The 57,671-nt window shown below is 33.4% G+C and carries 49 protein-coding genes, 1 riboswitch and 1 other annotated feature; of the genes, 9 read left to right on the top strand and 40 right to left on the bottom strand.

The window, feature by feature from the left end; translation table 11 throughout:
- Nucleotides 1-65 precede the first annotated feature (65 nt).
- The 9 genes from ispE to KQI85_RS11995 form a co-directional block, all read right to left on the bottom strand.
- Entirely contained in the window at nucleotides 66-926 is an 861-nt protein-coding gene (gene ispE, locus KQI85_RS12035; protein WP_216576325.1) for a 4-(cytidine 5'-diphospho)-2-C-methyl-D-erythritol kinase, read from the bottom strand.
- Nucleotides 927-1,183: 257 nt separating this feature from the next.
- Nucleotides 1,184-2,737, bottom strand: a complete 1,554-nt coding sequence (locus KQI85_RS12030; protein ID WP_216576324.1) for an SPOCS domain-containing protein — start codon at nucleotides 2,735-2,737, stop codon at nucleotides 1,184-1,186.
- Between the two features lie 115 nt (nucleotides 2,738-2,852).
- Nucleotides 2,853-3,395 carry a protease complex subunit PrcB family protein gene (locus KQI85_RS12025; protein WP_216576323.1) on the bottom strand — a complete coding sequence of 181 codons (543 nt, stop codon included), beginning with the start codon at nucleotides 3,393-3,395 and terminating at the stop codon, nucleotides 2,853-2,855.
- Nucleotides 3,396-3,559: 164 nt separating this feature from the next.
- Nucleotides 3,560-4,879 (bottom strand): PEGA domain-containing protein, encoded by a 1,320-nt coding sequence (locus KQI85_RS12020; protein WP_216576322.1) that lies wholly within the window; start codon nucleotides 4,877-4,879, stop codon nucleotides 3,560-3,562.
- Between the two features lie 22 nt (nucleotides 4,880-4,901).
- A complete protein-coding gene (locus KQI85_RS12015) occupies nucleotides 4,902-5,882 on the bottom strand; it encodes a hypothetical protein (protein ID WP_216576321.1) in 981 nt (326 codons plus the stop codon).
- A gap of 64 nt (nucleotides 5,883-5,946) precedes the next feature.
- Nucleotides 5,947-7,224: a CCA tRNA nucleotidyltransferase gene (locus KQI85_RS12010; RefSeq protein ID WP_253293877.1), complete on the bottom strand. Its 1,278-nt coding sequence runs from the start codon at nucleotides 7,222-7,224 to the stop codon at nucleotides 5,947-5,949.
- Nucleotides 7,163-8,602 (bottom strand): proline--tRNA ligase, encoded by a 1,440-nt coding sequence (gene proS / locus KQI85_RS12005; RefSeq protein ID WP_216576320.1) that lies wholly within the window; start codon nucleotides 8,600-8,602, stop codon nucleotides 7,163-7,165. The genes KQI85_RS12010 and proS overlap by 62 nt, the downstream gene beginning before the upstream one ends.
- Before the next feature lie 131 nt (nucleotides 8,603-8,733).
- Nucleotides 8,734-8,934 (bottom strand) — a binding site (T-box leader).
- Between the two features lie 70 nt (nucleotides 8,935-9,004).
- Nucleotides 9,005-10,153, bottom strand: coding sequence for a cell wall metabolism sensor histidine kinase WalK (locus KQI85_RS12000; protein WP_216576319.1), 1,149 nt, complete (start codon nucleotides 10,151-10,153; stop codon nucleotides 9,005-9,007).
- Nucleotides 10,150-10,830 (bottom strand): response regulator transcription factor, encoded by a 681-nt coding sequence (locus KQI85_RS11995; protein ID WP_216576318.1) that lies wholly within the window; start codon nucleotides 10,828-10,830, stop codon nucleotides 10,150-10,152. The genes KQI85_RS12000 and KQI85_RS11995 overlap by 4 nt, the downstream gene beginning before the upstream one ends.
- 95 nt (nucleotides 10,831-10,925) lie before the next feature.
- On the opposite strand from KQI85_RS11995, the gene KQI85_RS11990 reads away from it, so the two are divergent.
- Genes KQI85_RS11990 through KQI85_RS11980 form a run of 3 tightly spaced genes read left to right on the top strand, consistent with a single transcriptional unit; the run spans nucleotide 10,926 to nucleotide 12,893 of the window.
- Nucleotides 10,926-11,069 (top strand): CD1871A family CXXC motif-containing protein, encoded by a 144-nt coding sequence (locus KQI85_RS11990; protein ID WP_216576317.1) that lies wholly within the window; start codon nucleotides 10,926-10,928, stop codon nucleotides 11,067-11,069.
- The gene (locus tag KQI85_RS11985) at nucleotides 11,062-11,949 is read left to right on the top strand and encodes a 4Fe-4S binding protein (RefSeq protein WP_216576316.1); all 888 of its coding nucleotides are present in this window, start codon (nucleotides 11,062-11,064) and stop codon (nucleotides 11,947-11,949) included. The genes KQI85_RS11990 and KQI85_RS11985 overlap by 8 nt, the downstream gene beginning before the upstream one ends.
- Nucleotides 11,950-11,990: 41 nt before the next feature.
- A complete protein-coding gene (locus tag KQI85_RS11980; RefSeq protein ID WP_216576315.1) occupies nucleotides 11,991-12,893 on the top strand; it encodes a TlpA disulfide reductase family protein in 903 nt (300 codons plus the stop codon).
- 153 nt (nucleotides 12,894-13,046) lie between these two features.
- Here the strand turns inward: KQI85_RS11980 and KQI85_RS11975 are convergent, their stop codons facing one another.
- From KQI85_RS11975 to KQI85_RS11955, 5 genes are all read right to left on the bottom strand, one after another.
- On the bottom strand, nucleotides 13,047-14,666 hold the full coding sequence (locus tag KQI85_RS11975; protein WP_216576314.1) for an ATP-binding cassette domain-containing protein: 1,620 nt from the start codon (nucleotides 14,664-14,666) through the stop codon (nucleotides 13,047-13,049).
- The gene (locus KQI85_RS11970) at nucleotides 14,650-15,984 is read right to left on the bottom strand and encodes an ATP-binding cassette domain-containing protein (RefSeq protein WP_216576313.1); all 1,335 of its coding nucleotides are present in this window, start codon (nucleotides 15,982-15,984) and stop codon (nucleotides 14,650-14,652) included. The genes KQI85_RS11975 and KQI85_RS11970 overlap by 17 nt, the downstream gene beginning before the upstream one ends.
- 340 nt (nucleotides 15,985-16,324) lie before the next feature.
- Nucleotides 16,325-17,200 (bottom strand): hypothetical protein, encoded by an 876-nt coding sequence (locus KQI85_RS11965; RefSeq protein WP_216576312.1) that lies wholly within the window; start codon nucleotides 17,198-17,200, stop codon nucleotides 16,325-16,327.
- Between the two features lie 159 nt (nucleotides 17,201-17,359).
- Nucleotides 17,360-18,712, bottom strand: a complete 1,353-nt coding sequence (locus tag KQI85_RS11960; RefSeq protein ID WP_216576311.1) for a radical SAM/SPASM domain-containing protein — start codon at nucleotides 18,710-18,712, stop codon at nucleotides 17,360-17,362.
- A gap of 70 nt (nucleotides 18,713-18,782) precedes the next feature.
- Nucleotides 18,783-18,929 carry a hypothetical protein gene (locus tag KQI85_RS11955; protein WP_216576310.1) on the bottom strand — a complete coding sequence of 49 codons (147 nt, stop codon included), beginning with the start codon at nucleotides 18,927-18,929 and terminating at the stop codon, nucleotides 18,783-18,785.
- 243 nt (nucleotides 18,930-19,172) lie between these two features.
- On the opposite strand from KQI85_RS11955, the gene KQI85_RS11950 reads away from it, so the two are divergent.
- Nucleotides 19,173-20,024: a transposase gene (locus tag KQI85_RS11950; RefSeq protein ID WP_253293875.1), complete on the top strand. Its 852-nt coding sequence runs from the start codon at nucleotides 19,173-19,175 to the stop codon at nucleotides 20,022-20,024.
- Nucleotides 20,025-20,225: 201 nt separating this feature from the next.
- Here KQI85_RS11950 and KQI85_RS11945 read toward each other — a convergent pair whose 3' ends face one another.
- The 4 genes from KQI85_RS11945 to KQI85_RS11930 form a co-directional block, all read right to left on the bottom strand.
- Nucleotides 20,226-21,845 (bottom strand): ATP-binding cassette domain-containing protein, encoded by a 1,620-nt coding sequence (locus KQI85_RS11945; protein ID WP_216576309.1) that lies wholly within the window; start codon nucleotides 21,843-21,845, stop codon nucleotides 20,226-20,228.
- A gap of 35 nt (nucleotides 21,846-21,880) precedes the next feature.
- On the bottom strand, nucleotides 21,881-23,356 hold the full coding sequence (locus KQI85_RS11940; protein WP_216576308.1) for an ATP-binding cassette domain-containing protein: 1,476 nt from the start codon (nucleotides 23,354-23,356) through the stop codon (nucleotides 21,881-21,883).
- 327 nt (nucleotides 23,357-23,683) lie between these two features.
- Nucleotides 23,684-25,198: a helix-turn-helix domain-containing protein gene (locus KQI85_RS11935; protein ID WP_216576307.1), complete on the bottom strand. Its 1,515-nt coding sequence runs from the start codon at nucleotides 25,196-25,198 to the stop codon at nucleotides 23,684-23,686.
- A 109-nt stretch (nucleotides 25,199-25,307) separates the two neighbouring features.
- On the bottom strand, nucleotides 25,308-26,954 hold the full coding sequence (locus KQI85_RS11930; protein WP_216576306.1) for an ABC transporter ATP-binding protein: 1,647 nt from the start codon (nucleotides 26,952-26,954) through the stop codon (nucleotides 25,308-25,310).
- A gap of 338 nt (nucleotides 26,955-27,292) precedes the next feature.
- On the opposite strand from KQI85_RS11930, the gene KQI85_RS11925 reads away from it, so the two are divergent.
- A complete protein-coding gene (locus KQI85_RS11925) occupies nucleotides 27,293-28,279 on the top strand; it encodes an Rpn family recombination-promoting nuclease/putative transposase (RefSeq protein ID WP_216576305.1) in 987 nt (328 codons plus the stop codon).
- 55 nt (nucleotides 28,280-28,334) lie between these two features.
- Nucleotides 28,335-28,997: an RluA family pseudouridine synthase gene (locus tag KQI85_RS11920; protein ID WP_371820619.1), complete on the top strand. Its 663-nt coding sequence runs from the start codon at nucleotides 28,335-28,337 to the stop codon at nucleotides 28,995-28,997.
- A gap of 142 nt (nucleotides 28,998-29,139) precedes the next feature.
- On the opposite strand, the gene KQI85_RS11915 is transcribed toward KQI85_RS11920, so the two are convergent.
- The 3 genes from KQI85_RS11915 to metK form a co-directional block, all read right to left on the bottom strand.
- Complete coding sequence (locus tag KQI85_RS11915; RefSeq protein WP_216576304.1) at nucleotides 29,140-29,829, bottom strand: response regulator transcription factor; 690 nt, start codon at nucleotides 29,827-29,829, stop codon at nucleotides 29,140-29,142.
- The gene (locus KQI85_RS11910; protein WP_216576303.1) at nucleotides 29,822-31,321 is read right to left on the bottom strand and encodes a HAMP domain-containing sensor histidine kinase; all 1,500 of its coding nucleotides are present in this window, start codon (nucleotides 31,319-31,321) and stop codon (nucleotides 29,822-29,824) included. Before KQI85_RS11910 ends, KQI85_RS11915 begins: the two co-directional genes overlap by 8 nt.
- A 356-nt stretch (nucleotides 31,322-31,677) precedes the next feature.
- Complete coding sequence (gene metK / locus KQI85_RS11905; RefSeq protein ID WP_216576302.1) at nucleotides 31,678-32,862, bottom strand: methionine adenosyltransferase; 1,185 nt, start codon at nucleotides 32,860-32,862, stop codon at nucleotides 31,678-31,680.
- A 130-nt stretch (nucleotides 32,863-32,992) separates the two neighbouring features.
- Nucleotides 32,993-33,091: riboswitch (SAM riboswitch) on the bottom strand.
- A gap of 391 nt (nucleotides 33,092-33,482) precedes the next feature.
- Here metK and KQI85_RS11900 point away from each other — a divergent pair.
- Nucleotides 33,483-34,553: an HD-GYP domain-containing protein gene (locus KQI85_RS11900; protein WP_216576301.1), complete on the top strand. Its 1,071-nt coding sequence runs from the start codon at nucleotides 33,483-33,485 to the stop codon at nucleotides 34,551-34,553.
- Between the two features lie 145 nt (nucleotides 34,554-34,698).
- Here the strand turns inward: KQI85_RS11900 and KQI85_RS11895 are convergent, their stop codons facing one another.
- The 7 genes from KQI85_RS11895 to KQI85_RS11865 all read right to left on the bottom strand — a co-directional run bounded on the left by KQI85_RS11895 (nucleotide 34,699) and on the right by KQI85_RS11865 (nucleotide 44,130).
- Entirely contained in the window at nucleotides 34,699-35,991 is a 1,293-nt protein-coding gene (locus tag KQI85_RS11895; RefSeq protein WP_216576300.1) for a UDP-N-acetylglucosamine 1-carboxyvinyltransferase, read from the bottom strand.
- Nucleotides 35,992-36,170: 179 nt separating this feature from the next.
- A complete protein-coding gene (locus tag KQI85_RS11890) occupies nucleotides 36,171-37,781 on the bottom strand; it encodes a M23 family metallopeptidase (RefSeq protein ID WP_216576299.1) in 1,611 nt (536 codons plus the stop codon).
- A gap of 92 nt (nucleotides 37,782-37,873) precedes the next feature.
- Nucleotides 37,874-38,380 (bottom strand): shikimate kinase, encoded by a 507-nt coding sequence (locus KQI85_RS11885; RefSeq protein ID WP_216576298.1) that lies wholly within the window; start codon nucleotides 38,378-38,380, stop codon nucleotides 37,874-37,876.
- Nucleotides 38,381-38,589: 209 nt separating this feature from the next.
- Nucleotides 38,590-40,467: an ATP-dependent endonuclease gene (locus KQI85_RS11880; protein ID WP_216576297.1), complete on the bottom strand. Its 1,878-nt coding sequence runs from the start codon at nucleotides 40,465-40,467 to the stop codon at nucleotides 38,590-38,592.
- 132 nt (nucleotides 40,468-40,599) lie between these two features.
- Nucleotides 40,600-41,325, bottom strand: coding sequence for a flavin reductase family protein (locus KQI85_RS11875; RefSeq protein WP_216576296.1), 726 nt, complete (start codon nucleotides 41,323-41,325; stop codon nucleotides 40,600-40,602).
- A gap of 315 nt (nucleotides 41,326-41,640) precedes the next feature.
- Entirely contained in the window at nucleotides 41,641-43,290 is a 1,650-nt protein-coding gene (locus tag KQI85_RS11870) for a putative manganese-dependent inorganic diphosphatase (protein WP_216576295.1), read from the bottom strand.
- A 138-nt stretch (nucleotides 43,291-43,428) separates the two neighbouring features.
- Entirely contained in the window at nucleotides 43,429-44,130 is a 702-nt protein-coding gene (locus KQI85_RS11865; RefSeq protein ID WP_216576294.1) for an NUDIX hydrolase, read from the bottom strand.
- Nucleotides 44,131-44,333: 203 nt separating this feature from the next.
- Between KQI85_RS11865 and KQI85_RS11860 the strand changes: the two genes are divergently transcribed.
- Entirely contained in the window at nucleotides 44,334-45,260 is a 927-nt protein-coding gene (locus KQI85_RS11860; protein ID WP_216576293.1) for a S1 RNA-binding domain-containing protein, read from the top strand.
- A 380-nt stretch (nucleotides 45,261-45,640) separates the two neighbouring features.
- On the opposite strand, the gene KQI85_RS11855 is transcribed toward KQI85_RS11860, so the two are convergent.
- The 6 genes from KQI85_RS11855 to KQI85_RS16640 form a co-directional block, all read right to left on the bottom strand.
- Nucleotides 45,641-46,282 carry a GTP pyrophosphokinase family protein gene (locus tag KQI85_RS11855; protein WP_216576292.1) on the bottom strand — a complete coding sequence of 214 codons (642 nt, stop codon included), beginning with the start codon at nucleotides 46,280-46,282 and terminating at the stop codon, nucleotides 45,641-45,643.
- A 146-nt stretch (nucleotides 46,283-46,428) separates the two neighbouring features.
- Complete coding sequence (locus KQI85_RS11850) at nucleotides 46,429-46,986, bottom strand: hypothetical protein (protein ID WP_216576291.1); 558 nt, start codon at nucleotides 46,984-46,986, stop codon at nucleotides 46,429-46,431.
- Nucleotides 46,987-47,136: 150 nt separating this feature from the next.
- Nucleotides 47,137-48,924: an ABC transporter ATP-binding protein gene (locus tag KQI85_RS11845; protein WP_216576290.1), complete on the bottom strand. Its 1,788-nt coding sequence runs from the start codon at nucleotides 48,922-48,924 to the stop codon at nucleotides 47,137-47,139.
- 12 nt (nucleotides 48,925-48,936) lie between these two features.
- A complete protein-coding gene (locus KQI85_RS11840) occupies nucleotides 48,937-50,652 on the bottom strand; it encodes an ABC transporter ATP-binding protein (protein WP_216576289.1) in 1,716 nt (571 codons plus the stop codon).
- 592 nt (nucleotides 50,653-51,244) lie between these two features.
- Nucleotides 51,245-51,727 carry a hypothetical protein gene (locus KQI85_RS11835; RefSeq protein ID WP_216576288.1) on the bottom strand — a complete coding sequence of 161 codons (483 nt, stop codon included), beginning with the start codon at nucleotides 51,725-51,727 and terminating at the stop codon, nucleotides 51,245-51,247.
- Nucleotides 51,652-52,059, bottom strand: a complete 408-nt coding sequence (locus tag KQI85_RS16640; RefSeq protein ID WP_371820624.1) for a transposase — start codon at nucleotides 52,057-52,059, stop codon at nucleotides 51,652-51,654. The genes KQI85_RS11835 and KQI85_RS16640 overlap by 76 nt, the downstream gene beginning before the upstream one ends.
- Nucleotides 52,060-52,486: 427 nt before the next feature.
- Here KQI85_RS16640 and KQI85_RS11825 point away from each other — a divergent pair, with 427 nt between their 5' ends.
- Nucleotides 52,487-53,665: an IS110 family transposase gene (locus KQI85_RS11825; protein ID WP_216576287.1), complete on the top strand. Its 1,179-nt coding sequence runs from the start codon at nucleotides 52,487-52,489 to the stop codon at nucleotides 53,663-53,665.
- 58 nt (nucleotides 53,666-53,723) lie between these two features.
- On the opposite strand, the gene KQI85_RS11820 is transcribed toward KQI85_RS11825, so the two are convergent.
- The 6 genes from KQI85_RS11820 to KQI85_RS11795 form a co-directional block, all read right to left on the bottom strand.
- A complete protein-coding gene (locus KQI85_RS11820; RefSeq protein ID WP_055169671.1) occupies nucleotides 53,724-54,089 on the bottom strand; it encodes a hypothetical protein in 366 nt (121 codons plus the stop codon).
- An 18-nt stretch (nucleotides 54,090-54,107) separates the two neighbouring features.
- Nucleotides 54,108-55,166, bottom strand: coding sequence for a hypothetical protein (locus KQI85_RS11815; protein ID WP_216576286.1), 1,059 nt, complete (start codon nucleotides 55,164-55,166; stop codon nucleotides 54,108-54,110).
- Nucleotides 55,167-55,738: 572 nt separating this feature from the next.
- The gene (locus KQI85_RS11810) at nucleotides 55,739-56,242 is read right to left on the bottom strand and encodes a DUF2247 family protein (RefSeq protein WP_216576285.1); all 504 of its coding nucleotides are present in this window, start codon (nucleotides 56,240-56,242) and stop codon (nucleotides 55,739-55,741) included.
- The gene (locus KQI85_RS11805) at nucleotides 56,239-56,715 is read right to left on the bottom strand and encodes a hypothetical protein (RefSeq protein WP_216576284.1); all 477 of its coding nucleotides are present in this window, start codon (nucleotides 56,713-56,715) and stop codon (nucleotides 56,239-56,241) included. The genes KQI85_RS11810 and KQI85_RS11805 overlap by 4 nt, the downstream gene beginning before the upstream one ends.
- A gap of 27 nt (nucleotides 56,716-56,742) precedes the next feature.
- Nucleotides 56,743-57,030 carry a hypothetical protein gene (locus KQI85_RS11800; protein WP_216576283.1) on the bottom strand — a complete coding sequence of 96 codons (288 nt, stop codon included), beginning with the start codon at nucleotides 57,028-57,030 and terminating at the stop codon, nucleotides 56,743-56,745.
- Nucleotides 57,030-57,671: hypothetical protein (locus tag KQI85_RS11795; RefSeq protein ID WP_216576282.1), on the bottom strand; the 642-nt coding region annotated here is incomplete at its 5' end. The genes KQI85_RS11800 and KQI85_RS11795, both read right to left, overlap by 1 nt.

The raw sequence follows: 57,671 nt of genomic DNA, 5'->3' as shown, positions 1-57,671 counted from the left end.
CCCGCTTGTATGTTTCTAAACTTTTCACATATATCGCATTAGATATGCATAGGTATCACTATATATTAATTAAATGTCTCCGTCACAAATACCTGTTTTACAAGTTTCCCTTTTAAAAGCTGTTTGCATCGATTAGCATCTTCTTTGTTATCAAATATACCAAATACTGTTGGTCCGCTTCCACTCATAAGAGCATTAAGTGCACCATTTTGCTTCATTATATTCTTAATCTCTTCAATCTGAGGATATTCCTTAGCTGTTACTGTCTCAAGCACATTACCAATTCTGTCTGACAAACTATATATATCACCTTCATTAATACTGTCGATAATTCCATCGATATCAGGATGAGGTGTATTCTCATCAAGTACCAGATTCTCATATACAAACTTTGTTGATACTCCAAATGACGGCTTTGCTATAAGAATTGTAGTCTTAGGTACAGCTTTAAGAGGTGTAAGCTTCTCGCCGATTCCTTCTGCAAGTGCTGTTCCTCTCATAATACAATATGGAACATCTGCTCCTATCTTAACTCCAAGCTCCATAAGTTCATTCTTAGTCGCTCTTAGCTTGAATATCTTGTTAATTCCATACAGAACTGCCGCTGCATCTGAACTGCCGCCTGCCATTCCTGCCGCAACAGGTATGAACTTCTCAAGTGTAATCTCAACTCCCTGCCCAACTTCATACTTCTCAAGTATCAGCTTCGCAGCCTTGTATACAAGATTATTCTCATCTGTTGGAAGATAATAGAGATTAGTCTTAACTTTTATCTCATTATCATCTCTCTTCCTAATTGTTATCTTGTCGTACATCTTAATAGTCTGCATTATCATTCTTACTTCATGATATCCGTCTTCTCTTCTCTTAACCACATCAAGGCCAAGATTAATCTTTGCCATTGCTCTTAACTTAATTTTATTCATATTAATCACCTTTGCATAATGTATACAGTATATTATAAACAAAATACGCTAAAAAAACAATACAAATTTAACCAAATAGCGCAGTCAGTTACCCGCTGCGCTATTTCATATATAAAATCCTTATATTCGTCATAGGCTCTTCCTACTACCTTTAGATGGTGGGAAGATCCTTGTAAATTTGTATTGCAGATTTAATTATACTAATCTTAGATCTGCTGCATACGAATTGTTCTATATTATGCAATTAATTATCATCTCTATGATATTCTCACAACAATAATTCTGTCCCCGGTATTTATATGATCACCAGATATGCCATTAACCTCTTTTATACTATCCACACTTGAATGATGTTCTTTAGCAATTTTCCACAAAGTATCATCTTTTTTCACAACATATCCTGTAATTCCCGGAATCGTAATAAGTCTGGAATTATCATAAGGTTCTTCATTAAGTGTTGTAATCATATTAATCTGTCTCTTTTTTCTTGCAAAAATACCTGCACTCACATTACCTCTCACATTAATATGTTCGTCATCCGCAACTGACGCATATATCTGTTCTACACATGAATTAACATCAATCACAACCTCATCACTTGTATCTGTTAGTTCAGTAGTCAATGTAAATGGCACTTCTCCTCTTATCGTTCCAAATGGATGCATATCATCATGCGACACATACATTATCTGCGTTATAATAGCCCCTTCAATCGTAAGAATACCATCTTCACTTGATATATCATCAATCTTTGCGTCACCTTTTGCAAAAATAAACTGTAATATTCCAGCTTCTTCATTCTTATATCGTAACATCCCATCAAACTTACTTCGTATACTATTATTAATCAGAAGTTCTTCATATTCTGCATTCTCATACTCCGGCTTTATATCAACTGTCGTAGAATATACATCATCAATAACCTGCGTATTCTCTTCATTATAGATTTTTATCTCAAGTTCAGATAATAAATCAACCATTATTACTCTATTCTCACCATTCTCATCCGGTTTGGCATCAACAATACTATTAGTCGTCTTAAATGATACATTAGGGATAACATTCTCATCAATTCCCGGCATCTCGACTTCTGCTAAAAAAGGTATAACTGTCTCCTGCCATTCCATAACAAGTTCATCTTCTTCTCCTTTATATAATATAAATAAGAGAAGTTCCCCTTTTATCTTAAGAACATCAGGCATCGGCCGCACTTCAATATTTCTTATATTAATATTCTTCCATAATATCTCAAGTATGTCAGGTTTATTCTTTTCAAGTGGAATCTCTTCTTTTATTCTCATTGAATCTTTTTTATCTGCCAAAAGATTAATATATGTAATATCTCTTTGCAACGTATATATCCTGTCATCACCACTTATCTGTGTAAGAACATCAAGATCTCTGCATGACGTTGTCTTTATGAGAAAACTCATAATTGCTCTTACACTTATCTTTCTTGAATTAACTATTCTTATGGCAAGATCATCTATATCCCATCTTATTCTAAGATCCTCATTCTCGTTATCACTATCTATATTGATATATTCCTTAAAAGGAATACTTCCACTCATACTATGTACACTATGACTCTCATCATTAAAATACAATATATCAAATGACAGATTACCAGAGATTGCAACCCTGTCCTTTGATGGACGTATTTCATCAATATATATCGTTCCGGCTTCGTTAATTATCCTATCTATATCTGGCTTTGACTCACCAAGTATAAAATCATCATCGACAGACACCTGGGATGTAGCTTCTTTTGCAATACAGCTCATCTTAATACCTTTTTTAATAAGTTCCATTCCATCACCTCAACTATATTTTTTATTAAAGTCAATTTTCTATTAAAACCAATTTTTTCTACTAAAGTCAAATTATTTTTTTATCAGGTTTTTTTCTATTAAAATACCATATATTCTATTTAAAAATTACAGGTTTGTTAGGATTCTCACACTTTATTACTATATATGGTGTAGTCACTTCTATAGATGCCTGACTCTCATCAGTACTGACACTCTCATTATCCTTACTGCCTCTTATCATAAACTGAACACATACAGTATTCTTAGTAAGATACATATCTTCAACAGTTATACAATACGATCCTCCCTCCATCTGACCATATCCTTTAGCTATATACAGATACTCTTCATCCTGATAAGTAAGCATAAAACCTTTATCTAACTTGGCATCAATTGTACTCTTTAACTCCTTAGGTATATCTTCCTCTCTCATAACAGTGAATTCGATATCTTTAATCTTCTCTCTTGCCACTTTCTTAACACTGCATCCACACATAAGACCAGACCACATACAAGCCACTATAACCCAGGCTATTATAAATATGCCTTTAGTAAATACGCTTTTAGTAAATATGCCTTTAGTAAATACACTTTTAGTAAATACTCTTTTAATAAATACGCTTTCAGCTCTTATATCACCACTTCCACAACTTTTCATTTTTACTTTCACCCAAAAAATTCCCTCATATAATCTAATCTCTAAATTATATGAGGGAATACTCTACAATTATGACTGCATTTATTTTATAAATTCTTCAAATTATAGTAAATCAAATTCAATATATCCTTAATTAGGAGCATACCAAGATGCCCTTCTTCATCCTAATTCTCAAGCATAGCCGGGAAACTAAATGTTGCATCTGCATTATCATCATCAATATCAACCGTATAAGTCTTATTCTCACATCCACTCTTAGTAAATGTAATAACATGTGTTCCTGCCACTTTTGGTGTAGATACCGGTGCTGTTCCTATAAGACTTCCATCCATATACACCTGTGCTCCCTCAGGTGCTTTGATATATGTCTTATAAGTAGAACTTGCTGCACCTGTAGTCTCTGTCGCAGTAATCTTCTCTTCCCCTGTCTCAGTTGTACTCTTAGTCTCACTTTGGTTAGTTATATCTATCGTCTTTGACATATAAGCACTATTAATCGTTATATCTTCATTATATGTATCATAACCCGGTGCACTTACAGTTATTGTATGCTTACCATATTCGAGTGTTATCGACTCTTTATTCTCTACTGCACTATCATCAACAAGTACCGTAGCATTCTCAGGAACTACTGTAAGCTTAAGTCTTCCCTGCTGTTTGGCAATCTCTACAACATCGCTAAAATCAAGTGTCACTTCCTTATCACGTCCTATTGTGACAGTTCTCTGTGCAGAATAATCACCATTTTGCATATTAACTTTATAACTTCCTTCAGGAACTACAAGAAGCATATTATCGCCTGTTATCTTCGTTATAAGTGTCTTGCCTACATCTATAAAACCACCAATAAATGGATTATAATTAGTAAGTTTTAGATAACCATGCCCTTTTGTGACAACTATGGAGGTAACTTTTTTATCAATTCCCCTTACAGTAATCTCATCATTATTATTAAGTTCCATCATCTCAATACTCTTACCTTCTGACAATATAAGAAGCGTATCATCAAAAGAATATGCATGACTGCCAATACTTATAATCTTATTAGTTCTGTCTATTGAATAATTGGTTATATTAGTTGACTCAAAGGCTTCTTTTGATTCATCCATACTTAGAATCTCAAGAGTCTTCTTATTATATTCGATATTATAGATCTGACCTTCACTAACCTGACTTGCTGCCATTACAGAATCATATCTTCCTGTTATATTCGTAGCACCTGTATAGTAAAGAGTTATATCATCACTCTGACCATAAGGAAGCACTGTAAAAGACTTATCTTTGGTACTTATCCCTGCAATCGCTGCCACAACACTCTCAGTCTTTTTAATACTCTCAGTCTCTTCCTCCGTCTTATTATATGCATACGCTTCCTTACCATTAGTAATTGGCATAGGTGAATTATCATTGCATGCTGTAATTCCTAATGCACATAATAATACGATTGTTCCCATTGCTGCTATTCTTGGTTGTCTCTTCATCATCTTTTCCCCCCGGTTATTATATCTACAACATTCTCTTTATAAAATTAGTCTTTAAAATTGTCTGATGAACAACTTTATTTAACTTTTCGGTATTTTTATCCGGAATCCACACCTTTTTACTATTGTAATAATAATTAAGTATCTTCCAGAACTTCTCCGGATATAAAAGCATCAGCTTAAGATATATGTAGTCCTTATCAGTTATATGTCTTACATTATCATATTCCTGTATCATCTTAAACCCAAGTTCAATATTCCATCCATTTTTCTCCATTACTTTTCTTAGAAAATTATAAAAATCCCATATATCAATATAATACTCTATTTTCTCAAATCCTGTAACTGCTGTAAAGTTAACACCATTAATAAGACTGTGATAATCAAAGTCTCCATGACATATCTGCTTATCATACACTGGATCTATTATTCCATTCTCTATCTTCTCACACATAAGATCAACAACCATCTGTGCTGCAATTATATTCTTATCAATATTATAAAAAGCAAGCTGTTCAAAATCCGTCTTATTAATTCTGCATGTAAGATACGATTTTATTCTCTTAAGTTCTCTAAGATGTCTCTCATAATCAGAATAAATATTGTATCTCTGATAATTAACATAATTACTAATATTAATTCTGTCAAATGCATTATGTAAAGCAGCTATCGTCTGGCATCCTCTTAATACATCATGTTCCTTCATAACATCACATTCTCTGCCTTCATACCACGTTGTAATTATGTAATTATTCCTGTCGCTGCCGGTTGTTATATATGTATCATTATTATTTTTAATATATACGGGAACATATAAGAATCCCGCCTGTCTTATCTCATTAAGTATTATAGCCATAACCTCTGCATGATAGCAATTACCATTATACTGTGTAACTCTATAAAGTTCTCCCTGAACAGACACTGCCATAAGCGCACCTCTGCTCTTATATGTATTATACACATCAATATCGTACTGTTCTAATACTTTTCCATATTTTTCCGCCAAAAAAATCCCTCCTGCTAATATATTCTAAGTTTTCTATATTAGTATGAGGGATTTTATTAATATATTACAGCATTTCCTTTAATTTATCATAATCATTAAGTTCAGGTTCATCAAGCACTGCATTAAAAAGTCTCTTTAATGTATTACCCATCTCTTTACCTGGTGCAATACCAAGTGATTTAAGATCATCTCCAGTAATATTAAGTTCTTTTAATGTAAGCGCATCGCCTCTCTTAACTATATTCTGATACACTTCATAGATATGTCTGTAATAACCTTTTGTATTATTATTAGCATCTTCTATATTCTCTTTTGCAATCTTAAATCTTAGAATATGTGAAGCATATATAACTCCACATTCGCTTGCAAAGTGCCTTATAGCTCTCTCACTGTCAGCAACTTCATAATTCTCATACTTAATAATGGCACTTACATAATTAAGTGTATTATTATCAAGTTTAAGACCTTTTATAACAGAATAGACTGTCTTATAGTCAAGTCCGCTAAAAAGTGCTGCCATTCTAAGATAACTGTCATCAAGAATATCTTCATGAAGAAGTGTCTTAACATAATTCGCATCACACTTACAAGTCTCAGGAATTATAACAGGCATTATTCCAAGATCAAACATATCTTTAACTCTCCACGGATTATCAGACATAAGTGTCTTTAAAAGCTCTGTATGAATTCTCTCACGACTTATATTCTTAAGTGTTCCTGCAAGTGTAACTATAGCTTTTCTTGTCTCATCTTCTATATCAAAAGACAACTGGGCTGAGAACCTTACTGCACGCATTATTCTAAGTGCATCTTCTGAGAATCTCTCCATCGGATCTCCGACACATCTTATCACATGTCTCTTAATATCGCCTATTCCATCAAATTCATCGACAACACCACTGTAATCATTATAAGCCATCGCATTAATTGTAAAATCACGTCTCTCAAGATCTTTTCTAAGATTCTGTGTAAAAATAACTTCCTTAGGATGTCTTGAATCTTCATATTCACCATCTATCCTATAAGTTGTCACTTCATATCCTGTATGGTCTATCATTACAGTAACTGTTCCATGCTGTATTCCTGTATCTATTGTCTTTCTAAATATAGCTTTTACCTGCATTGGTGTTGCATCAGTAGTAATATCCCAATCTTTAGGTACTCTTCCAAGTATACTATCTCTTACACATCCACCAACAGCATACGCATCATAATTATTATCTTTTAGTCGCTTGATAATAAATCTGACACTTTCAGGTGCTTCAATTCTATATTCCATATTAATATGCCTTGCCCCAGTATACAAGCTTCTTAGCAGGTCTGCCACAGCATACGCATACATCTGAGATTGTCTCCTGTTCAAATGGCATACATCTTGAAGTACATGTTGTATCTTCTTTTATCTTATCTTCACAAGCCTGATCACCACACCACATAGCCTTGATAAATCCAGGTTTTGTTGCTGCAGTTTCCTTGAATTCATCATAATTCTTAGCTGTATATGTGTGAGCATCTCTATGAGTTCTTGCTCTTTCAAGCATCTCTTTTTGCATTGTATCTAATACTTCAGTAATCTTTACTGCAAGTTCATCAATTGATACAGTAACTTTCTCTCTTGTATCACGACGTACAATAACAGCCTGATTAGCTTCGATATCTCTAGGTCCCATCTCAACTCTTACAGGAATACCTCTCATCTCCTGTTCTGAGAACTTCCAGCCAGGATTCTTATCTGAATCATCAACTTTAACTCTAAGTCCTGCTGCCTTGAGTGCATCTCTTACTTCATATGCTTTGTCGAGTACACCTTCTTTTTTCTGCATAATAGGAATAACATCAACCTGTACAGGTGCAACTCTTGGTGGAAGAACAAGTCCTGAATCATCACCATGAACCATAATTACAGCACCGATTAATCTTGTTGTCATACCCCATGATGTCTGATGAACATATTTTAACTTATTATCTTTGTCTGTATACTGTATTCCGAATGCTTTTGCAAATCCATCACCAAAATTATGGCTTGTACCTGACTGAAGTGCTTTACCATCATGCATAAGTGCTTCTATTGTATAAGTAGCTTCTGCACCTGCGAACTTCTCTTTATCTGTCTTACGTCCCTTTATTACAGGGATTGCAAGTACTTCTTCACAGAATGTTGCATATAAGTTTAACATCTGCTGTGTTCTTGCTTCTGACTCCTCAGCTGTTGCATGAGCAGTATGTCCTTCCTGCCATAAGAATTCTCTTGAACGAAGGAAAGGTCTTGTCTCTTTCTCCCATCTTACAACTGAACACCACTGATTATATACTTTTGGAAGATCTCTGTATGACTGAATCTCATCTTTGTAAAAATCACAGAAAAGAGTCTCAGATGTTGGTCTTACACAAAGTTTCTCCTGAAGTGGATTAAGACCACCCATTGTTACCCATGCAACTTCCGGTGCGAATCCTTCTACATGATCTTTTTCTCGCTCTAAAAGACTCTCAGGTATGAACATAGGCATATATACGTTCTCAACGCCTGTCTCTTTGAATCTTCTGTCAAGTTCATGCTGAATATTCTCCCAGATTGCATATCCTGCAGGTTTGAATATCATACAACCTTTAACACTTGAATATCCCATTAACTCTGCTTTTTTAACTACATCTGTGTACCACTGTGCAAAATCTACATCCATTGATGTAATTGCTTCTACTAACTTCTTATCGTTTGCCATATTAACTCTCCTTTTTAATAAAAAATGTCAGGTTCAAAAAATATTTGACCATTTTAATAACAGATTGCGAAACTCTCACACTTTGGCTCATTATATGCACAAAAAAAGCCTTTCGCCCTCTGTATCATACACAAAGGGACCGAAAGGCTTCGGCGGTACCACCCTAATTAACCGCAATCACGATTCTCTCTTAATCCGTTAACGCCGGATACGCCAGACTTTCATCCGGAAACTCCAAGGTAGGTTCGACATACTTCACATAAGAATCTCACACCGGTAATTCTCTCTCTGGGATGCTAATTATATCTAATAATCCTCTTCTTTGTTCATATCTATCCATTATCTTAATTCAGAAGATATAATTTGTCAAGACGACTATTTTTAGATTAAAAAAATACTTCACTACTTAGTGAAAACCACCTCAAAAATTGTTCCTCCTGCAGGATTTGACTTAATAGCAATGTTTCCATCATGGACTCTCACAATTTCATGGACAAGTGCAAGTCCAAGTCCTACACCACCAAGCTCACGACTTCTTGATTTGTCCACACGAAAGAATGGATCAAATACTCTCTCTCTAAGTTCCTCTGGTATTCCACTTCCTGTATCTTCTACTGACAGATAAATATGTTTTTCCTTCTGATATGAGATTACTGTAACCTGTCCACCTGAATGATTATATTTTATGGCATTCTCAACCAGATTATATACAAGCCTATAGATAAGAATATCACTTCCTGTCATAATAATCTCCTCACATTTTTCAATAAGCTTTATATTTTTTTCCTGTGCAAGAGGCTCAAGGTCTGCTAAAACCTCCTCAACAATAGCATCAACCATAATCTTATCATCTCTTCCCACAGTCTGAAGTTCACTCATGTCAAGCAGAGTCTTTACCATCCTGCTTAGTTTGTCATTTTGTTCCGTAACCATCTTTATAGTCTGTAATGTATCTGCATCAATTTCCGGATGCTTTGTTGAATTATATAAATCAAGCTGCACCTGCATTAATGCTAATGGAGTACGAAGCTCATGTGCTGCATTTGCAGTAAAATGTCTCTGTATCTCAAATGCATCTGACAGACGTTCAAGCATCTTATTATATGAAATACTAAGCTGGTTCAGTTCTTTAACATTATTTTCCTCTATTTGTGAATCAGACAGATTTTGAGCCTGTACTTCTTCAATTTTATCAGAAAACTCTCTGATTGGTCTTAGTGCATGTCCACTTATAAAATAGACAGCAACTCCTCCTAAAAGAGCTAATAAAGTTGAAATTATTAAACTGTTTCTCTTGTAGTCAGCCTTATTATTATACACCTGAACTGAAAATTCACTTGCAAATTCATCCCACTTATCATCCGGAATACTTATATATATTTCATCAGTTTCATTCTCTTTATCATCCCCCTTAGACTCTACAGCCTCCTGCAGGGAATCAATATAATTCACACCATTTTTATAGACAAACATAGTCAGACATCCACATATAATGGCAATACATAATGTAGTTATGCATGTAAGCCTCCATTGCAGCGACATATTTTTCATCTGGCAATCTCCTCTCTGATTTTATAACCCTCACCTGCCTTATTCAAAATAGGATCGTAGCCTAATTTTGCCTTAAGTTTTTTTCTAAGCGAAGACATATGTACTCTGATTGCTCCGCTAAAACTGTCAGCTGAAGCATCCCATACATGCTCTATAAGCTCCTCCTGGCTTACCGGTCTTCCAAGATTAATGAGTAAATATTCCAGAATACCATTTTCTTTTCTTGTCAGTGCAACTAACTCTCCCTTTGCATACGCCTCACGTTTAATCGTATCAAACTTTATTTCTCCACATTTAAGGCATACATCCTTTTGTACGAATTTCCTTCTCGTCAGGCTCCGGATACGTGCTTCTAGTTCCTGCAGATGAAATGGTTTTTCCATATAATCATTCGCTCCTGCATCTAATCCTTCAACTTTATCTGCAATCTGACCTCTTGCAGATAATATAAGAACTTTCGTTTCATCATTATACTTTCTAAGCTCCTTAAGAATCTCCATTCCATCTATCCCCGGCAGATTCAAATCCAAAACTATCAGATCATAATTCTCCGAGAAAATACATTCAAGGGCTTCTTGCCCATCATAACAGGTATCCACCTCATATCCTGCTGCATATAGGCTTTTTGCAATCATATCACATATTTGTTTTTCATCCTCAACAATTAATAATCTCAAAATTCTCACCCTGCCTCTTAACAATAATTTTACACCATATATTGTATAATACTAAAGTCAGCTGGTCAATAATACACCAAAAAGGAGAGAATGATATGTTAAAATGCAAGAAAACATGGCAAATTGTTCTGCTTATCCTTGGTATAAGCATGATAAGTTATGGTGCAGTCAGAGGCGAGGCTGCTACTGTGCTTGGTAAAGCAATAAAATTATGTCTGGAGTGTGTTGGAATTGGATAATAAAAAGAATTTACTTTCAAAAAAAGTAGCTAAAATACGTGGATGGATACAGTTCGTAGCAACACTACTAACCAATATTCATATCCCCAATTTATTTAAGGGCAAAATATATCAGGGCAATGCTAAAACAGTATGCGTACCCGGACTAAACTGCTATTCCTGTCCTGCTGCTACAGGAGCGTGTCCAATAGGAGCTTTTCAGGCTGTTGTCGGATCATCCAGATTTAAATTTTCTTACTACATAACCGGATTTTTCATTTTACTTGGTGTGACTCTTGGACGATTTATATGTGGTTTTTTATGCCCATTTGGATGGTTTCAGGATTTACTTCATAAAATACCTGGTAAAAAACTATCCACAGCAAGATTTAAACCACTAAGATACCTGAAATATATAATTCTTATTGTTTTCGTTATACTTCTTCCGATGCTTGTAACGAACTCCATAGGAATGGGAGACCCGTTCTTCTGTAAATATATTTGTCCACAGGGCGTTTTAGAGGGTGCTATACCACTCTCTATCGGTAATGCTGCTATCCGTTCTGCTTTAGGAAAGCTTTTTTCTTTCAAATGTATTATTTTAATTTCAGTGGTTGTACTAAGTATTTTATTTTACAGACCATTCTGTAAATGGATCTGTCCCCTTGGAGCAATCTACTCATTATTTAACAAGGTCAGCCTGCTAGGTATTACAGTTGATAGCGGAAAATGTGTCGGATGTGGTCAATGTTCAAAAGCATGCAAGATGGATGTCGATGTATGTAAGACTCCAAATCATCCCGAATGTATACGCTGTGGAGCTTGTATAAAGGCTTGTCCAAAGGATGCAGTCCACTATCAGTTTATGGGGAAATCATGTCAAAAAAAGAACAATCGCTAACTATTTAACCTATTATTTTTATTTTAAAGGAGAAATGACTCATGAAAAAATTATCATTTATTTCTATTGTTACACTTTGTATAGCATTATCACTCACAGCATGTGATAAAAAACAAACTTCCACTACAGATTCTAAAAACACACAGACACAAAGCAGCACAGAAGCATCAGGAAAATCAGACTCTGTACTTGATGATTTATATCAGCAGGAAAATCAGCTTTTTGCAGATCATGCTGATGAATGGAACAAGGTATTTGGCATGATGAATAAAAGTGCTGCAGATCCTAATGGAAATTATGCCGATTATCTTGCTGATACCGTAGAATCAAACAAATCTTCATTTACAGATGCTGAACTTAAGACACTCACTGATGATATTGAAAGCATACGAAAAATTGAGGAACAGATAGCAGAAATTGAAAAGAAAAACAATTCATCAGACAGCAGTAATCAGAATGATAATTCAGACACATCCGCTGTATTCAGCAATTTTTCTGGTGAAGATTTTGATGGTAATAAAGTGGATGACAGCCTGTTTTCATCTAATGCAGTAACAGTTGTCAATTTCTGGTTCACTGGATGCAAACCCTGTGTTGCTGAATTATCTAAACTTAACGAATTAAACGATACAATCAAATCAATGGGTGGAGAAGTGATAGGAATCAACACAGAAACCTTTGATGGAAATGAAACTGCTATCAAAGAAGCTGCCACTATTCTTGAAAGCCAGGGTGCCAAATATCGCAATCTTTCTATTGATTCCTCTTGTGCAGCAGGTAAATATGCCTCAGAAATCATGGCATTTCCTACAACTATACTCGTTGACAGAAATGGTAATATTGTAGGCGAACCAATGCTCGGCGGAATTGATAACAAGGACAATTATGATGAACTGATGAAGCAGATTCAGTCTGTGATTGACGCAGACAGCACAAATAAATAATAAGCTTCATATATATGAAGATGCACCTGCAAAATCAGACCTTTACGAGACGACTTTAGTCGTCTCGTTTATTTATTCAAAAATATTTTTTTCTTCTTAATTCACATAATCTTTCAATTTATCTTCAGAATTAACTTTAAACAATTCCAATTTTTATCCTAGATTAATACTTCTATTACACTTTTTCAGCAATGCAGAATTTTGTCTATGCGTAATAACAATTACTGTCATATCATCAGGAAACATATCCATTATATCACATATCATATGCTCCCCCACCATGTCGATTTCACTATCAGGTTCATCCATAATCAATAATTTAGCTTTATTTCCAACTACTCGCATCATACATCTTGCAATAGCTATTCTTTGCCACTCTCCACCAGATAATTCCCTATCCCCAAGTTCCTTACCAAGCATCTCATTTTTATCTATATAATCCATTCCTACCATATCAAGTAATTTGCCAACATCGATACAATTGATAGTATTGTAATCATTTGCTATAGTAATGTTCTTTTCCACCGTTAAAGGATATCTTCCATAATTTTGAAATATTGCAGATATTTCACTATTATTTTTAATAAAAGTTGTAACAGTTCCACTATATGGTTTATATATACCCGTTATAATTTTCAAGAGTGTTGATTTACCTGAACCATTTCTTCCAAGCAATGCTACTTTTTCACCTCTGTTAATCTCAAGATTAATTCCGTCAAGAACCATTTTATTATCATATTTATAGCTGACATTTTCAAGTATTATTTTGTCTCCATACTTGTTCACTTCAATATCATCATGCAAATCCATAAACTTAAAAAAAGGTTCCGTCATTATAATAAACTGTGATAAATACCCATATTCATCAATGAAATTTTGTATAATATCATTAAGCATCGAAAACGCAATAAATGATGCCGAAAAGTTTGCTATGTTCTTGTCCTGAAGATATATTGCAACTGCTACAAGGAATCCTCCTGCATACCCTACCTGTGACAATAATCCAAAAGCACAGTCAATAACACAATTTTTAAGCTCTTGTTCTCTACAAATACTATTATACTCTTCTTGCTTACTTTTCCATTTTGTAATGATATAATTAAAATTGTTAATCACCTTGTTTTCATAGAAATACTTTGGAGAGTAAACTGTTTTTTCTAACATTTGTATATTTTGTTTTTTCTTTAACAACAACTCCTGTACAGTTCTTTGCTGTGTAAGTTTTTTAACCTGTCTTATAACAGATGGAACTATCGCACAGACTATCATTACTGAATACCATGTGTTCAGTGTGATAAAATATCCCACAATCAATAATACTTCAACAACTATTGCTACAAAATCTACCAATATCTCCATTGTTCGAAAGATATTAATACTAGCTGTTCTTGCTTCAAACGTCTTAGTGTTTATTGATGTATCATTGAAGTCTTCTGCTTTTAACTTTAAACATTTTTCATGAAGTATCTTTTTTGTTTCTCGCTCAAATTCAATCATATATATATATTGAATGATATATCTCTCGTATACAATTATCTGCATCTTATTAATCATAAGAAGAATAACATACATAATCAATATGCCAATAAGCATTGCTGTAAATTCTCTTATGTTAAGCAATTCAAACATTATTCCTGTAACTTTTATTGTAATCACTGGAATAATTGCAAATACTATTCTTATAGCAAACATAAATAAAAATTTTTCACCCATTAATTTCATCGAAAACTTAAAAGCCCTACATATCTGATTTACATTAAATACGTTCTTCATAGCATACAGTCTCCTTTATTTCTGTGTCTCCAAGTTCAATCACTTCATCTGCAAATTTTTCGTCTTCACTATTATGCGATACCATTATTATCATCTTCTTATCCTTAAGAGCTTTTATTTTTTCTATAATTATTTTACGCATTGCAATATCCAATTTAGATGTTGGTTCATCTGCAATAAGAATCTCATAATCTTTGAGGGCAGCCCTTAAATACAATATCTGTTGCCACTCTCCACCAGAAAAATCAGTACTATCTTCTTCTGCATTAAGAAGTGCTACACCACTCTTTTCAATTAGCTTATTGTAAACGCTTAATTTCTTTTTGTCCTTTAGATATATCGAAATATCTTCATAACCGGAATCAGAATCAAAAAAAATGTTATCCCGCACCTTAAATGGATACTTATTACCATCCTGTAGTATAACAGAAAATATCCTGCTTCTAAGTTCATTGTCTAATCTATTTGCATCTATACCATTTATTTTAACAGTTCCACTATCAGGATTATAAAGCCCCAATGCCAATTTAATCAATGTGCTTTTTCCTGCTCCATTATGGCCTTTAATTAAATAAAATTTACCCTTTTTAAATGTATATGTAAAATCTTTAATCACCTGTTCGCCAAATGGATATGAATATGATACCTTATCAAATACTATAGTTATATCATCTTTAATATTACTATTTTTTATCATTTCAAGGCTATAACCACATTTAATATCATTTTTCATTATGCTAACATACTTTTTATAGTTTTCAATCATAGCATAGTATTTCTTTTTGTCTGCATATTTTGATGATTCCTTTTCTACAATTGTCTGCAGAATCCCTATGCATTCAAGACATATGACAAATTTGCCTATCATCATCTGCCCAGAACATACATAATATGCAAAAATTAAAGCCATTACAATCATGTATATACGACTTTTTGCTTCCATACTACAATCAAGTCGAAGTCTTCTTTTCCCATTTTTGCAATTTAGTTGTTTTGCTTTATCAAATTCATGCAAAAATTCCTTATTCAGTTTATCTGTCGTTCTATATACTTTCCGTTCCTCAATATAGTTCTTCTGTATCATTATATCTGATAGATAATTATATCTATTAGTATTTTGTCTATACTTAAACCAAAAATCGCTCATGAAAGCGTTCCCTTTTTTTTGACTTAACATCATGTCAAAAATCATAATTGTAATAGGAATTATGATAATCACTCCAGAGAACATTAGGTATATTATTATTCCAGCTCCCATTGTACAATTATATACTGTCTCGCCCACCCCTGCTATGTATGACGATATTTCTTCTAACATATACAGCGAATCCTTTATTATGTTCTGTGTATCTTTTTTTTCAATATCATTCAGTTCTTTGTAACATGTCACATCAAATATTTTCCTTTTGCCATTATACTCACACTCTCTGCATAGAGCCTTCGTAAGGTAATCAACAACTGTGCGAAGAAAAATTATAAATACAGAAGTTGCAAGAAACACTATCAAATATGTAATGAGACCATTTTTAGTATAATCCAACGAATAATTAATTATATCTGCCTTGCTAATCATGTTAACAAGAACACATATTCCAAGCATAATGTATAGCGCACACCATACATATATTTTTTTTGTAGTTAAAAATTCCCTTATCATACTAGTTTCTCCTGTTTTTTATTTTATATTCAAAATCCGTTATTAATTTGTTCATGAAATCTTTTCCGAACAGTCTATTAGCATTTTCTAACGTTTGGATTGTACTAAACTCAAAAAAGTTTTCTTTTCCCACAGATTCTATCATATATCCAACAAAAAGTCCTGCTACTTTATATGAATATACTCCTATATTATTATCATCAAAATTTTCCCACATCTTTTTGATCTGCACATTAATGGATATATCAATATTATTTTCTATCATATCATCCATGTTTTTATCATCTTCTCTATCAAACCAAACCGCTATTCCTTCATCTATAAACTTTGTTTTTTCAATCACATCATACATATTATTAAAAAGTACATGTATAAGTTCATGTCTTCCAGTATAATTTACATTAACATAAATCGATGTCATTGGTGGATTTGCATAACTAAGGCAATTACCATTCATATCATTTTGTCCTGCAAACACATATATATCTATTTTTTTTCGTAATTTTGTCTTGAAAAATTCTAAAGTCTCATAAAATGCCTTGTTAGTTTTTCTGATAAATATTTCTATCTTTGACATTTCTATTTCATTTTCGAAATGATAGTTTATACTATCTGTTATAATTAATCTCATAGCTTGATTTAAATCCAAAAGTTTAAACCATTGAGCTACATTCGCATCAAAGCATTCTTTCAAACTCATTTTCAGGAATTGTGTACACATATTATAATCTCCTATCATATAATGCGCTAATCCTAGTAAAAAAAGGTCATTCGATGTTTGCTTATCCGACTTTATAATCTCATATAAATCAATAGCTTCTTTAGGATGATTCGACTTTATTAATCTACAAACCAATTTCATATCTATCTTAATCATTTCTGCACTTCTATCCTATCTCAAAAGAATCTGTTTATCCTATTATCAACTCAACTATACAATTCGGATAGACTGTTATTACACCATTTAAATTAAAATTTCAAATCACACACTTTCAATTTTCCCCGAATCATATGGTCTTCGCTTTAAAGTTGCAATTCAATTATATAAAAATGGCAATGATGACATTTCAAATGTCTTGCATAACCTTCTTCCAGTCATTGCTTTTTGCAATATACATCCGCCAAAGCAATCTGGCAGTTTTGAACACTTTCTACAGTTTTCATCTTTAAAACAGTTTGCATAGCTTCGCCATTCCATCAACTTATTTCCATTAACATTTACCTGACCATCTTCACTAATGTAGCCAAACTTTGCGACTTCTGTTTCCATGTTATTTATACACTTCCATAATGTCAAATCTGGCATTAAATAAAAAAAGTTATCATCTCCGCAAGCCTCACATGTTTTGTATAAATAGTTGCTCTTAACTATTGAATACCCCATCGATTCTCCTAAATCATAGAATTGAGTCAGTGCATCCAATTTATTACTATTATTTTCTTTATAGCTGTTAGTTTCATAAATAGGTCTGAATAATAGTTCTATATGCTCTCTCTCCTTTTCAGTAAATTCGCTTAATGTTTTTCGAACATCCGTTATACCGATATCCTTTAAATTTAGTCTTAAAATAAATTTCATATTTGACTCTTTTTCTATTAAAACCTTTATAAGTTGTTTTATATTTGCTATAATAACATCGTAAGAAGGTCTTCCATTGCTATAAGTTCTCTGTTTATCATGAATATCTTTATACCCATCAATTGTTATTTGAATTGCCCTGCAATTGTTTTTTATCAATAAACGCACTATTTGTTCTGTTAATAAAGAACCATTAGTTGTTATTGATATGGTGTAATCAAACTTTTCTTTCTCTTTCAGCATTGAAACCGTTTCCAAAAAATCAAATATCTCTTTGGCTTGCACTAAAGGCTCCCCTCCGAACAAACTTATTTCAACCGAATTATAATATTTGAAATACTTTGCTGCGTACTTTTTTAACACTTCATAGTAATCTACTCTCTCTTGCATTTTAGCATTGGTTTTTTCAAAGCAATACGGGCAATTAAAATTACATTTTAATGTAGGTGTGAGAATAATATTAAGTGACGTTGATGAATAGTAGTATTTATTATATACATATTCCAGTTCTTCTAACTCATCTCTTGAATCATCAATCAAAAAGCCATTCTCTTCTAATAACATTTTTTCTTTATCACTCAGTCTCTCCAAATTCAGTTCATTAGCATCTATTTTTGCAAATGCTTTCGATATAGAGTTGTATATGTATTCTTTATTGTTATGTTCAAAATACACATTATATTTACTTTCTTTCATAGTTATTAATCGCAACATTCTAACACTTACTTTTGTTGCCCTCTCTTTCCTTAATTGTAGTGATTTTTTTATTGAATGTGCCCAAAGCACTGTTGTAAAATTTGATTTAGGCACATTCTTTTGTATCATACAACTATTTTAATACTTGTTTATTAACAACACGGACCATTATGTTCCAACATCATTAATTTATCTTTACTGTGTGACAATTTCCTGTGCATGTACATGCATCAAGTGGTGAAACATGTTCGGATTTATTTATATCCTTAGCCATCACTTCAACCTTTTCCTTTAAACTAACCTTAGCTGGAATTTCTATTACAATAGCCATGCCAATACCCCCCCTTTCATTAATTTTCTAAATTAGTACCGCATTACTTGTTGTATATATTATCGCGTTACCATTTTAGTTGACGTCAGTATAACATGCTACAGGTAAGAAAACAATGACGTTTCTGGAAATTTTTATTTCCAGAAACGTCATTGTTTTCTTACCTGTACTATGTTATATTGTAGTTTTATGCTTTTTGTTCCGCCTAGAATACGTCTATCTCTGCTCTCGGGAATTTGACAGTTGAATAAAAGGAAATTTTTTGCAGGCCTTGAAAAGCCTTTATTTTTTTGTCAAATTTTATTTAGATTCTTACAGGATTTCTGCCTTGAAGATGATGGATGGTATCTTCCTGACAGTAATAAAAAACATAAACTAAGCGAGTTGGATGAAGATGCTGATTATGAGAAGGTTTTTTATAAAGACAGATGGACTAATGAAAACAATCTCGAACAGCATCTTATTGTAACCTATTCCATCAAATATCGTAATTATCAGAGAACTATTAGAGAACGCCAGATTGAAAGAGCTGAGAAGTTTGTAGAATCACCTTCAAAACTTGCAAAGAACAGAGCTAATGATCCAAAAAGATTTATTGAGCAGGGACACTGCACTTCCGATGGTGAAATCGCAAGTAAAACAATTACTTCATTGAATCAGGAACAGATAGATAACGAAGCAAAGTATGATGGGCTCTATGCTGTATGCACAAACCTTGAATACGATGTTTCAGACATCATTAAAATCAATCAGAAAAGATGGGAAATTGAAGAATGTTTCAGAATTATGAAAACTGAATTTAAAGCAAGACTGGTATATCTTTCAAGAAAAGACCGAATCACCGCCCACTTTACCACATGCTTTACTGCACTTGTTATTTATAGAATTCTAGAACATAAACTAAGCGAGAAATATACCTGCGAAGAATTGATAGATACAATACGATCCATGAATATGCTGATTGCACCTGGTGAAGGTTATATACCAACCTATACTCGCACCGATATCACGGATGCACTTCACGATACTTTTGGTTTTAGAACAGACTATCAGATAACTTCTGAGAAAAATTTTAAATCAAACAAAGACAAGTAAAAAATAGCCACATACTTTCTGATGAAAAGAGCCTCGCAAGCGCCGGATTTAAGTGGTCTGCGAGGCTTTTATCTTTCTTTAACTGTCAAAGACGGGATTTTTGCAAACTATTTTTTTGTTTTGATATTAAACTTACAAAAATAGAGAGTCTGCGATTCAAAATCCGACTCTCTATTTTTTATAATAACCATCACATCCATATTACATAGCACAAACAACATCGCCACATGCTTCTATAATATCACTATTATGACTTATTATAAGCATTCCATAGTTACTATTCTTTACATATTCTGCAAAATGCACAACAGATTTCTTATCAAGATTATTAGTTGGTTCATCAAATATCGTATATATACCATTCTCAAGTGCTATTATCGCTCTTATAAGCCCAACCTTCTGAATCTCTCCTCCTGACATATCATAGTCAGTAAGTCCTGATACCTGTTTATCAAGTAATTGTGTTATATCATATTCTTTTGCAAGCTGCATAATCCTCTTTCTATTATTACTCTCTATATCAGCTATCTTATTCTCATCCGTTACATTCTCCATAATTATATTATTGATAAGTTCTATATTCTCTCTTACACTTACATTAAACAGATAAGGTGTCTGTTCTGAATAGTATATCCTCTTTCCACCAGACATATTAAATCTGCCATAATAATCCACATACAAGCCACCTATTACCTTGGCAATTGTGGATTTACCACATCCATTTTCACCAGCAAGTATTGTCTTTACTGTAGTATCTATTACAGCATTAAAAGGTACTTTTGGAATTCTTGTATTATCTGCTTCTATATATACATCTGTAAGTTCAAGCATATTGTTATTCATATCTGCACTTCTAACATCAGCTTGTGGATTCTGATAGAATATCTCTATTCTCTCGACAAGCTCCTTAAGCTCCGGTGCATACTGTGTAACATTAATTATTCTTCTTATTATAAAATCCATCGCATATACATATCCTGTCATTGCAAGTATCTCACCTACTGTTATAAGTCTAAGCGATGCCAGAATACATCCTGTAAGAATCACTAATACTGTTACAATATTTTTAACAAGTTCATTAATAGTATCATTATTAACTGTTGTCTTTATGAGATTATCTTTGACATCAGCATAATATTTATCAAATTGTTCTCTAAGTCTTTCAATAAGAGTTGCTTCTGCTCCTATATTCTTAATAAAATCACAAGAATTAATCGCAAGAAGCTCATCCTGCCTATATGCTTCAGTGAATTCAAGCTCAGTTCTCTTAAGCTTTGCCATTCTCTTACGGAATCTATATGTAACTGTGGCTCTTGATATTGTAAGTATCAGCGTAATTATAATATATATGTAATTAATATCAGCCATACATACTAATAGAATTACTGCACATATTGGAGCTGAATACTTATATATCTCATTGTATATCCATGTATTACGAAATTCTATTATATCATCTTCCATTCTGCTTTGAACTGTATTAACATCCATCTTCTTAATATCATCATATTTTTTATCAAGAAATCTTGAATATATTACTCTGTCATGTTTTAGTGAATACTTTAACATAAGCACATTAGATACATACTCAATTACAGGAATTATAATAATATTAACTGCCTGACATATTATTAATGTTATAACTGATTCTCTAGATAATCTGATATTCTTATCAAACAATGAATTACATAAATCAGCTACTTTATCCGCTGAGAATATCATTATCAAAAATGTAATTATCTCACTTATTACCGAGAATATCCACGTTGGAAAAAGTGCTTTTCTACAATCATGGTTAATCTGTTTTTTAATATTATTCATATGCAAAATCCTTTCGATTATAATGGACTATCATCTTACGCACATCCATTTTTTATCTCATCTATGTTATATTTTACTATATTAGCACTCTCTGTTATCTGTCTGTCATGTGATACCAGAATAATATTCCTGCTACTTTCTTCCATCAGTTCCATAAGTATATCAATGCCTTTTGCATCAAGATTATTACCCGGTTCATCAAGTATAATTACTTCTTTATTACTTGCAAAAGCAAGAGCAATATTAATCTTCTTAAGTTCACCACCGGATAAACTGCTCATATCTGTATCTCTGACTGTATCTGTAATATCAAATCTTGCAAGAATATTATCAAATGTTACTCTATCAATGTCGCTTGTCATATCTATTATCTTATCTATGCTTATATCAGCAATAATGTCTTTCTGCGGCATATAATAATAATTGTTAGTTCCCTCTCTTGCAGTAATTCCATCAATATTACTAATTCCGTCATATATAAGTCTTTTTAGAAAAGTTGTCTTACCACTTCCATTATCACCTGTTATAAGTACTATATTTCCATCTTCATTATCTATATCTATCTTATATTCATGCTGTACATCTGCATTATATATTGTTGACAATCTTTTTACTGCTTCACGACTAACCTTTATATCTGGAATATTACTAAAAATATCACTGAGCGCACTGTAAAATACATCTGACACTGCTACTGCTGCAACTGCCTGTGATATACTACATCTTCCAATCATATATATGATTCCGCATATTGCATACGTTCCATATTTTAGAAGAGACTCTGCAAGATTCTGTGCTGACATCTCTGCCGCTCCCATAAGTTCCTGTTTCTTACCAACTCTTGTATATCTGGTATGTATATCTCTAAGCCTGCTGTCATACCAACTCTTAAGTTTCATTATCTTGATGTTGGCAAATCCATAGTATCCACTCATTATACATTCTGTTATCTTAGCTTCTTCATCTTCTGCTTCAACATAATTGTCAGCTGCATATCTGCTTATTAACATTGGCACTATCATTTGTATAAATCCTGCACATATCATAATAATTCCTATAAGGACATTATTGGTTACAAGATATATTCCATAGGAAATCGCAGATACCAGACCTATTATAATCGCCGGAATACATCTTGACACATAGTCTGTAATTCTGTCTATATCATGCGTAACATTCTCAAGTATATCTCCTATCTGTGACTGTTCAAAAACACGTCTGCTTGCACGCATACATCTCTTATAAAAGTTAACTCTGAACTGATAACGTCCTCTTGTATTATCCCTTTGAAAAGTAACATCAACAATTCTCTTTACTGCATATATAATTATATACAATAGCAGGATAACTATGCTATATCGTATAACCTGTTCTATACGATACTGCGTTACCATATCTATTATCCTTGAATATATCTTTGACAATATTATTCCAATCGGAATCAATATTATCGAATATATGCAATTAATTATTATTCCTTTTTTAGTGCTTGAAAAAATCTCTCTTAGCATATTATTTCCTCACTTAATTCTGTAAATTCGCAATCCATTGTATTTTTCTTCAAATAATCTCCTTTTTCTAAATATGACATTCCACTACATCTCGTCACATTTTAAAACATCAATATGCTGCAACTAATCTTTACTACCGTATTGACGTTTCAACTTTGTAAGTATAGCACAGTATAAAAGTGAAAATCAATGTTAAAGAACTGTATAAGGACAGTCAAACTCAAAATTGATAAAATAAAAGACATTCCCTTAATTTTTATACTATTTAAGGAAATGTCTTTAAAAAGAATTTATTCTTATTTACTGTCAATTGGTAAGATGTATCTCTTAAAACACATCTATCTCTGCTCTTATGAATTTCATTCCTGTATCTATATATTCTTCTATATTCTCATCTTCTGTTTTTTTATCACCTTGTATAATCTTCTCTATCATCTGTCTTCTGATACTCTCATCATATATTGAACTTTTCTTTTGACGATTCTGTACTACAATTTTTATAATCTTAATCACTTCATCGTTATTGTTTAATTCATTATAACTCTCTGCCATCTGATAGAGTAACTCAAGCTCTGTTCTTGTTAAAAAACGTTTTACTCTAGATATATCATTCGTTGTAATATATAAGATATTCTTACATTCTTCTATCATCTGCTCTTCGTCAATATATTCTTGTCTCTTCCTTATTATCGCACTAACAAGGTCTACATATTGTCGGTTTACAGGCTTGTCTGTATCTATACTCTCAATAATCATTCTTATTAGTTGTTCTGCCCTCATATACTCATGCTCTGTCATCTCATATTCAAGATGTTTCATTAACATATGAACTCTGCTGTCATAGTTAATTATATAGTGCCTGTAATTACCATATTCTATACCAAGACGTTCCTTTAGTCTTCCATAATTACCAGAACTTATTCTTCTTCCGCCACTTTCTATTCTCGAATATGTCTCCGATTCACATATTCCACGAACAAACTGATTCTGGCTTAATCCCTTGTCCGCTCTCTCTGCTCTTAGATATTCATTAATAAGACATATATGATATCTATCTTCTCTCCAGCTTCTTATCCATGCTTCTATCTGCATGTCTGGCAATATGCCATATTCATTATATCTAGTCAAAAGTTTTCTATAATTATATCCTTCTCTCCCGCCGGTTCTACATCCGGGATTTCCCACAAGTATGTCTTCTGCCATAATCAGTTCAGAATATATCTTCTGAAGTTCATTCACATCTCTTATATTGTCATGTACATAATTATATATACCTGCAAGTATACTCTCAATCTCTTTCTTATCTATAAGTTCTCTTTCTTTTTTACTATATAGATACAACATATACAGATGTAGTTCAAATCTTCCCATTCCTATATATGCTTTCAGACTATCGATATCTCTTACTGTATATGTACATCTAAGTGATCTTACTATACATTCACAAAATCGGCTGATTCTACCATTAATCAGACTTATTATTGCCTCTATATAAAGTTCATACTGCGAATGTAATATACTACTTATACCCTTTGGAACTATCCGATTATAATGTCTGTGACTGTCTAATTCTGACCATTCTCCATTTATAATATATGTAAGTGTCTCACATCTCCACCTGTAATAATCATATTCTTCAAGATCAACCATGAACTCAAATCCATCTGCTGAAAGTCCAAGTCTATTCATCAAAGCAATGAATGTAAGTCCGTCCATCTCTCTAATTCCTGCTTCATATTTTGCCAACACTGATGCTGCACATATTCCCCTGCTTAATCGCTTCTGCGCAACGTTCTTATCAATCCTCACGTTCTTTATCAACTGTCCAATCCCGGTATTCATTATGCCCTCCTATTGTGTAACAACTTAGCTGTCTTAATGTCTGCTTTATATAATATGCTATATGTTATTATATAATACATCACTTTAGCGCATAATACTATACTTTTTTTTAATATATCCCCTGAACTTCGCATAACTTGCCATCTTTTAATTCAAGAATGACATCATACATTTTTTCTATCTCATCACTCACTTTATGTTCTATTGACACTATTGTAAGTTCCTTATCATGTAGCAATTCCCTCATTATCTTATTACTACTTTTTAGATCTATCGCCGATGTCGCTTCATCCAGGAATAATATTTTTTTATTTTCCATCAACAATCTCGCTAAATTTATCTTCTGCTTTTCACCACCAGAGATATTATTCTCTGCATCTACATACATCTTACCATTAATTATATCATCTTCTATTCTATTAAGATCAAGTCTGTCTACTACCTCTTTTAATGCAATGGCATCATAATCTTCATTAAAAAGCGTAATATTATTCTTAAGTGTGTCATTGAATATAAATGGTGTCTGCATTGCAAACCCGACATTTTTATAAAATTCACTCTCAGACATCTCATCTATTCTTCTTCCATTAATATTGATATCACCTTTATAATCTTTAATAATTCCAGATATTATTTTAAACAATGTAGATTTTCCACTTCCACTATATCCATGTATCAGATATTTTTTACCTTTTTCAAATGTAATATTAACAGAGTCAATCACCATCCTGTCACCATAACTACATGATATGTCTCTCAATTCTATATTGTTAATTACACTCTCTTGATTATTGGAATAATCTACCTGTTGATTATCATCAGTATCGTTACTATATCTATATTCTTCAAAAAGCTTTTTTCTTACAGCATTAATTGCACAGAATCCATTCCATTCATATGCTATACTTGTTACAGGTCCAACTAAAAGGTCTGATACTGATACTGCGGCAAGAAGTCCACCCGGTGTAAGCATACCCTTACATATAAGAACAACGCCTGTTATTATAATTGCAAGATAATTAACATACGAAAAAAGACCTGTTATTATCTCACACAATGACACTTCGTTTTCATATTTATTCTGTAATTTTGTAGCTTTCTTACAGCTCTCGCCTGTCATATTCTCTACTTTGTTTTGTATATTATGCATCTTAAGAATATTACATCCATTAATTGTATCTGCAAGCCTTACATTATATTTATGTAGAGCCTCAAAACTTCTTTCTTTTTTTACTTCTATCTTCTTACCAAAAAGAACTGGAATTACCATCGGTATAAGATTGGTTATAAATATGACCACTGCTAATAGTGGATTAAGTGATATTAATGACAACGAATATATTATTATCGAAAATACAAAGAATACTATATCTGTAAGCTGTACATAATAATTCTCTATTATCTCATCTGCTTCGTTGTTAAATATAGCTATGTATTCCTGATTATTTTTGGAATTATCAACTGGATGTATTCTGTTAATAACCCCATGTAACAATTTTGCCTTTAATGTATCAGATACTCTTTTTTTATAATCTGATGTAATAATCTTTCTCATATATTCACTCATAAGTAGGAGTATTGTTATTCCAACAAGTTTTATAATACCATTTATTATATTCTTAAACTCTCCTGCTATTGCATAATCTAACAGTGTACTTGATAATAGTGGCTGTCCAACATTACATACCGCAACTACGCATGATAATAAAAATATTAATGTAAATTCCGTCTTTGTTTTCTTTGTTAATATGTTCATCTTACTTCTTCCTTTATTTTTTATTTGAAAAAATGATATTATTCTCTTTGACTTTTTATTTATAGCCATTTCACTCTTCTATGATGAAGCACTATCACTTTACCGAATTTTATTGTATCATATTGTCTTTATAAGGCAATGACGTTTGTGGAAATTAAAATTTCCACAAACGTCATTGATTTTCGCTTTTATACTGTGTTATACTATAATTTTAGATTTTTCATATTATTCAGAACACATCTGTCTTCTCTTACACACTTTTTTACAATTATTCTCTTTAACCTTGCTATTAACTCACATTCCATATTATAATTTGTTCTGACAGAAAGGAGTTACATATGAAAAATCAGACTCAGAATCTAAAACCTGATATTGTTGTTAAAAACTACTGGCGCAACAATGATCATTTTGCAGATTTTTTTAATGCAGTACTTTTTAATGGACAAGAGATAATCAGACCAAACGAATTACAGGATATTGATACTGAAGAATCTAGTATTCTCGAACACAAAGATTATGCTGAAAGCATTGGTGCAGCAAGAGATAATGTAAAAATACGAAAAAAGTCTACCAATTATAATACTGAATTTGTTATACTTGGAATAGAAGGACAGGAACGCATACATTATGCAATGCCAATGCGTATAATGGGATATGATTATGGTACTTATAAGAAACAGTACGATGATAATTCCAGAAAATACAAAAACGCAAAAGGCATGTCTGAAGATGAGTACATGTCAAGAATGAAGAAAAGTGACAGATTCACTCCTGTAATAACAATCGTAATATATTATGGCGAAAAAGAATGGGATGGTGCAACCTCGCTTCATGACATGTTATCTATTCCCAAGGAGATATTACCATTTGTTAATAATTACAAAATAAATCTTGTTGAAGCACGAAAGAATAATCTTTTACTTCACAATATTAATAACAAAGATTTATTCAGTTTACTTGAGATTTTGTTAAATAAGAGCGATAAATTGAATGAAACAAAGGAAAAAGCTATAAACTATGCAAGAGAACATAACGTAGACAAATCTGTTATCATGACTGTTGCAGGTGCAGCCAACTGTAAATTAGATTATAATGCTATCAATGCGAAAGGGGATGTTAATATGTGTACTGTATTTGAAGAAACCAGAAAAGAAGCTCTTGTCGAGGGTAAAATCGAGGGTAAAATCGAAGGCGAAGCCAAAGGTATCATTGAAACAGGTCTTGCTTTCGGAATTGCAAAGGATGATATTCTAAAAAGACTTCAGGAGAAGATGAATATTTCTTTAGATGAAGCACAGAACTATTTCACAATGTTTGCCAAATAAAGAATAGCCAAACGTTAGTTAATATAGTAATAACAATTTGAATCGGAGGAATATAGTGAACATTTTATATGAAGATAATGATATATGCGTATGTGTAAAACCTCAGGGAATTCTTGCACAGAGTAATCGTTCTTTTGACACAGATATGGTTAGTCTCTTAAAGGCAAGATATAAAACTTCCGGAAGCGAACCATACATTGCTGTAATTAACAGACTTGACCGTCCTGTAAGTGGAATAATGTTATTTGCCCGCAATAAGTCTGCAGCATCCGCACTTACAAAGCAGCTCACCGGTCATACAATCAATAAACAGTATTATGCTCTATGCGTTGGAATTCCTACTCCACCAAAAGGTGATTTTAATGATTATCTATTAAAAGATTCTAAGACTAATACTTCAAAGATTGTAAAAGAAGGAACTAAAGATGCCAAGTTATCAAAGTTATCTTATGAACTTATTGATACTTATACAGTGGATAATCTCAATGTATCTCTTGTTAAGATAGATCTGCATACAGGCAGACATCACCAGATAAGAGTTCAGTTTAGTGGACATAATCTTCCACTTCTGTATGACACCAAATATAACCCCCTATATAACACAACCCGCTCTAAGGGTCTAGTTGCACTGTGTGCCTGTCATCTGGAGTTCAGACATCCTGTAAATGGTAAAGCTATGTCTTTCTCTATTGAACCGGAATGGGATATTAATTTTTAGAATTGTATCTCTGTGAATACTAAAACACCTCATAAAACCCATATTTAGATACTATGAGGTGTTTTTATCCATTAATTTTATATGCAGCTAATTATTTTTATATATAGCCAATTATCTATATCATGTGGCATATTGTTCTGCATCACACTTTAAATCTATAGCCTACGCCCCAGATTGTCTCTATATACTGTGGCTTTGCTGTATCATATTCTATCTTCTCTCTTATCTTCTTAATATGAACTGTTACAGTTGCTATATCTCCGATTGATTCCATATCCCATATCTTGCTAAAGAGTTCTTCCTTAGTGAATACATGATTTGGATTCTGTGCAAGGAATGTAAGAAGGTCGAATTCTTTGGTTGTAAAATTCTTCTCTTCTCCATTAACATATACACGTCTTGCTGTCTTATCAATCTTAATTCCTCTAATCTCGATAATCTCATTTTGAGGACTTCCGCTTCCTATAAGTCTCTCATATCTTGCCAGATGTGCTTTTACTCTGGCTACAAGTTCACTTGGGCTGAATGGCTTAGTCATATAATCATCTGCGCCAAGTCCAAGTCCTCTTATCTTATCAATATCATCTTTTTTAGCTGATACCATGATAATTGGTGTATTTTTCTCTTCTCTTACTCTTTTGCATATCTCGAAACCGTCTACCCCCGGCAGCATAAGATCAAGGATAAGAAGATCAAATTCTTCTGTAAGTGCTCTGTTAAGACCTGTGTCTCCCTGATTTTCCATCTCTACTTCAAAACCGCTAAGTTCAAGATAATCTTTCTCTAATTCTGCGATACTTTCTTCGTCTTCAATTATAAGAATTCTACTCATAGTGTATCTCCTCCTGATATTTTCTAAGTACAAAGTACATTACTGTACCTGTGTCTTCTTTACTTGTTGCCCATATCTTACCGCCATGATCTTCGATAATCTTCTTCACAATTGAAAGTCCTATTCCACTTCCACCCTGTGCTGAATTTCTCGATGAATCTGTCCTATAGAATCTGTCGAATATATAAGGTAAATCTCTTGCTGCAATTCCTTTACCATTATCTTCTATCTCAACCTGTATAAAGTCTCCTACATCTTTAATTCTGACATTTACAATGCCCTCTTTTTTATTGATGTATTTGACAGAGTTACCAATTATATTATTAATTACTCGCTTTAGCTGTTCAGCATCTGCTATAATCTGGAAACTTTCTTCTGTATAGTTAAAATATCCAAGTTTGATATTCTTAGCTTCAAGGTCAAGTGCAATCTCTTCAACGCAGTCTTTAAAGTACGTATCTACGTTAATCTTGGTAAATGTATATGGTATCTTATTGGTATCAATCTTTGAGTAAAATGTAAGCTCATTAATAAGCCTGTCCATATCATTTGCTTTATTATATATCGTCCTTATATATTTATCCATCTTCTCAGGTGTATCAGCAACACCATCCATAATTCCTTCTACATAACCTTTTACCGCTGTAATAGGTGTCTTAAGGTCATGTGAAATATTACTTATAAGCTCTTTACTCTCTTTGTCATATTGAACTTTCTCCTCTGCTGATTCCTTAAGTCTCTTCCTCATCTCTTCAAAATCAAGACAGAGTTCGCTAATCTCATCTGTTCCACTTGTATCAAGTGTAAAGTCAAGATTGCCATCTTTGATATTCTGTGTTGCTTCCTTAAGTTTTGCAAGTGGTTTGACCATTCCTTTATATATCCAGAATGTAAGTCCTCCACTTGTTCCTGCAAGTATTATTATTACTACTATTAACACTTTTACTATAACGCTTTTTATCTGTGGAGTAACTTTCTTAATTGGTGTAATTACAAATACACTTCCTTTTGAACCATTTGGATATATAAAATCCATCTGTCTTGTTATCCTCTCGTAATCTCCTCCTGAATATGTAAAAGCATGTGGTTCTACTGCTTCCCCAACATATTCCGGTAACATTGATATTATATCATCATACGAATTGGGAAGTGTTGAAAATTCAATATTATCAGCTTTTCGCACCACTATATATGATGCCTTTTTAACCAATCTGTTACCTATATCGGTAAGATAGTCAATATTCTCAATATTTGATGGATGTTCTTTAAGTGTTGTGTCAATTTCAGTACTTATCTCTTCTGCAAGCCTTCCAAAAAAACGTACAGGATTATACAGACTCTCATAATCTGTATCTTCATTATCTATATGATAAGTATTATTGACAGTTGTCACCTGATAATTCATTACAAGAAGCAATATTAATATAAATAATATCATAGGGACAACTATAAGTGTACAAAATGAAATTTTAAGTCTTGTTTTTAACTTCATGCTCGTATATCTCCTGTCTTATTGACTTTTTTATAACTTCAAAAATCACTGCTATTTATTATACCATAGTCATCGCACTTTTTTGTAGCAAAGTATATAAGATTATAAAATTTTAATAAAAAAGCAGGCTTTTTTAATATTTATCATACAAAAAAGCCTTAAACCATCCCATAGAGAATCAAAAATCGCCACAGTATAACGCAACTTCAGAATCAAACGAAAATAACGATATCCCACAGAGAACCAAAAATCGCTACAGTATAACTATCATATATATATCAAATTGATGGATATATAATTATGAAAGTATACTATAGCGATTATATATTATACCAATATTTTATTATCTGTTAAAATTAGTTTAATTCAGCTTTTAATACGTCTGCTTTATCTGTCTGCTCCCAAGGTAAGTTAAGATCATTACGTCCAAAGTGTCCATATGCTGCTGTTGGTCTGTAGATTGGTCTTCTAAGATCTAACATCTTGATAATTCCTGCTGGTCTTAGATCAAAGTGTTTACGAACTATCTCTACAAGTTTCTCATCTGATACTTTACCTGTTCCGAATGTATCAACCATAACTGATGTTGGCTGTGCAACACCGATAGCGTATGATAACTGAATCTCGCATCTGTCTGCAAGTCCTGCTGCTACGATATTCTTAGCTACATAACGTGCTGCGTATGCTGCTGAACGGTCAACTTTTGTACAGTCTTTACCAGAGAAAGCTCCGCCGCCGTGACGTGCATATCCGCCATAAGTATCTACGATAATCTTACGTCCTGTAAGTCCTGCATCTCCATGAGGACCACCAATTACAAAACGTCCTGTTGGATTAATGAAGAACTTAGTATTATCATCGATTAATTCTTTAGGAAGGACTTCATCAAATACATATTTTTTAATATCTTCATGAATCTGTTCCTGTGTTACATCTTCATCATGCTGAGTTGATAATACAACTGCTTCAAGACGGAATGGCTTACCTTCTTCATCATATTCAACTGATACCTGTGTCTTGCCATCTGGTCTTAAGTATGATAATGTACCATCTTTACGAACTTTTGTAAGCTGTAATGCAAGCTTGTGAGCTAATGAGATTGGATATGGCATTAATTCTTCTGTCTCGTTAGTTGCATAACCAAACATCATACCCTGATCTCCTGCACCTGTATCAAGATCATCTGCTAACTCGCCTTCTTTTGCTTCAAGAGCTTTATCAACACCCATAGCAATATCAGGTGACTGTTTGTCAAGTGCTACCATAACTGCACATGAGTTACCATCGATTCCTTTCTTACCATCGTCATAACCGATATCAAGAACTGTCTTACGAACGATTGCCGGTATATCAAGCTGTGCTTTTGTTGTGATCTCACCTGTTACAAGAATGAATCCTGTACATGCTGCTGTCTCACATGCAACACGGCTCATAGGATCCTGTTCCATACATGCATCAAGAATTGCGTCTGAAACTGCATCACATACTTTGTCAGGATGTCCTTCAGTAACTGATTCAGATGTAAATAATCTTTTTTCCATTTTTTTCCTCCTGTGAATTGGTATGAGCAATATCTACTGCCCATATATGTTTATCTGCGCTCATGGCATATAGCGTATATACCATAAAAAAAAGCCCCACAACAGGGACTTGAAATCAAGAAATCAAATCCTCTTATTGTTCGAATTACTCGCTCAGGTTGGCACCTTCCATCTCTGGGGTTGCCGTGACTTCATCGATCCTCTGTATCTCCATCACTCTGAATAAGGGATAAAACAATATTTAATTTAATCACTTGCGCTAATAATACTACTACAACTGTTCTTATAAGTCAACACCTATTTTTTTTCATTAAGATATGCCAATTTTTCTCATTAAGATATGCCAATTTTTCTCATTAAGATATGCTCTATTTCCCCTATTAAGAAATTTTATAACGCATTTTTTCATTAAGAAAAGGGGGTATGATGTCGAATTACACATTAGATAGTTTTACATTAGATAATTTCACATTACCAATGTTTTTTAATTTGACTATTAACATCGAATTTGTGTCTTTAATACTTATATCCTTAATTCTGTGTTATTGATACTTGTATTGTTAATAGTTTACTTTTTCAATGTTAATGATTTACATTTTTTTACTGACGGAGGTTATATTATGCCAAAAAAATATATTATGATTGATGGACTCGTTCCAGGAATGATTGTTGCTGACGATGTTATCAATATTAATGGTCAGCTAATTATAAAAAAAGGTTCCATTCTAACCGATGATGTTATCTCAAAACTTGAATCTGCACGTATATTTGATATTCCTATTGATGATATTAATGATGAATACGAGCAAGATAGTACAAGCTACTATGAGAATCTTAAAGATAGTGGTGAATTTCTGTCATTTAAGACTGATTATCTCTCTGTAATGAATAATACTAAAGAGACTTTTAACCATGTAAAGGCACTTAATGGTCCTCTTGATGTTGATGAAACTATCAGTGGTATTATTGATCTGCTTAAAAAAGGTGAAAGCAATTTGCATATATTTGATATGCTTCATGTTATGAGAGATCTTAATGATATCATATATGTTCACTCTGTTAATGTAGCTCTTATAAGTAATATCCTTGGACAATGGCTTGAACTTCCGGCTGATGATATCAAAGTTCTTACTGCAGCTGCGCTCTTACATGATATAGGCAAGACTCAGATTCCCAAAGAGATTCTTACTAAACCTGAGAAACTATCTGCCGATGAGATTCAATTATTACATACGCATACAACACTAGGTTATGATATTCTAAAAGATAAGCAGCTTGATCAACGTATAAAAGATGTTGCTCTTATGCATCATGAGAGATGTGATGGCACCGGTTATCCTTCACATCTGTCATATCAGGATATAAGTCCATTCGCTAAGATTGTAGCTATTGCTGATGTATATGATGCAATGACTGCAAGCAGATCTTACAGAGAACCTATGTGTGCTTTCAAAGTTATTGAGACTTTTGAAAATCAGGGACTTAGTCAATATGATCCCGGATATATTCTTACTTTTATGGAGAATATTGTATCAAGCTATGTTAATACTGATGTTCTTCTTAGTGATGGACGTGAAGCTGAAATTGTATTCATTAACAGACAAAGACTTTCAAGACCAATGGTCAGATGTGGCAAAGACTTCATAGATCTTACTAAGACACCTAATCTTAAGATTGATTCACTTATATAATACTTAGAGTACTTTGACTTCTTATGCTATAAGTGAATAATTAAAATGGAATTTTAAAAGGTATATATAGAATTATAATCATCGCAAATTCTACATATACCTTTTATAGTAATCTACTCTATATCAGCTGACTTTTGTCTAATTATCAGCCTACTTTTAATCTGAACTTAAGTGCTTCTTCTTCTGAATTAACAAGTTCTATACATCCGCCAAGGCTTCTTAACTTACCATCAAAGTCTTCATATCCTCTTAAGATATATACAATATCATCTACTGTTGTGAATCCATCTGCTGCAAGACCTGCTATTACAAGTGCTGCACCTGCACGAAGATCTGGTGCATTAACCTGTGCACCTGAATAATGTTCAACACCATCAATTATGGCTGTATTACCTTCGACTTTGATAGTTGCACCCATTCTTGCAAGTTCATCAACATATTTTAATCTATTCTCGAATATGCTCTCTGTAACAATACTTGTTCCTTCTGATAATGCAAGAACGATTGCCATCTGTGGCTGCATATCAGTTGGAAATCCAGGATATGGAAGTGTCTTAATATGTGTGTGTCCAAGTCTCTTAGTTGCTGATACTCTGACTGCATCATCAAATTCTTCAACGTCACATCCTATCTCAATTAACTTGGCTGTAATAGCTTCAAGATGTTTTGGAATTACATTCTTAATAAGAATATCTCCTCTTGTAGCTGCTGCTGCTGTCATGAATGTTCCTGCTTCTATCTGATCAGGAATAATTGAGTAAGTAGCTCCATGTAACTTCTCTACACCTTTGATTCTGATAACATCTGTACCGGCACCTTTGATATTAGCTCCCATTGTATTAAGCATATTAGCAACATCTACTACATGTGGCTCTTTGGCTGCATTCTCAATGATAGTATTACCTTCTGCAAGTGCTGCTGCGAGCATAATATTAATTGTTGCACCAACTGATACAACATCAAGATATATATGTGTTCCAACAAGTCTGTCTGCTTTAGTAACTACCATTCCGTTCATAATCTCAACATCTGCACCAAGTGCCTTGAAGCCTTTAAGATGCTGATCTATTGGTCTGCTTCCTATATTACATCCACCAGGAAGTGCAACGTCTGCTTTTTTATACTTACCAAGTAATGCACCAAGAAGATAATATGATGCTCTAATCTTCTTAATATAGTCATATTCAACACTCACTGAACCTATATGACCACCATTGATCTTAACTGTATGTTTATCTATTCTCTCAACTACTGCTCCAATCTCTTCGATTGCACTTAATAATACTCTTATATCCATAACGTATGGAAGGTTTTCAATTGTAACTGTCTCATCTGTCATAATTGCTGCTGCAAGAATCGCAAGCGCTGCATTCTTAGCTCCACCAATACTAACTTCTCCACAAAGTGGTTTTCCACCTTTTATAATATACTGCTCCATAGCACACCTCTATTATCCAATTAACTATTTCAATAACTCAATCTACTAGTTTCATAATTATCTAACAATACTTATTCTTTTTAATAATTGCGCACAAAATAAACGCATATTTTTGCGCATCTACGAATGATTATAACACAATATTTTCATTTGTAAATTATTTTTTTTGAGAGTTATCTCTATTCAAGGTATTCAAGTGGATTAACACGGCTTCCGCCTATTGTTATCTCAAAATGAAGATGCGGTCCTGTACTATTACCTGTATTACCACTATATGCTATCACTTCTCCTTGTGATACGCTCTGCCCTACAGATACTGCAATCTTGCTAAGATGTGCATATCTTGTAGTACTTCCGTCTGAATGTGCTAATACAACTGTATATCCATATCCATTCTGCCATCCTGCAGTTATTACTTTTCCTGTGCATGATGCTTTTACATTAGTACCTATTGGACATCCCCAGTCAACACCATAGTGTATTGTTCCCCATCTCTTACCAAATGTAGATGTGAGTGTTCCACCTGATATCGGTTTTATATAAGTAGGCATCTCTTTCGTTCCTCTTTCTATTATCTGAGGAACTGCTTCTCTTGTCACACTTTCTTTTAGTAATGTTCTTGCTGTCTCTGTTCCATTGGTATATTCAACAAGTGCTACTGCCTGCCTTGTTCCGGGAACTGCCTCCTGAATTACAGTATTCGTACCTGAATATACATCCGGATTGTCAACATATTGTACATCAACATTGAATTCTTCTTCTGTTGTAACTTCTTCTTTTACAACTACTGAGAGTTCCGGCTTTGGTACAGTCACAACTATCTCCTGACCAAGTACAAGTGTTGAATCCCATGTAAGGCCGGGATTAAGTGCAAGAAGTTCTGCCATATATAATCCATGATTTTCTGCTATGAATGTAAGACAATCTCCCTGTTTTACTTCATATATCTCATTCTCGGCATCCTGTTTAGTCAGTGTCTCATAAGCTTCATCAACAGTTGTTACTCTGTCATCTGGAGCATATATCTCTGATACATTAACATCTTCCTTGAATTCAACGCTTATAACTCCATCCTGATAATAAGCATCTTCAACAGGTGCAATAACTGTTCCATCTGAATCAACAGACGAGAGTACTCTTGCTGCATCAAGAACAGCAATATCCGAACTTACTACACTTGTATCATATGAAGTTTTATTGTCTTCTGTTACAGTTTCTTCAAGATCAATATGAAATTTACCTGATGTATCGTATTGATCCTTAACTTTTTCGAGAAGATTAACTACTTCTTCTTTTGTTCTAAGAGTGAATTTGCAATTATTAACAGTTACAGTATAGGCTTTTTCATTAAGATTAATACTCTTATCTTTTATCTCATTGTATATAAGTTCTGTCATCTTGTCCTTAGACTCTGTCTTTCCAAACAGTTTTCGTTCTCTTACAACGTTAATGCCATCTGACATATATACTACCTGTCCTGCTTCTTTGTTAATCTGGCTTCTTGCCTCATAATATGCTCTATAAGCATCATCTGGTCTATTGACAGCACCGACTGCTTCATTATTTATCGTAACCACATAATACTCTTTACTGTCTCTTATTCTACTGCTTGTAAACGGTATGCCAATAAATAACAAAGCACCGGTTCCAATAAGGATTGCTGACTTCTTAGTCAGTTTCACCTTCTTTAAGTGTTCTGTTATTCTTATCATCCTATTCCTCTTCCTGCCTGATGCTATTAATGCTATTATATAAAATTCTAATACCTTATGTCTAATGTATCTGCTCATAAAATGGTATATCCTGCTTGTCTCGTATTATATAATATAATTCAGGCATCTTATCTTTAGTAATGTAACATACCAATTATAGTAAGTTTTTTTTAGTTTTGTAAAGTAGTCAGTAAGTCCGATAAATCTGTGACTATCTGCTCAATTGACTTGCCATCGCACTCAAATGTAATGTCTGTATATCTCTCATATAGAACTGTTCTCTCATTATACAGATCTTTAAGTGTCTGGTTCTCTTTTAGCACAACTCCTCTGTCTTTTAGATTAGCAAGACGTTTGTTAATCTCTTCATAAGATAACTTAAGATATATAACTGTTCCAATCTCTTTAAGATGTCTCATCGCATCTTCACCATATATAACGCTTCCGCCTGTTGCTATTACTGATTCATTGCAATCAAGTGAAGCATTGATTCTATTCTCAACTTCAATGAATCCGTCATTACCTACTTCTGATATTATCTCATGCAGAAGTTTTCCTTCTTTCTCCTGTATTACAAGATCTGAATCTACGAATTTAAATCCAACTCTTTTTGCAAGTACTATACCTATTGTACTCTTTCCGGCTCCTGGCATTCCGATTAAAACAATGTTCTTCATATCTTTAACTCCTTTTGTCATTTATCGCTGTTAGCCACCTCTAACTATTTTGCAATAATCTTACTGATAGCATATCTGCTTATATACATTTTTAATCCTCATTTTACCACCACAAAGTTGTAAACTCAACTGTTTTATAGCATATTTACCAACAATTGTTTTATATCATATTTGATAACAATTGTTTTATATCATATTTGCCAACAATATTAGTCTTCTATTTTCTTACTGTTAAAATAGACAAATGAATCTATTGCATCAAGAATATCCTTAAAACAGTCTCTTGGTGCAACATCGATATATTCTTTCAGTTTTTCAAGCAGTGCATCTCCTCTATATCTTCCATAAAAAATATCAAAAAGGTTATGTCCTCTTATATATATTTTAACTTTTTCAATATTGTCTTTAAGTTCTTTTTTACTATTTATCTTAACGCCAATATCTCTTAGCATTCTCTTAGTGCTTGCAAGTTTATAAAGGTAATCTTTATATTTACTATATAGGATATTGTAGAATTCTTCTTCATTTTTAATTACACCTATTCTTGCCATTACTTTTGGATCAAGAAAATAATTCTCGAATGAATAATATTTGAGTACAAGCACGTTCTTAGGTGTAACTCGTGGAAGTGTTCCATATTCTTCCTCCGGTTTGTTAGCATAGTAACTGCAAAGCTGTCTTGTAAGATACTTAGGATTCTTGCCATCTGAATCTCTTATCATAAGGAAATTATCCTTAAGATATACTTTATTCATATATTTCAGATTGGCATACGTCTTGATATTGGTACAACTGTTAGTCTGTATTATTGATATTCTCTTAAGCTTACCTTCTTCGTCATATATCTCTGAATAATATTTTTCAAGAAGAAGCGGAAGTCTGCTTCTGTCCTGCTTGCCTTCAACTATAAATACAAAATTAACATTCATAAAATCAGTCGCATTATAACCAAGATCTTCAAGTATCTCATCTATGTCCGTATCAGGTGCTATCGCTGTCTCAAAATTGCGATTTATAAGCACCTGTTTAATCTGTCTTTCATTAAAGTTAAATATCATATTTGGTGAGTGTGTTGAGAATATTACCTGATTTTTCCTTGATAGTCTGTATAATATCTCACTTGATACTTTTTGCATCTGTGGATGTAGATAATTCTCCGGTCCTTCAAGCATTATTATACATGGAAGCTCATCTTCTTCCTCTGCGTATGTCTCTAACAGCGACAAAAGATACAAGCTCTTCAAACCTTCTCCACTGCTGTTCATATCACTCTCAACATTGCGTTCTTTATTAATAACTTTTGTATCTATCTTAAACATCTTATTCATAAACAACTTTATATCATATCTTATATCCTGATGATATCCACCATTTTTATGAAAAAAGATATTAAGTCTGTCAGCAAAGTTCTGTAAATTCATACTTAACAATTTGTATTCAAATAGTTTCTCTGTCTCAACTATTGACAATTCTTCCGGTGTCTTCTTATTAATCATTCCAATGCAGTTAAAACAGGAATTACACTCTCTTTTAGTATCAAACATACACTTATGTTCCTTAAGTTCAAGTATCTGTTTATTACCCATGAATTCCATTATTATATCTTCTGAATCATTAATCTCTCTCATATGATCAACATAGTAGATCTTAGGAAATACTTCCGGAATATATATATTGTTCTTCTTAATTCCATCGCAATATCTTATTTTGCCTCCAAGATTCCTATTGTTACTATTATATATGAACTCAAATGTAAGCTCATTATCTCTAAAAGATGGAAGCTTTCCACAAAAATCTCTATACCATGAATCATAACTTTTATATCTGCTTACTTTACCTAGTTTGTGAAACTTATCAAGATCATCTTCGTCATAGATAATGCTCATGGATATTGTTATATTCTTGCCCTGCTCATAACAGTCTTTCTCGCTTAATTCATATTCTCCAAAGACTGCTCTTATCGCATCAAGAATTATTGTCTTTCCTGTATTATTCTTACCTACAAGTATTAATACATCTTCAATGTCAGTAATCTCTAATTCTCTTATTGCCTTAAAATTCTTAATTCCAAGTGAACTGATTCTCATATAAAACACCCCCTGTTTTTAATTGCTTCAGTTTTTACAATTCATGCCTTAATGAACTTCGCATTAAGTTAAATCTTCTGTGTTTCTTGTTAAAATACAGATATTATTTATATTAATTTGTTTTTTGTACTTTTATTTTTTTGTAGTTTTACTTCTCTTATTTTTAATTTTTACATTGCTGTTTTTTGTTTTTCCAGTCTTTATATCACTTCTCCTAAGTTTGTTATTTTTTAAGTCGTTATTTTTTTCTTCTGGTTTATTTATATTTTTATTTTTGTTTGTAGTATTCTTAGTACCTTCTTTTTTTACTGAGTATCCGAATTTGCCTATCTTCTTGCCCTGTTCAAAATATTCTCCATGTGAATATGACACAAGTCCTGCTTTATTAAGTTCAAATCTTCCATTCTCATTCATATATTTATCATCAACTGTTACTGATACTACTTCTGCGATGAACATATGATGACTTCCAAGTTCTTTAACTTCTGTCACACGACATTCTATATTAACCGGGCTTTCTGCTATTCCGGGAGCTTTTACCACTTTAGATTCTAATGGTGTAAGTCCCATCTCTTTATATTTATCAACATCTCTTCCTGATCTTACTCCACAATAATCTGTTGCATATGTAAGTTCTTTTGTTGTAAGGTTGATTACAAATTCTCCACTCTCTTTTATTATATCGTATGAGTATCTCTCAGGTCTTACTGATATTGATACCATTGCCGGTGAAGTACATACTGTTCCTGCCCATGCTACTGTAATTATATTAGGTTTTTCTCCTTTTCTTTGACAGCTTACCATAACTGCCGGTACGGGATATAACATATTTCCCGGTTTCCATGTCTGTTTTGCCATATTTGTCTCTCCTTATAAATTAATCACTTTATATTTTAATATATATCCATTATCCTCTCCAGCTTATAAAAATATATTTTGTAAATTACCATGTATACATAATTAAAATTCTTATTTAAATACTTATTTAAATACTATTCTATCATATATACTGTGTGAATAATATTACTTGTATACTTCTGTCATATCACAGATTTCATTTATATATCATATATATATACTTATATAAATAATATCGGGCAGTTCACAAGGAACTGCCCTAATTACTCTCTTATATTCTAACTCAAATAGTTATTATTGTATATCATTTTTAACTTATTCCTGCTGCATTACACTCATAAGTTTTGGTACTAACTGTTTTTTTCTTGAAACGACTTTCTCAAGGTGGTAACTTCCTTCATGCTCTTCAACCTGAAATGCTACTTTTATAAGCTCTTTTGCTTCACTTCCTTCGCATATAAGCTCTGTTGATTCTTCTATCATATTAGTTAACATAAAGAATACCATATCTACACCATGTTCATTAAGTGCCTTAATAAGATATGGTTTTAACTTCTCTTCTGTCTCCTTAAGTTCATCATTATTCATTGTAAATATCTGTCCGATTCCAAAAGTTACATCATTATTAGAGAACTTTTTAAAATCCTGATAGAATATCTCTTCTGCTGATTTGGCTTTGAAGTTGCTTCCTGCTGTGAACATATCTGTTGCAAATTCATTGACATTAATTCCTGCAATAACTGCAAGTTCTTCTGCTGCTGCTTTATCTACCGCTGTACATGTAGGTGATCTGTACATAAGAGTATCAGATATAATCGCTGCACATAAAAGTCCTGCAATATATGGTTCTATCTCTACTCCCTTCTCTTTATACATCTGATAGATTATTGTCGCTGTACATCCAAGAGGCTGATTTCTGAAGAATACAGGTGTAATTGTCTCAAGCGAGCCTATTCTATGATGGTCTATTATCTCAACAATATCTGCATCTGATATTCCATCTACTGCCTGCGTAGTCTCATTATGATCCACAAGTATTACTTTTTTCTTTTCTGCACCTAAGAGATTACGTCTTGATATCATTCCTATATACTGTCCATGCTTGTTAAGTATAGGGAAGTCTCTATGACGTTTTTTTGCCATTACACTTCTTATATCATCTATAAAATCATCTGTTGTAAATGTTATAAGTCCTTCATTTCTCATAAAATATTGTATTGGTATACTCTGATTAATAAGCCTTGCAACTGTAAATGTATCATGTGGTGAGCTTATTACTGTGCAATTTCTCTCTGTTGCAAGTTTTTTGATTGTAATTGATATCGGTGCACCTTCACATACAATTATACATCCTGCATGCATCTCTATAGCACACAGCTGTGACTCATATCTGTTACCAAGTATTACTAGATCATTTTCTTCTATATAATTCTCCATAAGATCAGGATTAGCCGCTGCTATAAGCACTTTACCTTTATCATAATACTTATCCTCATCTCCAACTATAAGTGTTCCGTCAAGTGTCTCGATAATGTTGCTATATGGTGTCTTTGCTGTTGATAATATGTTACTGTCATATACATCCATGTATGATGTTGCAATATCTGTGATTGTTATAAGTCCCTCAAGCATCTTATCTCTTGTTATAGGCAATGTTACAACGCCTTTTTCTTTCATAAGATTCCATGCTTTTTTAAGTGAGATATTACAATGAACTCCAACTGTCTCTCTAATCTCGATATCTCTTACCTGAGGTCTTACATCAGTTATATATTCCGGTGATGGAACTTTAAACTTCTCAAGTACATACTTTGTCTCCTGATTAACATGTCCTGCTCTCTTTGGAACGTAATCTTCGCCTGTTAGCTCTCTCTTAAGATTGGCATAACATATAGCTGAGCATATTGAATCTGTATCCGGATTCTTGTGACCAACTACGAATATCTGCTTTTTTTCTTTACCCATTGTCTTCACCTTTTCTGTATTCCTTTTTCATTTTTTTGACATTAAGTTTGATAATTACATACATTTTGTATGATTTTTTACCATACTTCACAGTATATAATACTCTTAATAGTTACCAGTTACTTGTTATATCACAGATTACATCCCCATGATTCTGTGATATCCATTAAGAATAATTGCTCCATGATCTGCTGCTATCTTATCTGATTCAACTACTTCATAGGTCTTATTTCTTAATATTCCCTCTTTATTATATTTTACAAGAACATTGGCATATATCTCCTCTTTGCCGTCCTCGTTAAGGGTCAGTTTATGAATCTCTTTAATTCTCTTTTGTCCATTTTGGACATATTCATCACTGCTTATAAGAGTGTCACTTACATTGAACCATCCTGCATACGCAGCATCATCTGAAGCCTGTACTCTAAGTTCATCTTCATTAACATAAGCAACATAAGCTGTTGTTATTATTCTGGTTCTCGGATCTCTCTTATAATCTCCATAAGTTGCAAGCTGCTCTACTTCTATATTATCTACCCCTGTCTCCTCTTTAAGTTCTCTAAGTGCGGCATCCATAAGATTCTCCCTCATCTCCACGAATCCGCCAGGAAGTGCATAATATCCTATTGAAGGATGATTTCTCCTCTTAATAAGAAGAAGTCTTAATCCCTTCTTAATATCTCTGTCTCTCCCTGCAAATACAAGTGTATCTACTGTATTCGATGGTGTCTCATACCGAGACGTATCATAACTATCAAGGAATTCATCAAGTGTCTTGCCCTGTTCATTCCTCTGTCCTGTTCCATAGAACTTGTCATAATCCTTAAAAAATGCTGGCATATCTATTCTCCCTTCTGTTACATAAATGATATTAGCATTTGCAAAACTTATATCGCTAGTATATCACACTTTATTCCATTTGTGTTAAAATATTATCAATCTTTTTTATCATTTTTTCGGTGGGTGTGTGGTACAATATTAATATGTTGTGATGTATAATTGCATATTTTCAATTAATAAATATACTAATGGAGGATATAATTATGATTAATGAAACATCTAATGAAAATCTTAGCATGAAAGACTTTGAAAATGAACTTAACAAATCAATGCGCCGTATAAACGAAGGCGACATTCTCACAGGCACTGTAATAAGTGTATCTGACAAAGAAGTAATTGTTGACCTTGGTTACTATGCCGAAGGAATCATATCAGTTGAGAACCTTAGTAATGATCCTGAATATAACGTATTCGAATCAGTTCATGAAGGTGATGAATTATCTGCAACTGTTGTAAAACTTGACGATGGAGACGGTAATATTGTTCTTTCCAAAAAAGAAGCTAATAATATTCTCGCATGGGAAAAACTTAATGAATTAAAAGCCAATCACACTGTTGTACATACTAAAGTAAGTGGCATTGTTAATGCAGGTGTTATCGCTTATGTTGAAGGTATTCGTGGATTCATTCCTGCATCAAAACTTGATGTTAATTATGTTGAAGATCTTAACGAATGGCTTATGAAAGACATTGATGTTCATGTAATCACTGTTGATGAAGCTGATAAGAAACTTGTACTCTCAGCTAAAGAGATTGCAATGGAAAAAGCTGCAAAAGAGAACTCCAAAAAAGCTGCAAAAGTATCTGTTGGCTCAGTTCTTACAGGTGTTGTTGAATCACTTACAAATTATGGCGCATTTATCGAACTTCCTAATGGTGTGTCAGGACTCCTTCACATCTCACAGATAAGTGACAAGCATATCAAATCACCATCAAGTGTACTAAAGCAGGGACAGGAAGTTACTGTTAAAGTTATTGGTAATGAAAATGGCAAGATATCACTAAGCATCAAAGCGTTAAATGACGTAGCTGCCGAACCGGATGAGAATGAAGAATTTGAAGAGATGGAGACAGAAGCCGCATCAACAAGCCTTGGTTCTTTACTTGCCGGATTTAAATTCGATAAATAGCCATTATCAATCTCTAATTATTGCATAAGTATATTCGCTTAATGCATTTTTTACCAAAACGCACACTTAAACATATATTTTTCACAAACAGTCTGTTAATTACGCAGACTGTTTTTTTGCCATCGTGGCGATTCTTTGTCGAAAATGCTACTTTTTTGCTCATTTCATAATTTCGATTGTGCAATTTCACAATAAGTTAACACGCTGTTCATAATTTGTTCATAACTGATTGATATACTAAAACCATCCAAAAAAGAGTTTTCCTTTTTCATTTCAATAAACAATTTTTTCATAATAAGCCGAGGTGACGTAAGTTGCCTCGGCACTCCTCATTTTATAGGCAATTTTGTTAAGATGTTCAACTAAAAAACGGAGCGACTTTAGTCCTCTCCGTTATTCTTATAATCTTTAATTCTATTGTTAAGAAGCAACATTCTCTCATCAAGAATTGATACTATATCGGAACACTCTCTAAGCGCATCTATTATATCATCCGGTGCCTGACCTTCAAACTTGTAATAGATCTTATGCTCAAGACTTGCCCAAAAATCCATCGCAATAGTCCTTATCTGAATCTCAACTTTGGCTTCCACAACCTTATCAGATAAAAATATTGGAATTGATACTATCATGTGATAACTCTTATATCCATTATCTTTTGGCTCTTTTATATAATCCTTGATTGTAAGGACATTAATATCGCTCTGCCCTGCTATCATATCTGCGATTCTATATATATCTGATGTAAAAGAACATATAATTCTTATTCCTGCTATATCATTAATATGTCTTAACATATTCTCAATAGTAACTTCATAACCATTTCTCTTTAGTTTTTTTACTATACTCTCAGGTGTCTTTATTCTTGATTTCACATGCTCAATCGGATTGTACTTATGAATATTAAGAAACTCATCATTAAGAATATCTATTCTTGTTCCAATCTCTTTAAGTGCAGAGTTATAGAGAAACATGGATGTATTCCATGTATCTATCTGTGTATTATTGCCTGGTAACTCCATTTATGCCACTCCCTTACATAGTATTATGATAGGCTATCCTAAGACTCATACTTGTCAATAGACAGCCGCATCAAAGTTAATGCACCTGCCCATTATATCATAATTCACTTACTAACTGCACCCCTTAGAGAAATATTTTTTATATCCTAAGAATATATTCTTTTTGCTTTAATTATTATACTATAAGTATACATATTCTTTTCATAAGAAATCGTAATATCTGTGAATTCTATAGAATTGCCTTCAACATCTTTATATATATTATTGGTATCTCCATTCTCAAATTCACATGCTATACAATAATACTTGGCATCTTTTATATAATCCTGCATCTTATCTTTATCTGTTCCATATACCTTAAGTTCAATTGTATACAATTGTTCATCCTTAAACGTATATATAACTGTAGCTTCACCATCAAGGTCCGGATATGTATCTCCATACTTTACTGTAATACTGTCCTTGCCATCTTTTTCACACTCAAGTCCTTTATTACTGACCGCTGAAGATACATATTCATACTTGTCACCAAGCTTATAATTAGCTCCGCATATAACCGGTTTTTCACCTTCTGTATCAATTACTTTTGTAATTACATTAACAAGTGGTTCACCCTTTTTCTTCTTACAACCACTACATAATGCCATTATACTTGCTGCTACAAGAATAAATACAACTAATCTTTTATAACCTATTCTACTCATATCTACATCTCCTAATCATGTTATCTGACTATTTTTTCTATTGATAAACAAAAGAATATAATATTTATCATAGAATATATTAGGAATATCGAAACAAGCCTTTTTACATATCATTATAAAAAAATTAATTTTTAAAAAACTAATTAAGAATTAATCATTAACTGCTTTAAACTGAGCTGCGTAAAGTTCATAATATGCACCCTTTTTCGCCATAAGCTCATCATGACTTCCCGACTCTATAATTCCACCTTTATCTATTACGAATATTCTGTCGGCATTCTTAATTGTTGACAATCTGTGTGCTATTACAAAAGAAGTTCTTCCTTTAAGCATAGCTTCGATACCTTTTTGAACAAGTATCTCTGTATGCGTATCAATACTTGAAGTTGCCTCATCAAGAATTAATATTCCTGGATTAGATACCATAGTTCTTGCAAATGCAAGAAGCTGTCTCTGACCATTAGAAAGCCTTGAACCTCTCTCACTAATCTCTGTATCATAACCTTTTTCAAGCTTCATAATAAAATCATGGGCATGAACTGCCTTAGCTGCATTAATAATCTCTTCATCAGTAGCATCAAGCTTACCATATCTTATATTATCCTTAATAGTTCCTGAGAATAAGAAATTATCCTGTGTCATAACACCCATCTGACTTCTAAGGCCCTCGATTGATACTTTTGATATATCATTGCCATCAATAAGAATTCTTCCCGAACTCACTTCATAAAAACGGCTTATAAGACTGACTATTGTTGTCTTACCGGCACCTGTTGGACCTACAAGTGCAATATTCTCACCAGGCTTTACACTAAAACTTACATTTTGAAGGACATTACTATCCGCTTTATCAGAATATGAGAATGTAACATCATCAAATTCAACAGCTCCTTTTATCTCTGGAAGTCCATAAGCATCCTTGCTATCTGATATCTCAGGTTCTGTATCAAGAATCTCAAATATACGCTCTGCTGCTGATATATTAGTAACTATCTTATTATAGAAGTTAGCAAGATTTCTTATAGGACTCCAAAACATTGTTGAATATGTTCCGAATGCAAGAAGTGTTCCAACTCCAACTGTTCCGACTCCAAGAACTTTAACGCCTATATAATACAGAAGAAATGTTCCAACTCCCCAGCTTATCTCTATAAGTGCAGAGAAACCATCAGCTATAAGAACTGCATTTACAAATGAATCCTTATGCTCTTTTAACAGACCATCAAAGTTATCCATCGCTTCGTCCTTAGCTGTAAAACTCTGAATAATTCTTATACCAGACAATTCTTCATGTATATATGCATTAAGATTAGAACTCTTCTTACGAACAAGCTGCCATCTCTTATGTGCTGCTTTTTGTACAATAACAATACATACTGTTAAAAAAGGCATTACAACAAGTACACTAAGTGCAAGATATACATTCTTAACTATCATTATCGCTGCTACTGCAATTACTGTAAGAAACTCCGGAATAAGAGTTGTTACACTATCCGAGAGAATATCTTTAAGTGAGTTAACATCACCCATTATTCTGGCAAGAATCTTACCTGTTGGTCTGCTGTCAAAAAAGTTAAAACTCAACTTCTGAATATGAACATATAATTCTTCTCTTATACTCTTTAATATATTATTACATACTTTAGCCATAATCCACATTCTTAACTTAATAAGCAGGACTAACACAATATTAATTGCTATACCAAATATTCCAAGTCTTATAAGCCCCGGTTTATCACTGTTTTTTATGTAGACTTCAATGGCTCTCTCTATAATAAGTGGGTTAACAAGTGTAATCGCAATACATACAGCCATGATAAAGAGTACACCGATTACTTCTTTTTTGTATGCGAACATATACTTATACAATCTTACAAGTGTTACCCTGTTAACCGTTTCTTTCTGCTCTTCGTCTTCTCTAAATGAATTAACTGCCACGCCTATCGCCTCCTACTCTGCATAATTCGCATACTGCGCAACGTATGTGTCATAATAAAGTCCTTTCTTCTTCATAAGTTCATCATGACTGCCTCTCTCTGCAATCCTTCCCTCATCAAGAATAATAATCTCATCTGCATTCTTAACTGCAGATATTCTATGCGCAATTATCATCTTAGTTACACCTTTTAATGCTTCAATCTCTCTTTGAATCTCATACTCTGTCTCCATATCAAGAGCAGATGTAGAATCATCAAGGATAAGTATCGGAGCATTCTTAGCTATAGCTCTTGCTATACTTATTCTCTGCTTCTGTCCACCTGACAGACCAACTCCACGTTCACCAATAACTGTATCATACTGTTCTTTAAGCTTATCAATGAAATCACTCGCTTTTGCTGCTCTTGCAGACTCACATATAGCATCCTGTGTTATTATACCTTTACTTCCGATACTGATATTCTCCATAATAGTATCCGAGAACAGGAATACATCCTGCATAACAACAGATATATTTTTTCTAAGATCATTAAGTTTTATATCTCTTACATCCTTGCCATCAATCTTAATGCTTCCCGATTTTACATCATAGAAACGTTCAAGAAGATTAACAATCGATGTCTTACCTGCACCTGTCATACCCATTATTCCAATAGTCTTTCCAGGTTCAACTTTAAAACTGATATCGCTTAAGATAGTCGCATCATTAAGTTCAAAAGTAACATTCTCAAAGTTAATCTCACCCTTACAATCTGACATATCTACTGCTTTATCACTATCTTTTATCTCTGCTTCTTCATCAAATATCTTCTTAATCTTTCTGCTTGAAGCTACACCTGATGCAATATCATTACATAACCATCCAAGAATCTCCATAGGCCAGATAATATTATTCGCATACTGTGTAAAAGCTGACAGATCACCAAGTGTCATCTTACCATCAATAGTGAGAAGACCTCCGACAAGTACTACTGCGATAAGAAGAAACCTTGTATAAAACGATATATTAGGATAATATCTTATAAGTGTCTTAGACTGCTTAAGATTAAGTTCACAATAACGTTCATTATGTTCCTTAAACTTCTTAATCTCATATCTCTCTCTTGCAAAAGCCTTAACAGTTCTTACACCTGCAAGATTCTCCTGTGCAACTGTATTAAGTCTCGCATTCTCTTCTGATATATCACCATATACAACATCAATCTTCTTCTCAAGCATAATAGCTGTATAACCCACTATCGGAAGTACAATAACCGGAATAATCGTAAGAACCGGACTTAATGTTACCATGCAGACAAGAACACTTACTGTATATATAATACCTTCAATAGCAAGCATTCCAACGAAACCTATCGCATTCCATATCTTATCAATATCATCTTTAACTCTTGCCATAAGTTCGCCTGTATTATTCTTATCAAAAAATGATACTGAAAGTCCTTGTATATGTTCAAAAAGTTCTCGTCTTAATTCACTTCCAACAGTAATACTTACTTTATCAAATAAAAACTCCTTAACGTACTGTGTTACTGCCCTTCCAAATCCTATTGCAAGAATGGCTATTAAAAGACTCATAAGAATCTTAGTATTTCCATCAGTTATAACATCATCAACTATCTTCTTAGTAACCATTGGCGATGCCATATCAAGTAGAATTGAGCCTATCATTGCAACGAATGCAATCAGATAAAAATACCAATATTTTGCGGCATGTTTAAAAATCTTCATATTTTCCTTATGTCCTCCTGTCTTTAATTAGTACAACGTCTTTAGTATAATTGTTATTATACTATCTCAGCGTAAAGTAATATTATGTAAACCTTGTCACGCATTAAAGCAAAAAATATGTAAGAATGTGAAATAAATCACTAATTTTGCGCAAATGTGCACATCTCTCCCCTGTTATTAGCAGAGAGTCACTTTGCTCCCATTCTTGACAAAGAACCAAAAAGGCACAAAAAAGAAGCCGTATATTAACATCTACACATTAATATAACGGCTTCCTGCCTGAAAAGTAGCTTTTTTGACCAATTCAATCTAATCCGTACATAAAAAGTCTACATATACTTATAATTAACTTAAATATGCTCTCTTTAAGTTAATAATTACTCACGCTGAGACAGGACGCTGTTAAATGTGCATTATTAAATTCTCTTATTCTTAGAACTAATTTAATCATAGTCCTGCCTCCTTTCTTATTGATAAATTTATGTTATCGCCAAATGGATTATTTGTCAACCTGTATTTTATTATTTTTGTTCTATACCACACGTGAACCACTACCACAGCCTATAAATACTGCTGTCCAGTTTATCCCCAACTAAAATTCTGCCCTGTTCAAATTTTTCAAAAATCCCTTCTCCTCAAGCATCTTCTCAGCTCCAGCACAGCCTTTCATCAGTCCCGATTCCATCCTAAACTTGCGGTCAGCTGTCCTAATCTGAATTGTCACTCCGCCTCTTGCACCTGCTATACAACGTGCGCTGCGCACTTCACTCCACGAATATGTCCACATCCTGCCTGTGAGTGAATAATAGACAACCTGGCTGTCCGACATAATTATCTTCTTATTCTTCCAATATAATACGAACCAAACTCCTTCGCCTATCATAAAAATATCACCAAATAACAGAATCAGCAGTGCAACCACTCCTTCGCTGAGCACATTCGTGCATAGAATTATCGCCAGTACCAGTGCACCATATGCAAATAAAATTCCGGCAATTATCAGTGCTCCTGGCGTTCTGCCCGTACAGGTAACAATATTCTCATCTTCCTTAATTGTATGAGCTTCGGTATCCATAAACCATCTCTGCCACTCAAAATATGTTCAAATATACTCAAACACATCGAGAAATTGAAGTCCCTATCCTCAACATAGCCACAATCACAATGGTATATTCTATCTGAAAGCTTTTGCTTTTGTATATTCTTTTGAGTGGACTCTCCTTTCTTTAAATTTTCATATTTTTGTGAGAGACATCTTTGTTCTCTACGCAGTTTCTTTTCCAATTTCTTAACTCTTGCCGATTTATTGATATTTCTATAAGTTTTACCATTAGAAACAATCGCCAAGTCTTTCAAGCCTAGGTCAATTCCCTCACCTTTGTTACTATTACAAGTTCTTCTTGTGATGATAGTTCTTCATTATTCAATACCACTATGGTTGTATTAATCATCTTTTTGGTCTCTTAGAATCAGATAATCCTCTAAGTTTATCAGCAAAACGTGACGCAGGTGTCTTTCCATTAACTATATCATTAGTATTACTACCACTCTGGTATGCTAAACACATAGGAATCAAAGCAGTCTTTTTCTATCTATTGCTTTTCTTTTATTCCTATTTCACAATTATCCTGTAATAGATAGAGGTGTGCGTCACCACTCTTGAAGCACTTGTGACTTCGTTCATTGAGACTGCTCCCTCTGCTTTGCAGGATTTTGCGTATTAGCTGGATGTTGGCAGCATATGTGCTGTACTTCGTATATCTAACCAGATTGTAACCCGCATTGAAGTGAGGATTCTATCTACTTATAATTCATAAAAGAAAGGATTTCAATTATGTACATCGTAGGCATTGATATTGGCAAAAATCATCATGAAGCATCCATTGTTTCACCTGAAGGCAAACAAATCGGCCGTTCTCTTCGCTTTGCAACTACACACAAAGGTGCAGATTCTCTTATGAGCTTTATCTTCAAAAACATCGGTAATTCCCCTTGTGTATTTGGCATGGAAGCTACAGGTCATTACTGGTATCCCATTTATTCATTTCTAAAAGCAAAAGGATATACCATCTATGTAATCAATCCCATCCAGTCTGATTCCCTCAGAAAGATGTATATCCGGCAGACAAAAAACGATTCCATCGATTCTTTTCTGATTGCAGAAGTGATACGTTTCGGTCAGTTTGGGACTACTTCCATGGCTGATGAAAACATCCTTGCCATGCGTCAGTTATGTCGTTATCGTGATTCTGTCATTTCTTCCAGAACTGAAATTAAGCTCCGAATCGGCACAATTATGGAACAAATCTTCCCAGAGTACGAAAAACAGTTTTCTTCTCTTTGGGTGAGCACATCCATGGGCATTCTGGAAAAGTATCTCACCCCTGAGAATATTGAGAATGCACCAATAGATGAGCTCTTTGAAATCATAAAAGATAAGAGCCACAACCGACTTACCAAAGCTAAAGCCATTTCCATCAAAGAAGCTGCAGCTGATACCTTTGGTATTAAGATAGCACAGGATGCTTTCTCTTTCCAGTTAAAACAGCTCATTGACAGAATGAATTTTCTTGATAAGCAGATTGAAGCTCTTGATATTGAAATCATGAAATACTATGAGCAGTTTGATTGTTACTTACATACAATCCCGGGAATAGGCATAATTGGTGCTGCTACTATTCTTGCTGAAATCGGTGATATAAGCAGATTTAAAAATTCCTCTGCATTAGTTGCCTTTGCTGGCATTGATCCAACTGTACGTCAGTCGGGTGAATTTAACAGCACACATAACCATATGTCAAAACGTGGTTCACCTTACTTAAGACATGCCATTTTTCTTGCGGCTACCACCTGCTCTTTTCACAATAGCCCGTTGAATGCATATTACAAAAAGAAACGTGACCAAGGTAAACATCACTTAACTGCCACAGGAGCCGTGGCAAGAAAGCTTACCACCGTAATTTATGCCGTGTTACGGGATAGTAAACCTTATGAACCTAAGAAGTTCTGTTAAATGTCTGGTAGTGAGACTAGGATTTAAGCCTGCCCGTGGGGAGGCTTAGTTGTTGTGCTTATACTTGTCGTCCTATAGCAATATCAGCTTCCCTCTGAAGTTTTATTGTTATAGGTCCCATATATTTCTTAGCTTTTTCCAATATATTTTTATCATTACCCAATATTTCCAATGCTGTTATAGAAAAAACATTATTGAGATAATCATCTGAATTAATACATACATCCTCAAAATAGTCAAATATAACTTTTAGCTTCTTCGTATCCGCGTCTTTTTCCAAAAGTTCAATAATTTCTGGCATAATAATATCCTCTATAACAATAGTATCCAATCTTTCTCCGAATTCTTGTATGTGTTCATCCAAATCTTTTTTTATTGTTGGAAAATAAATTGTCATTTGTTTCAAAAAATCATCTATAATCATAATTTTTATTAATCTCCTTTATTTGAATAAGTCTATAGCGTATTCTAAATCATCTCTTAATGCTTCAGCTATATCTAAATCATTCAGTCCAAGTTTTCCTGAATCTATTATTCTATTTATACCGACTAATCTTTCTTTAGCTTTTGGCAAATGATGGGAACTTCCTTCATAAAACTCCATGATTAATTTATCAGCAGTTCCACCATCTCCAACAGATGCACCTGGTCTATACACTTCATTAATATACGCTGCTAATTTTGTGTCTTGTACCATAGATAATAATTTCTCTCGATTCATTCCAGTCAACTCTAGACGATTTTCTAACAATTCAGAAATATTTCCGCTTGACTCCCCATAGCTGGTCTCAATTACTATCCCATCATCCGGCGCCTTTGTCAAGTCATCCAGAAACTCTTCATACTCCGGATTTAGTTCTCTTTGTGCATCATATATGTCATCGTAGAATTTTTCAAATTCATCCAACTCATCCAGTGTATTCTCTATCTCTACTTTAGGCAGCTCCTTATTGGCTCTGATTCCCTTAATCTTCCCGGTTACTACTTTTGTGGCTTTGGTTATACCCTTTGTTCCTACATACGAACCTATCGCATAGCCTGCACAGTAGCAGATTCCTTCCTTTTCATAGGCATCACTAACTCCCTGACCGATTCCTTCCAGTATCACTATTGGATCATCCATTATCAGTTTTACGGTATCTACCGTTTCATTTATATTTTTTGATGCCCACTCCGGTGGTTCACATCCTACTCCTGTAAATACCAGACACGTAATTCCCGATATTGCAAATTCTCCAATTTCCCACAGCAGTGTTCCAATCCCTTTTACTACATCTACCACGCCGCCGCAAATTCCTTCTCCAAAGCTCTTTAATGCACCTCCTATCCACTCCAATTTATCCAGAAATCCTTCTCCAAAACTTGTATATTTCGAATAATACCAGAAATCTACTTTTGATGCATATACATCATCCACATTCTCATATTCTATAACCTTATTCTCATATAGCCTTTTCAACTCATCCTTATCGTTTACCAGATAATTCTGATATCCATCCATTATAACCTTTGTTTATTCTGCTTATGTTATCTTTACATTCTTATTTACTTATATGAATAGATTATTTTGCTATTCCAAAGTATTATGTGTGGCTGAAAAGAGGGATATATTTGAACAATATGAATTTTTTCCAACTGGTTCAATATTATCTTGAAGAACGTCAGTATAACAACATCCACGTAAATCAAAGAAAGAACACTGACTATCTGGAAGCCTGCCAACAGGAAGACGTACTCTGTAATCAGTATTAAAATCTAGATTTAACAGTAGAGCAAAGAAAAGTTATAAACGAATGAATTGATGCCATCCAAGCACAGGAATCTGCTTACACAGCAGTTGTCTTTCGGATGGGTATGCAATTCTGTTTTTCCCTACTGCTCCAACTGGCTGATTTATAGGGACAGACAAAAAAAACAACGGTATTTCATGACGTTTTAAGGTCAAGGAATACCGCTGATACTGTATTTTATTTAGTTATAAAAGAAATCTTTTTCCTTTTACCCTTCTTGTTACGTGGCATCGTAACATGGGCGTTTAGGTGCGTCAATAAAAATGATACTCCTAAATTGATACTATTTTTGATTTTGTATCAAAAAATGTACTTCATCCTTAAGCCAACATTTATTCTTTTCATAAAGATAGTTATAGTTCGCATCTGTATAATATTCCACTGGAGATATGCTGTTATCTTTACCCTGAATAATATGTGGAGAATCAGCAGTATAACCCAATTCAAGCCATAGTTCTGTTAATCCCATTAAGCCATCAATACAATTTGAATTTTTATCTTTTAGAAAATTATTAACTCGAGTAGCCCTTAATTTTCTATCCTCTAAATCGTCTTGACTTTTTTCTTCGTCAGCCAACTCATAAAGAATATTCATAATATCCTCTAAATCATTGTCGCTAGAACCTGCCAATTCACATATTTCAATTCTATCATCTCCCTTTTCAAGTTGTTCCATCGCATATTCCACTATTTCACTTATAGGAATTTGCTTTTCTAACAACCCCCTATAAAGCATTCTCCAAGTTATATTTAACTTAAGTTCCTTAATATCTGCTATTTTAATCATGGTTTTATCGGCACTCCATTCATTGTTCCATTTTGAATAAACATTCTATGTGTTACATTTCCATCTTGGATAATCCATTCAAATCTTCCCGCTACTCCATTTAATGAACCATCCAGTTGATACAATGTTGCATTATTCAATGGAGTTTTGGTTGCATATCCAGCATAATTGTCAACTATATCATTAAAACCGTGTGATTGAGCTGTCGCAGGAAATTCTTTTACAATTTGAGGTTTACCCGTTTTTTCATTTATCTTGTAGATTGGATTTATATCATCTACTTTCAAAGCACTTCCTGTTCTTGGACTATCTAAAATATCATTATGTATGGTTGTACTACCACTCTTGCCAGTTACTTCTTTCGCACCATCAGTTGCTTTGACTTCATCAACATCGTCTAAAACCTTCATCCCATCATCTAAATTATCATAGTATTTCGATGCTTCATCTGCAAAATCTGCTATATCTGTCAAAATCGAACCGATAGTGCAATCAATCCATTAACCAATGATTTTTCTATAAAGTTTAACTACCTTGTTTTTAAGAGCTATTTCATCTATGCAATACTTATCCATCTCTCTAATTTTTATATTGGGCTCATAAGAATCACACACCAAATTCAAATCATCAAACATCTCATAGGTATCTTGATCCACTTCTTGTTCTAAATCATTCTGAACCGAAAAAAACTCATCCATAAACTTGTCACAAAATTTTTGTGAGCTTTCTTTGCTTGTATTACTATTTATATATTTTTCAATTATGCATATCAATTTTCTATATTGCATTAATTCACAACCTCCCATGTGGATTTGACCTTTGCCTTTCCTATAACTGTTTTAATAAATCCATCATCTGCTATATGTATAGAAATTCCGTTTTTATATAAGATTATACCTCCATTAACTGTATCCTTATATCGAGTTCCATTCTTCAATACATCAAGCACTTCTTCAATAGAACTTATCTTACCTTGATTTATTCTACCCAAAATACGATTTAATCCATGTTCACTTATTTCATAACCATTATTTTTAAAAATACTATAAGTGTCCTGTAATTTTTGAATATACTCTGGCGAATACTCTGTTCCCTTTAATACCAATTCATTTGTCTTACTACCACTCTTTATCGCCTTCGCCGCATCCTCTACTACATCATCCGCCACTTTATCTGCTTTTTTTGCAAATGCTTCCGATTCTTCTTTTAGCAGTTTCTTCGGCAGGTGTTTTTCGAGGTCTATTGCATCGTCTGCTTTCTTTACAAGCTTCTTGATTCCGTCTGCCACGTTGTCAAGGTGTTTTAGTCCGCTTTCAACTATTCCGTTGCCAAGTACTTTGCTTGCCTTACCTGTCTTTGTAAAGGCATCGGCTCCGGGGATTATACTTAATGCACTAAGTCCTGCATTTATATAATCTCCTTCTGTAAG

The sequence above is a fragment of the Falcatimonas sp. MSJ-15 genome (assembly GCF_018918265.1).
Lineage (GTDB): Bacteria > Bacillota > Clostridia > Lachnospirales > Lachnospiraceae > Falcatimonas.
This window is presented reverse-complemented; position numbering and strand designations above follow the sequence as displayed.

Coding starts and splice junctions, on each gene's coding strand:
- KQI85_RS11860 (WP_216576293.1), top strand. CDS start 44,334: ATGATTAATGAAACATCTAATGAAAATCTTAGCATGAAAGACTTTGAA.
- KQI85_RS11840 (WP_216576289.1), bottom strand. CDS start 50,652: ATGAAGATTTTTAAACATGCCGCAAAATATTGGTATTTTTATCTGATT.
- proS (WP_216576320.1), bottom strand. CDS start 8,602: ATGGCAAACGATAAGAAGTTAGTAGAAGCAATTACATCAATGGATGTA.
- KQI85_RS11925 (WP_216576305.1), top strand. CDS start 27,293: ATGAAAAATCAGACTCAGAATCTAAAACCTGATATTGTTGTTAAAAAC.
- KQI85_RS11800 (WP_216576283.1), bottom strand. CDS start 57,030: ATGCAATATAGAAAATTGATATGCATAATTGAAAAATATATAAATAGT.
- KQI85_RS12010 (WP_253293877.1), bottom strand. CDS start 7,224: ATGTATGCGTATGCTGTGGCAGACCTGCTAAGAAGCTTGTATACTGGG.
- KQI85_RS11915 (WP_216576304.1), bottom strand. CDS start 29,829: ATGAGTAGAATTCTTATAATTGAAGACGAAGAAAGTATCGCAGAATTA.
- KQI85_RS11865 (WP_216576294.1), bottom strand. CDS start 44,130: ATGCCAGCATTTTTTAAGGATTATGACAAGTTCTATGGAACAGGACAG.
- KQI85_RS11820 (WP_055169671.1), bottom strand. CDS start 54,089: ATGATTATAGATGATTTTTTGAAACAAATGACAATTTATTTTCCAACA.
- KQI85_RS11880 (WP_216576297.1), bottom strand. CDS start 40,467: ATGAGAATCAGTTCACTTGGAATTAAGAATTTTAAGGCAATAAGAGAA.
- KQI85_RS11990 (WP_216576317.1), top strand. CDS start 10,926: ATGTTAAAATGCAAGAAAACATGGCAAATTGTTCTGCTTATCCTTGGT.
- KQI85_RS11895 (WP_216576300.1), bottom strand. CDS start 35,991: ATGGAGCAGTATATTATAAAAGGTGGAAAACCACTTTGTGGAGAAGTT.
- KQI85_RS11930 (WP_216576306.1), bottom strand. CDS start 26,954: ATGAACATATTAACAAAGAAAACAAAGACGGAATTTACATTAATATTT.
- KQI85_RS11975 (WP_216576314.1), bottom strand. CDS start 14,666: ATGAAGAACGTATTTAATGTAAATCAGATATGTAGGGCTTTTAAGTTT.
- KQI85_RS12030 (WP_216576324.1), bottom strand. CDS start 2,737: ATGGAACTTATTAAAAAAGGTATTAAGATGAGCTGTATTGCAAAAGAA.
- KQI85_RS12000 (WP_216576319.1), bottom strand. CDS start 10,153: ATGAAAAATATGTCGCTGCAATGGAGGCTTACATGCATAACTACATTA.
- ispE (WP_216576325.1), bottom strand. CDS start 926: ATGAATAAAATTAAGTTAAGAGCAATGGCAAAGATTAATCTTGGCCTT.
- KQI85_RS11875 (WP_216576296.1), bottom strand. CDS start 41,325: ATGGCAAAACAGACATGGAAACCGGGAAATATGTTATATCCCGTACCG.
- KQI85_RS11850 (WP_216576291.1), bottom strand. CDS start 46,986: ATGAGTAGAATAGGTTATAAAAGATTAGTTGTATTTATTCTTGTAGCA.
- KQI85_RS11910 (WP_216576303.1), bottom strand. CDS start 31,321: ATGAAGTTAAAAACAAGACTTAAAATTTCATTTTGTACACTTATAGTT.
- KQI85_RS11825 (WP_216576287.1), top strand. CDS start 52,487: ATGTACATCGTAGGCATTGATATTGGCAAAAATCATCATGAAGCATCC.
- KQI85_RS11855 (WP_216576292.1), bottom strand. CDS start 46,282: ATGGAGTTACCAGGCAATAATACACAGATAGATACATGGAATACATCC.
- KQI85_RS11940 (WP_216576308.1), bottom strand. CDS start 23,356: ATGCTAAGAGAGATTTTTTCAAGCACTAAAAAAGGAATAATAATTAAT.
- KQI85_RS11970 (WP_216576313.1), bottom strand. CDS start 15,984: ATGTTAGAAGAAATATCGTCATACATAGCAGGGGTGGGCGAGACAGTA.
- KQI85_RS11835 (WP_216576288.1), bottom strand. CDS start 51,727: ATGGATACCGAAGCTCATACAATTAAGGAAGATGAGAATATTGTTACC.
- KQI85_RS11980 (WP_216576315.1), top strand. CDS start 11,991: ATGAAAAAATTATCATTTATTTCTATTGTTACACTTTGTATAGCATTA.
- KQI85_RS11810 (WP_216576285.1), bottom strand. CDS start 56,242: ATGATTAAAATAGCAGATATTAAGGAACTTAAGTTAAATATAACTTGG.
- KQI85_RS11935 (WP_216576307.1), bottom strand. CDS start 25,198: ATGAATACCGGGATTGGACAGTTGATAAAGAACGTGAGGATTGATAAG.
- KQI85_RS11965 (WP_216576312.1), bottom strand. CDS start 17,200: ATGATTAAGATAGATATGAAATTGGTTTGTAGATTAATAAAGTCGAAT.
- KQI85_RS11945 (WP_216576309.1), bottom strand. CDS start 21,845: ATGAATAATATTAAAAAACAGATTAACCATGATTGTAGAAAAGCACTT.
- KQI85_RS11885 (WP_216576298.1), bottom strand. CDS start 38,380: ATGAAGAACATTGTTTTAATCGGAATGCCAGGAGCCGGAAAGAGTACA.
- KQI85_RS12025 (WP_216576323.1), bottom strand. CDS start 3,395: ATGAAAAGTTGTGGAAGTGGTGATATAAGAGCTGAAAGCGTATTTATT.
- metK (WP_216576302.1), bottom strand. CDS start 32,862: ATGGAAAAAAGATTATTTACATCTGAATCAGTTACTGAAGGACATCCT.
- KQI85_RS11900 (WP_216576301.1), top strand. CDS start 33,483: ATGCCAAAAAAATATATTATGATTGATGGACTCGTTCCAGGAATGATT.
- KQI85_RS11955 (WP_216576310.1), bottom strand. CDS start 18,929: ATGGCTATTGTAATAGAAATTCCAGCTAAGGTTAGTTTAAAGGAAAAG.
- KQI85_RS11870 (WP_216576295.1), bottom strand. CDS start 43,290: ATGGGTAAAGAAAAAAAGCAGATATTCGTAGTTGGTCACAAGAATCCG.
- KQI85_RS11815 (WP_216576286.1), bottom strand. CDS start 55,166: ATGGATGGATATCAGAATTATCTGGTAAACGATAAGGATGAGTTGAAA.
- KQI85_RS12020 (WP_216576322.1), bottom strand. CDS start 4,879: ATGATGAAGAGACAACCAAGAATAGCAGCAATGGGAACAATCGTATTA.
- KQI85_RS11890 (WP_216576299.1), bottom strand. CDS start 37,781: ATGAGCAGATACATTAGACATAAGGTATTAGAATTTTATATAATAGCA.